Consider the following 48,820-nt stretch of genomic DNA (forward strand, 5'->3'; position numbering starts at 1 on the left):
CTGGACTCGGGCCAATCGATGATCTGAATCGGATTCAAGGGGGAAATGGAGCGAGGACCAGAACCCACCTACCGGTACGCAGTTGGTAACAAAAACAGTTGTGATATCTGCTTGCAGTCTCTCGGTTCTGTGATTGCTGCACGGCTACGAACACGCTCTCGGAAGGGGTATGTCCAGTCGACTGTCAGCGAGCACGTCACAATTACGATACTCCTTCGGAGGAAATTCCGGAGCGACTCCCAAACTGACTGCCACCCCGTCTGCTGTATCGGGAGTGGCACTTCTCTTCTGGGCTAGTCCCACTCAGAAACCAATTCAACCATAGAACTGAGATCAGATTCTATCTGGGAGTATTCGGTTGGGTCCCAGTCGAATCGCTCTTCGACACCGGCATCAGTGAACCGAAGAGACGCACAGACACTGCGGCTCCGGTCGTGCTGGAGGAGCGCTAGCGCGTAGGCGAGCATCTGGGGGCGATAGTGTTCAGCTAATCCGGCACTCGAGGCTTCCGAGAGGTCGTTCGTTTTGTAGTCGATAATACGGTAGCTGCCGGGGGTGACAAGCAATCGGTCGATATCACCAACAATCCGCGAGTCATCAAGCCGGGCAACGACGGAATACTCATCGTAGGTGGCTTGGAGTTGTGTGTTGGCCTCTACGCGGTCTACAAATTCGACTGCATCTCCAGCGTGCTCGACAGCATCACGGAGGTCTGTTTCCGTCGGTTCTTCGCGACGAGTTTCGATTCGTTCTTCGAGCTGTTCGAGACGCTCCTGTTGGCCACGGATTGCGATATCCATGTCCGAGCCGGCGTCGGCTTTGCGCTCGTACTCCTCGATGAAGGACTCGATCCGTTCTCGTTCCGCCTGTGCGTACTCCTCGAGAGCAGGTGAGCCTCGGCGTGTCGACGAACGGAAGGAGTTTGAGTCCGACCTCTCAGTGGTCGTCCTCGCGAAATCCGTCTTCCTACAGAGGGACCGTTTCTACGGTCGAAACGTTTCCTTCGTTTCCGACTCTATACCTGATGCCGAGATAGAGGCACAGATATATGACACTCTTTTGGAGCCCTCAGAACACCGAGGGCTGCTAAGCGCCTACCCGTTCAGTGCCACGCTCGTCGAGGGTGACGGCCCTGTCAAAGGGTGGTCGACTTCCGACCTATCTCGTTGTCTTCGATCGCGATGACATCCTTCGCTACGAGATGTTCGAGAGCCTCGTCTACGTCCTCGGGAGAAAGGTCGACCGCGGCTTTCAATTCTGCCCGGGAGATCGACTCGTCGAAGGCCTGCAACACTTCGAGCTCCCGGTACACGCGTTCGGTGATTTCGGAGACCCGCTCGGCCAAGGGCGTCGAGATGTTGTGCTGCTCTTCGAGTTCCAGTAGCGCCTGGTTCGCGTGGGTGACGAACAGCTCCTGTCCCAGCAAGTCGATCTGCTGCTCCAGTTCGTCCTCGATAACGTCGAAATCGAGTTCGGTCTGCACGAGGGCGAACATGTCCTCAATGTCGTCTGTCCGCCCGGCGACCGACTTGAACAGGAAGATGTCCTCGGCACTGACCAGCGCGACCGACAGCCTCCCGGCGTCGAGATCGGTTTCGCTCCGCCGGCGCATCCCCTCCGAGAGGACGAGCTTGTCGATCACCTGTTGGTTGAAAATGTCGATACGACACCCGTCGTCGTTCTCGAGGATCCGCTGCGCTCCGAGGTCGCCGTACTCCTCTCCGGGCTCTTTGACGATGTCGTACCCGTTGTCCAGCAAGACTGCCTGTAGCACTCGAAGCTCGTCGCCGCTGCTAACGATGAGGTCGATGTCCTTAGTGGCGTTCTTGAGACCACGGAACGACATCGCACCGCCGCCGATCAGATAGACAGTCAGTTCAGTTTCGAGTTGCCTGCCCACCCGTCGCAGTTCAGACTCGATGTACTCGCTGTCGAACCGCCGCCTCATACTGTCACCCCGTATTCGTCGGCGAGCTCACGGAACTCCTCCCACCGCGGAAGGCGTCCCGACCGACTTTCTCCCTCAGTATCGAGGTATTCGAGGAGGGTCGACACCTGTTCGTCGACCTCGTACTTTTGCGCGGCTTGGAGTACTTCGTCGCGGTCGATTGCCGTCTCGCTGAGCAAGAGGAGGCAGTAGGACTGCGAGCGCGTTCCGTCATCGATTACAAGCATATGACAACACAACTCCGGCGGCGATACCTCATCGATCGACTCCGAGTACAGGTAGTACCGACGCTGACGAGCCATCAACGGGAGGTCGTACGCTTGGAACAATTCTGGCCCCGTCAGGTGGAACGCATCTTCCTCGATATCGGTGCGGGTCTGGACGAGAAACTCGTCCAGCGATTCCCAGAGAATTGTGAACGACTCCGTGTGGTCCTCGATGCGGTGTCTGTGCCGCAAATGCGCAAACTCATGGGCCACGGTAGATAGCTCCTCGAAGTCGTCGTTGAGCCTGTACTTTCCGTCCGACTTGTATATCATCCCGCGGTTCTCCAACGGGGACAACGACCGATGTACCGTGCTTCGATGAACGCCGGCTTGTTCCGCGAGTTGGCTGGCACTCGCCGGCGACTGCAGGCAGTACAGAATCCGTAGCGTTGCGCCGCCGAGCAATTCGGGAAACGGGATGTGGGTGTACTGTTGGACGAAACCGTCGAACAGTTCTATGGCTCGGGCATCTGACCGATTGATCTGCTTTTGCTTTCCCTCACGGCTGGTGTGAATCAGTCCCTTCGACTCCATTCGGATAACGAGTTCGGACACGTAACTACGACTCCGGTTTAGTTCCTCGGCGAGTCCCGAAACTGTCGACTTTCCTTGCAGGGCTTCCAGCGCCCGAAGCTCTGCCTCAGTGTACACTGTGTTGCATATTTACGAAGTAAATATAAATAAATTCGGTGTTTTGCAACACCAGAGCGTCAATCGAGCGACGGTAGAGAAGCACCCTTCCCATCGGTGCGGAGAGTCATATATCATCTCGAACCAGCCACACCGCTTAGTTGATAGGGAAAAGCGAACCGGGAACGTCTGGCAATCCGGGCGTTCAACCTCGGTTAGCAGGTCACGTCTTCGGCTGGGTCAGGAACGGTCTTGGATATTTGTAGCGCCCACAGCCCGGACTCCTTCTGTTCGACGGCCACCCGTGGCAGTGCCGAGGTAAGATCTTCGAGAGCTCCGCTGACATCGTCCGGGCGGGTGTCAGTTACGAGATGGAGCGACTCACCGAGAGCGAGTGCGCCGACCGTCCCCGCGCCCGCCGCGGTCAGGAAGTCGCGCCGTGACAGCTGCACCGGTTATCACTCCGTTGGACAGCGCGTATTTGCATACGTGGGACCCACGCTTTGCTAAGTGAACGATACCACAGGTCTCAATTGGTGAGACAGAGTGCGAAGATATTCGGCGAAAAAGCGTCCAAAGACGCGCTTCTGTTTTCAATACTTGTTTTGCTGAACGACTGTCGTTCCTATTCCGGGAGATAAAAATCGGATTTCGGCTGTCTGTGCGGGGACGTGTTCCTGAGCTTGGCGATCTTGGACGGGTTGCGATGTCGAACGATGACAACGTCGTAGGCATCGTCCGAGGCAATCGACCCGCCAACACTGCTGATGCTTGTAACGAGATGACCGGCGTTTTCGCTTCCGATGAATACCATTGAGGCGTCTTCTCTCTTGGCCATCTTACGGATAGCTTTCGCTACAGCCCCAGCCGGCGCGTATCGATCTACGACTGTATGGCGGAAATCCGAACTCGGACACAGGTCCATCACCTGTTCATGCAGTGAGGTGACGACCGTCTCCAGATCGAAGTCCTCGTTCGGCCCGATCCAGTCGTGTTCCCGAGCGTACTTGGCATTCCCATCCCGGATAACACTGACGGCCAGCACATCCTCTTCGAAGACAGTGCCGAACTCCGTCGCCCGGACGAGTGCTGCCTCGGCTAGTTCGGAACCGTCGAACGGGACAACGAGGGTCATATGCTGACTAGCGGAGCAGCAGACAAGTAGCACGCCGTCCATTCTTACAACGCGAGAAGACGGCGCCAGAATCTAAGAGCCAGTACCGAACCTATACCCGAGAAAACCCGCACGTAGAACGGTAGTCCATCAACTCCCAAGTGACAACCGTTCGTCGCCCATTCGCTTGCCCTGCGCAACGAGACGCGCTCCGTAGTTGGTCCGGGCATCATCCCAGGACGCCAGTGCGTCTCCAAGGGAACTGTGGCGGTCGAGAGCAGCCTTGAGTTCAACAGCATCACTCGCCGCCTTCGAAGTGCCAGCGGCCGTGTGCGGGCGGGCGACGAACGCCGCATCACCGAGCAGACAGACTCTATCGACTGTCATCTGGGGGATTTGCAGGTCGTAAATCGCCTGCACGAAGGGGGCTGCCGTTGTTGCAACGAGGTCGGTAAACACGGGCGGCAGTATCTCGGCTGCCCGCTCGCGCTGGCGAGTTTCGACTGGGCCTCGGAGTTGCCCCGGCGACACGCTGAACTGCTGGCTTGCTCCTGTTGTGTCGGTGAAGATCGTCTCATGCTCTCGCCCGGAGAGCGTATCGTACCAGACCCAGTTGAGACGGCGGTCACCGGAAGCGGTGCTGCCGTCTTCGCCAGGGATGAAGTACGCAAGAATGAGCATTTGTTCCCCCTGATAAAAGATGAAACGGCCATCGAACGCGTCGACAACTGTGTCCGACAGGTCCGCTTCCGGGACGACACCACGCCAGGCGACGTAGTCAGCAAACTCCGGGTCGGTGTCGGGAAACAGTTGCGCCCGGGCTGTAGACCGCCCGCCGTCGGCAGCGACGACCAAGTCGGCGGTGGTCCGATCCCCGTCGGCGAATCTAACCGTGCCGTCTGTGGCCCTGACGCCCGTGACAGTCCGACCGGTGTGGTACCGTTCGTCCGGGAACGCCGCTCGCAACTGCCGATAGACGGCGTCCCAGGAGGTGAAAACCATTGAATCTGGTGTTGATGTCCGTACATCGCCGTCAGCGGTCAGAAAGCGCCGCTCACTGGCTCGGGTGGTTATGCGCGCTGGGTCGACGATGTCGTGGTGCGAGAGGAACCGGCGGATTGACTGCTGGGCGACGATGCCGCCGCCGCGACTTCGCAGGTCGCCGGCCGATTGTTCGGCGATAGTTACCTCGTGGCCTGCACTACCGAGAGCGATGCCGGTAAACAGGCCACCCATCGATCCGCCGGAGATAGTGACAGACAGGGAATCGGATGGCTCGTTGGCGAGGGCCTGAGACACGGCCTCTCTCAGCGCTTGCCGCATGAAAAGCCTCTGGTCCGACGGATGCTGGTGGTCTGGCACAGGGACACCAGACGTAGGAACCGCTAACGAAGCTCGTTCCCTGTTTTCCATTGTACCTCATCATGCGATGAGGTTCCGGTGGGGCCTCGTACCGAGTCGGATTATTAATATCAGTCTACACTAAATGCGACGTATGCGAGTCGCGGCAGTCGGAATCGGTGGTGCTGGAGGCCGGATCGTCGAGCGGCTGTGGCAGGACAACGACCGCCGCGAGACAACGTATCTCGGCGCGGCCTGTGCCCTCGACACGGACACCGAAGCACTCACTGAACTCGACGCACTCCCGAATGACCGTCGGCACACCTTCGGACTCTCCGAAACAAACGGGAGCGGAACGAACGGTGACCGGACGAACGGTGCCGCCGCCATCGAAGACGAACGGCTCGAAGTGCGCCGGGCAATAGACGAATTGGCTACGAGCGATATCGACGCCATCGTCCTCGTGGCCGGGCTTGCGGGCGGAACTGGCAGCGGTGCCACGGCCCACGTTGCCGATGCACTCAGAGAGGTCTACACGATCCCAGTCTACTGTCTGTCGGTGTTGCCCGCCGGCAGAGACGACGAAGCAGCCGCGAACACCATCCAAGCACTTCGAGCGCTCGAAGCGACCGTCGATGGGCAGATACTGTTCGACAACGAAGCGTGGCTCGGGAGCGGGCAGACAGTCGATGGGGCCGCCGAGACACTGAACGAGACGGTCGTGACGCGGCTGGGGGCGCTGTTCGCAGCAGGTGAGGCGACGGCATCTGAGGCAGTCGGCCAGAGTGTCGTCGACGCCAGCGAAATAATCAACACCCTCTCAGACTCGGGCTTCACGGCGCTTGGCTACGCCAGTCAGGACCTGCAATCGGCCGACGGCGGCGGTGACGGGACAGTCATAGACCAGCTCAAGAACCGTTTTCTCGGCGACAACTCAGACGACGTCGACGAAATCGAGGCATACAACGCCGTCGAGACGACACTTCGCCGAGCGGTCCGTGGCAAACTGACGGCCCAGTGCGAGCTGGACTCGGTCGATAGAGCCCTGGCCGTGTTTGCCGGGCCGCCCGCGTGGTTGATCCGGGATGCCGTTACCGACGGGCGGCGATGGCTCACGGAGGAACTCCAGTCACCAGAGGTGCGAAGCGGCGATATGCCGACGCCCGGTCGAAACACGTTGTCGGTTCTGGTCGTACTCAGCGGCGTTTCAGAACTGCCGCGGCTGGTGGAACTCAAAACATTGGCCGACGAATCGGAATGAGACGGCCCGTTAGATTCTCGCGTTAATACACGCTAGCTTCAGCAAATGATCGTGGGGCGGCGACCATGCGGGTGGAACTGTCGAGTGGCAACCGTCCGTGCAGCTACAAGTCAACTGACAACCACGGACTCTACCAGTCGCGACTTTCTTCGCTCGCATCGTCTGACCTTCGAAGGCAAGTCGATGGAGTGTCCCAGTTTAGCGATGGCCGGAGACAGCCTCTCGGCCCGTGCCGTGTCGTACTTTTGATCGAGTCTCGTGAGGCTGGAGTCAGGCGGCTCGAAGTACGGAAAAACGAGATCAAGGCAGATTTCACTCAAATAGATTTATAAGTGACAGTTTTCAACGAAATCGTACGATGGCACGGACTGTCATATCATACAAAGATGGCCATGTCTACGAGTTCGCTCCGAATATGGAACCGCTGTATACGGCTGCAGACGGGGAATCACTCACGTTTGAAACCATCGATAGCCTGAACAAAGCCGTTCAGTCAGACGCTGATCTGATGGATGCGATCCCTGAAGAAGTGAATGCGGCTACGGGGCCGGTCGCTGTTGAGGGAGCCACACCCGGCGATGTCCTCAAGATTGAGATCGAAGACGTACGAGTCAACGAGGACTTGGGTCGCGTAATTACGGCACCGGGGTTTGGACTCCTCCAGGATCACGAAAACATCGAACACCCAGCGACGCGCGTGACGGAGATAACCAACGACGGTACGTCACTCTCGTTCAAGGATATGGAGATCCCAGTTGACCCTGTCATCGGGACCATTGGCGTGGCAACATCTGAGGAAGCGATGTCGACCTTGACGCCACACGACCACGGCGGAAATCTCGATACGACGGATATGACCACCGGGACGACAGCCTATTTTCCGGTGTTCCAAGACGGTGCGATGTTAGCGATGGGTGATTCGAAGGCTGCGATGGCAGACGGTGAAATGTGTGGTACTGGTGCCGAAATCGGAACCGAAATCGACGTCACCGTCTCAGTAATCGCGGACGCTGCTGTCGACCTTGAGCGCCCACTCGTCGACACTGGTGACGCGTGGAAGACGGTTGCAAGTGCCGAAACGATGGAAGATGCGGTCAAGATGGCAAACGAGGACCTCATCGAATTACTCGCTGCCGAACACGATTACACGCTGACCGACGCTTACCTCTTTTCGAGCCTCGTTGGCGGCCTCGAAATCAGCCAAGTCGTCGACCCACTCGTTACTGTGCGCAACTCGATTCCGAACGAATATCTCTCAAATCCGTTCTAACTATCGCAGCGAATCAGCCCTGTTGGTACTTGGCGGGACGACAATTTCAATGGGGACACTCATCTGGATAGTGGATCTCTACTCGCCCTGCTACCGGTATTCCGCAAACTAGTGGCGCTGAACCCGGTGTACACCGCTACACGACCTCGCGACCTTCCAGAACCAACACCTCTGCTATCGGCCCCCTGACAAGAAGCTACAAACGGTATTCACTTCTATGCCCCGCTGGAATCGGTTCCGAAAGATGTCGATCCGGTTGCTCCACTACTCTGACATTGAGAACGCTTGCGACGACCCCGTGCGAATGGGTCGGCTTGCTGGAACGATCCGGTCGATCCGCGGTGAGGATACTGTAGTCGCTGGCACCGGCGACAACACTGCACCGGGTGTCCTCGCCCATTACTACGAGGGGCATCAAGCGATGCCGTTTTTCGGGGCAGTGAGTACCGACGTCGAGACGGTAGGGAACCACGATTTCGACTTTGGGACTGCCCCCATTCTAGACGTGATCTCGAAGAGTCCACAGGAGTGGATCGTCGCGAACGTTTTTGAAGGGGAGAGTGAGGACGAGCGTGGCGTTCCATTCGCTGGGTTAGACGGAACGACGGTCCTGCACCGAGACGGGCGGCGAGTCGGATTCGTCGGCGTCATCGATCCAGCGACTCCCCGGATTGCACCCACCGGCGCGTCAGAGCTGAACGTGACCAGTCCGGTCGAGAGCGTGTGGACAGCGGTCAGTGAACTCGGTGACAGTGTCGATCATTTCGTCGTTCTCGCACACTTGCGGAGCGACCTAGAGACCGCCGTTGCGGCCGTCGAGGGCGTCGACGTGGTCCTCGGCGGCCACGTCCACACGGAACGCCACGAGATTGTCGACGGAACACTGGTCGTCCGTCCCGGAGCGAACGGGCAGGTGGTCTGGGAAATCGAGCTCTTCGACGGGACTTGCTCGCCGAGTGCCACCCGTCACTCGACAGCTGAGGGACCTCTCGACGAATCCGTGGCTGACACGACACGCGAGCAGCTGGCCGATGTCGGCTTGCTGGAGACTGTTGCCACTGTCGACGACCCGATCCATCGAGGTCTCGACCGGCGAACCCGCGGCGAGAGTCGTGTTGGCAACCTCGTGGCCGACGCCTATCGCTGGGCGGCTGATACCGACGTCAGCTTCGTCCCCAATGGCGGTCTTCGAGAGGGGCGACCCCTGTCCGGCGAAGTCACGGCTGGCGAGGTGGCCAGTGTACACCCCTTCGGCGGTACGGTAGAAGCCCTCCACGTCACGGGTGAACAGCTACAAGCCCTCTTGCAGGCGGCCTTCTGTCCCCACCGCGAGGACGGACGGCTCTGGCACGGCGACGTCAGCGGAATGACCGTCGAGTACGATTCCGCGGCTGGACGGCTAATCGGTGTGGCTGTCAACGGCCAGAGTCTCGAAGCCAGTCGAGAGTACAGCCTTGCCACCAACTCCTACGTCGTCTACAGCGATGACTGGCCGATTCCACACGAGACAACCGTCGAGTCGTTCGGTCTCCCGTTCAAGACCGTCGCAGATTACGCTCGCGAAGAGGGCATCACTGTCCCGGTGGGTGGACGACTCCAAGACTGCTGACCGGGTGTCGCCACGGATGCCTCTTTCTGCGGTACCATCCCACGTTATTGGAGACATCTAAACAGGGCCGTATATAGTATTATGAGCCACGGTGGACAGTTCATAGTAGTCAGTATATGTATTATAAATATTCAAACACGTCATCAGCATGCGTTCCAGTGTAGCATGAGCACACTCTCGGCTGATACGGAGGGTTGGTTATCGTTTGGTAAACAGGACATGATGGTGTTCATACTCGTTATGTCTCTTACCGGGTTGCAGAATGCGTTCACAGAAATCATGCCTGAGTTCACGGTCGGACCGCTAGAACTGGGCGTTGGTGGCTTCATCTTTATCCCGATCGTGCTGGTGCTACTCTTCAGGACCTACTGGGCTGCAGTAGCTGTGCCTGTTGGCGAGATCGTATTCGGCGAAATACTGCTCGGTGAGTTCGATGGACTGGGTGCCATGGAGGGATTGCTCCTCATCCCTGTTTGCTATTATTTTGCCGCGAAACTGCTTCAGGACCCGGAAAACACCACTCAGTTGGCAATTGTCGTGTTTCTGGCTGAGGCACTCGAAGAGTTCTTCGCCACGTTCATCGATATTGGAAAGGTGTATATCGGGGTTGAAGAATTGGAAGCCGTACCCGGTCTCCCCGAGAGCATTATCGTCCTTGAAGGGGTCGACTTCCTCACACAGCTGCTGATCACGGGGATTCTTTTCGGCGTAATCCCCGCACTGTATCTCTACCCCAAGCTTCACGGGAAAGTCGAACCGCTGCTCGGTATGGAACCGTTTGAGGGTGAACGTGGCGGGTCGATGTGGCATGGCTTTTCGCCGAAGGCGCTGTTGGCGGTGCTTATCACCTTCCCGCTCGCCTTTGTGGCCGAGGCTGCCAGCGAAGTCGGTGGGGCGGTCAACGTAGTCTGGGAGCCGGAATTCCTCGCGACGTTCGGCCAGAGTTACATTGTAGTCCCCATTGTCGTCTCCGCTATCGTGGCCTCCATCGTCTGGTACCGCGCAACGCAAACGGCCTAAGATGATGACAACGACACATAACTCTCACATTGACGTTGAACAACTGCAGTTCCAGTATCCTGGTGCTGAGGAAGCCGTGTTGTCCGGGGCAGATCTGACAATCGAACCCGGCGAGTTCGTCGCCATCATCGGTGGGAACGGGTCCGGCAAGACGACGCTGTGTAAGTCGTTTAACGGGATCATCCCCCATTTTTACGAGGGGGATATGCGAGGACAAGTTACCGTCGCTGGACACGATGTCTCGGAAAGCTCTGTTGCAGAGCTCTCTCAGCATGTCGGCTACGTGTTCCAGGAGTTCGACAACCAACTTGTTAGTCCGACTGTATTCGAGGAAGTCGCGTTCGCCCCGATGAACTATGGGCACGAGGACTACCGCGAGCGAGTCCACCGGACACTAGATCTGCTTGATTTGAGTGGGCTGGAGGACCGTTTCGTCTGGGAACTCTCCGGCGGGCAAAAACACTTGGTTGCGCTGGCAGCAGCGTTATCGCTAGACCCCGACATCCTCGTCGTCGACGAACCAGCGGCACAGCTTGACCCAGTCAACGCCCGAGAGACCTACGACCGCCTCGCCATGCTCAACGAAACCCATGGGAAAACCGTGGTCACTATCGAGCATCAGACAGAGTTCATCGCTGAATATTGTGATAGCGTTGTCCTCGTTGAGGATGGCATTGTCAGTTGGAAACTACCGGTCGAGACGGCACTCAATCAGCTCGAAGATCTCAGAGGGCAGGATGTCCATCCCCCACAGGTCACGCGTATCGCCGAGCGCGTCCTTGATGATGCTTGCCCACTCCCGGTGACACTTGCGGATGGCCTTGATTTGTTCACCGATTACGGTAGCACCACTGGAACACGAACTGATGGACCATCGGAAGGAAACCGGACAGGGAAGCCTGTCATCTCATTCGATAACGTCTCGCATTCATACGAGACACTCCGAAGCGGGACGAAAGAAGTTCTCGATACTCTCTCACTGGATGTCTACCCGGACGAACGAGTCGTCCTCGCCGGCAGCAACGGTGCTGGGAAATCCACGCTCATGCAACTGGTGACTGGCTTGGAAACACCCGACGAAGGGACGGTAACCGTCGGTGGAACGGACACTGAAGATGTACTCCCGGAGCAACTGGCCGAGGAGGTTGTGTACGTCAAACAGAACCCCGAAGAGATGTTTATCGACGATAGTGTCCGAGCTGATGTCGCCCACTATCTCGACGACAGGGACTACCCGAACGTTGAGCAGCGAGTGGACGAGGTGATCGAATTCCTCGACTTGGAGACCCTCCAGTCCCGGGATGGCCGTCTGCTCAGCGTCGGCCAGCAGCGACGGGCGTCACTGGCGATCGGGCTGGCGACGAACCCGTCGATTATCTTGCTTGACGAACCAACCGGCAGTCTCGACCTCGCAAGCCGTGAGGAGGTCGGTCGAACCATCAACCGGGCAGGCGAGCGTGTCGAGACGGTCGTGATTGCGACACACGACCTCGAACTCGCGGCATCGTGGGCGACTCGTATCGTCGTCCTCCACGACGGTAACATCATCGCTGACGGTCCGCCAAGTGACGTGTTTGCTGACCTTGCCGCCCTCAAACAAGCAAATCTTCGCCCGCCGCAAGTGGTCCGCCTCGGGACAGAACTCGGTCTTAGTCCCGCACCGCTCACAGTCGAGGCATTCACAGACCGACTGAGCACGGCAAGTCCGTCGACCGAACCATCGAAACCGGCCGTGGAGGAGCAGCAATGACGACACTCGATGCGCTTCGCGATGCCACGTCTGTCGAGACGATCAAAGCTGACCTGCTCCGGACGGCCTACGAGAATGAAGGTTCGTTCCTCCACCGCTTGGACCCCAGAGTCCTGTTACTCTGGTATGCCGTCTTCTTGTTCGTCCCGTGGCTGTTCTATGATACGACCATCCTTCTCGGACTGCTAGCGTTCGTGTCGGTGCTTGCAGTACTGTCGCGGGTCAGCCTGTTTCTCGTCGGACTGATGGCGTTTACTGTGGCAACGACGTTAGGATCGTACGCTGTCGTGACTGTCTTCACGGGTGATCCCGTCGCGGCAATTCGAGCGCTAATTCCGTACACGCTGAAGTTAACGATCATCTCCGTATCGAGTTTGGCAGTGTTCTCGAGCATGGGCCCGAAGACCCTCTCTCAGGGCCTCAGAAGTCTCGGGATTCCACGACAGTTCACGTTCCTCATCACGTACGGCTACCGGATGCTCCCAGTGCTGTTTCAGGAATACCACGATCTGGTGAACTCGTTCCGGCTACGGAGTACGGCTCCTGACTCACCCGGGCGATTCCGCTGGCGTCATTATGCCTACCTGCTGAAGCTATCGGTACGTGCGTTCTATCCGATGATATTCAATGTTGCAAAGCGAAGTCGAGTCACTGTCGAGGCTATGGAAGCCCGAGGATTTTCGCACTCACTAGCTAACGAGGCAAGTACGGAGCTTCGACTGGCAGATATGCAGATCCGACCCATGGATGTCGGATTCTTTGCCGGCTCTCTCTTTGTCGTTGCCGCGCTCGCGCTTTTCCTTTAATGTCTTTCCACCCTCTTCGTGTTCTCATTCTCACTCTCAGACTGCCGTTCCGATTGGTTGTACAGGGGATCTACTGGTGTTGTACAGACTTATTGAGGCATATATATCGAGTGTAACGGGTGTATAGCACTCTTAGCGGTCCTTTTGACATGACGGATTGAGTGAGAGCTGTGAGCTTGATTACTGGTAACTCACTCGAATCGAAACTGCTGGAGACGATTATCCTCGGACGTGCAAAGATCCCGGATGACCCCGATCCAGGGAACTATGTCGTCGTCGACGTAGCGCAGTTCTCGACGACGGTCCCAGAACTATTTGCAAATGGCGCGGAGTATATTTACATTACCGAGGAACGGGGGAACGAACCAGCATTCAAGGCTGAGCATCCAGACGCGAAAATCGGCGGGAGTTCCGGCCCAGATTATCGAGGCGAAGAAGGATATGACTTCTTTAATTCGCCGAGTTTTGTGCAGGATATTGACGTCGCTGGTCGACCGACTGCGATGACCTCGACCAACGGTGGGAACGCAGTCACGGATCTTCGCTTAGCAGGCGGTGACGACATCGATATCTACGTTGGTGGGTTGACTAACGGGAAAGCGGTTGCCAACTATCTCGCAGACAGCGACCGCGGGACGTATTTCGTTGCCGCCGGCTCAAAAGGGAAACCCTCACCTGAGGATCTCGTTGGCGCGCTGTATATTGCGCGACAACTGCACGGGAAGCCACTGACACCGGAGCAACGCGACATCTATCGGGAGGTCGTTCAGTTTGGGAAGGGGCCGAAGTACGAGGAGAAACCACAGATCAAACGGACGGATCTTTACGAGTACACACTCGCGTTCGACAGCCGTGACATCGTTCCGAAACTGGACGGGCAACGACTCTATGACGTAAGTGGCGAGAGCGAGACCTGATGCAGACCGATATCCACACGCATACCACGTACTCGGATGGGTCGGACCTGGACGCAATGATTACCGCGGCCGAACAGGCTGGCTTGTCTGCACTCGGGCTGACCGATCATTGTATCGTCACTGCAGACGACTTCGGGCGACGTGCGAGATACGACCTCGTCGAAACGTATCGACAACGCCGGGAGGATATTCGTGCTGCCAGAGAGACGACTGACCTCCGACTGTACGATGCTGCCGAGGTAAGCTACGTCGAAGGGACCGAGTCGCGAATTGCGGCGTTTCTCGACACGGCCGACTTCGCATACACTATCGGGAGCGTCCACTTCGCAGACCAGTACGACTACACCAGTGGGACGCAGTACGGCACTGCGTCACCAACCCAACGCCGGAGAGCCGTCGAGCGGTACTACGATGCGGTAGTTCCACTCATCGAATCTGAACTCTTCGATGTACTAGGGCATCTTGACCTCCCAGAACGCATTCCAGCATTGCGGCGACACACAACTCGAGAAGATTACGAACGGGTCGCGCGAGCGCTTGTTGACTCCAAGACAGTCCCTGAAGTAAACGCTGGCCGCGTCCACGGCTCACTTGGCCGAGTACATCCTGACCCAGCGGTGCTAGATCTGTTCACCGAGTACGGAATCCAGTTCGTTCTTGGATCGGACGGCCACACGCCTGCAGAACTCTCGCAGCGAGTCCCCGAACTACGAGCGGTAACTGGAACACTAGACCGGTATCCTGTTTCTGATGTGCTACACGACAATCAACCGTGAGTTCTGAAAATCCTCGTCATCAGAGACGGCGACGAGTTCCGCGCTTCGGGCTCCTGCGTAGGCGAGCAAGAAGCCGAGTGCCTGCGGTACTGCGGGGTCGGGGAACAGCTGAGGCGGCCTCGCCCTTTCTGCGTCCGCTAGAACGGTGGATGGCTGGCCGACTGACATGACCGGTTGAACAGGTGTTCGTTCCCGCTCGCCGCTGCCGTCTACAGGTGAGCAAAACTCACCGACGTCCCGTTCACTGCATTCGCGGGACCCTCGCGTCGCTCGCGACCCACCATTCCGGGTGTGTATCACCGCTTGTATAGCGTCCGACCACCGCTCACAGCAGCACTGCGAACACCGGGTAGGAAACGGCAACTGCCAGCGAGGGTGTCAGGACCCACATCGTGACGATCCGCTTGGCTGCCGCTGGGTCGAAGAGGCTCCGCTCGTCGAGATCGGCCGGCCCCTCTGCACCGATGTCCGGAACATCCGGGACCGCTTCTGACCCCTCCGCAGGCTCTTCGTGTCGGGCGATGTCTCCGATGGTCGGACTCGCTGGCGCCTCCTCGGCGCGTGATGTAACCAGTGCCCCCGTCGCGACGTCGAGCTCCGACCGCTCGGGCGTCGGTGTGGCTAACTCCGAAAGCGTTGCAGCCCGACTCGCCCGCCCCCAGCCAAGCCCGATAATCGCTGAGGTAGTGCTGACCGCGAGACTCGCAGGGATGCCCAAGTATGAGAGGATCGTAATGACCGTCCCACCGACGACGGAGACGATCAGCGACGCGAGGATCGGGAGTTCCGTGATGTCGTCCCCGACTGTCTCCAGCGTACGCCGGGCGATGGTGAAACTCCCCAGCCCGAAGGCTACCACCGCGAGCAGGACTCCTTGGTCGACGGTAAGGGCGCCGCCTTCTCCGACAAGGGGTGCCACGGCGTTCGCCGCGTTCGACGCGCCCGCCGAGAACGCCATATAACAGCCGATGAGGACCACCGAAAGTGACCCGACGACGTCCTGTGGCGACGCGTTTTTGTTCAGATATGGGCGTGGAATTGTCCCTGAGCGGTCGATCTGGACGAAGTGGAGATCGAACTTCGTGAACGCGACGTAGCGGTCGAGATACGGGTAGAGGTAGCGCCCGACCACGAGCCCGATGGCGAGGCTCACCAGTGGGGCGACGATCCACGCTGAGACGATGACGAACATCAGCGCTTGGTTGAGCGTGCCCGACGCGAGCCCCAACCCGACGATGGCGCCGACAGCCGTCATCGACGTGGAGGCTGGGACGCCGTAGAGATTCGATATCAACAGCGATGCGCCCGTAAAAAACAGAACCCCGACGCTTGCAACGGGCGTGAACTGGGCTGCTGGCACGATACTGCTGCTCATTGTCGCGATGACGTTCCGACCTACGGTCCATGCCCCGAGGAAGCCGAAGCCGACGAACAGCACTCCCGCAGTCGCCTTCCGAACGAGGCGTGAGCCCACCGCCGGCCCGAACGCTACACCTGTCGACGAGCCGCCGATGTTGAAGCCAACGAACACGGCGACAGCGATGCCGGCGACGGTTAGCAGTGACACCATTGTGTGGGTCAACGACTCCGGAGTTTCAAATAATCCCCGACGTTCTTCTGAAGTCGTGTCTCGATGCTGTCACGCTGTCCGAGTTACAAGCGTTCATCCTCAGTGCCGTGCTTAACGAGTACGATCATCTCCCTCGTAATTCTGCACGTTCAGGGAACGGGAAGTGTCACTTGGCTGCAGTAGGCCGACCTCCACCGGGAGTAGCATCCAAGCAACAGGCTTCGCGACGGAATAAAAGGCTTCTCTGGAAGGTATCATCCGGAACGCGGTCGAAGCGGAACCCGATATCATCTCGTTGGGTATTCCGATGCCTGATGACAGGAGACGATGGGAACGGCGCTCATTGACGGAGCTACCGCCATCCGCCCACGATCACGACTGCTGCGAGTACGGCTGCGCCGGCGTCGACTGAACCAGCTTCGGTCATCACGAGGAAGTCCGGACCTCGATGGAGTCGTGGGCTCCCGATGCCGGTGATGATTACGACGCTGATCCTGGCTACTGGCGCTTTCACGTTCTCCTGACGTCTCCTAATGAGATGAGCTTCGGGCAGCTAGTCGGCGAACCCGAGGAGAGACATAAGAAGGCCAAGACAGTGCTTGCCTGGGCTGCGGACTGTATCGACACCGACGTGCTCCAAGAGATTGAGCGGTCCAAGCCAAGGATATCAAGCAAGCGTGGCGAGATGCAGCAGAGGCCGAACTGACCCGGCGTGAGATCGAACAGTTTGCTGAGGACCCGCCGGACGAACTCGATGGGTGGACGAAACTTGACGCCGACCACGACGCTGTCACGGTGGCCTACGTCGCTGACAACCACGGAATACCGTCGGTTGCGACCGTCTTCGAGAGCGCTAACGGCGAGTTGAAGACACTTGAGCTTACGCTGGAGGAATGGAAAGAGAACGACAGTGACCCTCGCGATGCGAGGCCGAACCGGTACTGTGTGACGACTGATGGCGACAGGGCCTACGCCGGTCTTCGGTCACATTTGCTGACCTTCGAGGTTGAGCCGATGGAGCGACTTGAACTGTAGGTTGCTCCAGCGATCAGTACAGGTGGTGCAGTGAGCATCCACACGAGCGGAGTGAGTGCAGTATCCTGAACGCGAGCGAATCGAATGCACGCCCGAGGCAGGAAAAGGTAGCTTCCCAGACTCTCTGAACGGCTATTTCACCGAAAACAGCGTCCGACCAGTAGAGTTCAACAGTGTCGCTGAAGCTACTTTTCGGGCATCCACGCTGGCCGGGGGACCGTCGCGTTTCCAAACTCAGAAACGTCGTATATCGTCTGGTGAGTGAACTTCTCGTTCCCTCTCGTGATATTGTATTCTGCGATATATCCTTCCTCAGCAACAATGATGTGCCCGGTTGCGGTATTGGCTGGGACAAAGTCAGGGTCTCTGATACCAGTCACAGTGTATCTGACAGCTGTCGTCCCCTCAACAATAACAGTCTCTGTCGCGTTTATTTCGAGACTCAGCAAGGGCCGTCGAAGTCCCTCGTGCGAGGCGACACGGTCTCGTTCCCAATCCTCACCGGGACGCTGTTCCAACTCGCCTGATATTCGATCATACTTGTACACACCATCAGCGTTATAATATGTGTGTGAGTCCGTACCGTACCTCGTATCGACAAACCGCATTTCGGCGGTGCCAGCATCGGCATCGAGCGTTCGCACTATCGTTTGGTTCGTGCCTCCGCTGATAGTAACCAACCGGCTTTTGTGAGAGGTATTCTTCACTGCCTCAGAGTGCGTTTGCAGTGCAGTAGAGACGTTTGAGACTGTTATCCCCTCCTGAGACCACCCCGGTGGATAGGAAAAGTTTTCGACCGTCGAGTCGGGAGTCTGGGTCTGGTGGTCTGTGGTAGGTACCCCAGCACAACCAGCCAAGAGGATGACAACAGCCAGTGTTATCGCAGGGAGGGCATCTTGAGGGCGGTTGACCATATCAGCACAAATTAGCTACCAGTAAAGATGCTTGTGATCGCTCTCTATCAGGACAAGCAATGTATTCGAGATAGGTCCGTATCGATTGGATAGCCGAATTTGGACGAAAATCAGTTACTGGTGCTCAGAAAGCAGGTCTACCTTGGATCTGGTTCACTCGCTTTCACAGGTAATTTTCTCAGGCTGGATCAACAGGTCCCACATACTGGCTCGTGATCGTGTCACTGTCTCGCCACTGCAAATAGTAAATTACGGTCATCGATAGTCTTCGTGGTAAGCGTACCCGCTATTTGTGAAATCTCTGCCTTCTCACGCGCCTCGGAAAGTTGGTCCTCCCAGTCATCTTCGTCCCAGTCCTCCGGTGTGTCGGGCTAGTCTGTGGATTGATCGCCCGTTTCGGCTGCCACTTCTAGGTCTGCACAGAGTGTCTCGATATCCTCGATGCTCGTTCGTATATCTCAGTCAACTCTGGGGGGATCGAGTCACGGTCAATGGCTCGGCGTTTTTCGAATCCGGTCTCGGCATGGGCGCGATCGGGCATGTGCTAACCAACGCACTCTCATTAGTTGTCGGTTGTGTTGGTTAGCTACGTGGAAGTGCGATTACGGTCGGTTACAAGCTAGCATTATCCCTGCTCCAGCGATTGGTCAGGATTCTCGAAGACGGCGGTCAATTATACGTGGTGGCTCAGATCTTTCTCACTGCGGAAAAAGCTGCAAAGAGAGCGAATAATCCACCAATGCCGATAGCTATGATTGGTGCACTCGATGTTTTGTTCTTTAGAAACGCATCTCCTGGCTCGTCTGGCGACACATATGCAGTCGTCTGTGTTCCCTGTTCGTAATCTTCAACCGCTGATTCGGCTGCTGATCGTGTCTCATAATTACGCTCAATATTCGCTGGATAGAGTTTTGTTCCAGTGTATTTTGTCCCATTGTACGTGTATTCAAATTCGACGGTTGGTTCGTACTCTACGCCCGGGTTCGATGATGTGCCACTATCTGTCTCGATGCTGAGTTCTGTGACGGTCGCGTCCACTTCAACCGAATTTCGAACCGCTTCGGTCTGCTGGACGTAGTCAAATCCGCCGTAGCCGGCGATAGCAATACCGACAAGCATGTATAGTACTGCGCCGCCCAGGGTATCAGGACCGTTCACACTGAGATCTGAATCCTTGGCCATACTACCAGCCCCCTTCAGATTCTTCGGACGTTCTCGGCACCCAATTGTCACCGCAGTCCCTGAGTAATTGTGGACTAGCTCGCTTCTGTAACTGAACGTGACAGGGCAAGCAGGGGGTGTCTACAGTTCGGATATAATGCCGTGAGAGTGGACCGTGGGGCCTCTGGAGGGCGGAATTCACAACGTAGCATCCTGTTCTCTAGTCACTAAAAAGATGTTATAGAACAGTTTGCATACCCTCAACAGCGCCTTCTATCAGATGGTTAATACAAACGGTACTGCCCAGTTGAGCCAGTTTGAGACGTGAGCAGTTCGTGTCCGTTTGCCCATTTGCTACCAGACAATCTGCTACCTGTCTTTCGAGTGGTTGGGTAGTATCGGACCCGATTTCACTCTGAGGATTGATGACGCTACGAATGAGTTGTTACGTTCCAAAACAGTTTTCAATATTTAGGTTGGCCTAAATCGTGTGCAAGACAATTCCACCGGCTCTCGTACATCGACGCGACGAGATCTCATTAAGTACGGCAGCGCCCTCGTCGGTAGCGGATTGCTCGCTGGTTGTACCGATGGGGATGGCTCCCAGTCCAACACGAATGAGTCGGGTTCTATACAGACCACGACCAGGACTTCTGACACGACCACGGCTGATAGTTCGTACTCAGTGTCGATAGAACCAGCCGGCGAAGTGACCTTCGAGTCCGTTCCCGAAACGTGGGTCGCAGAAAACGCCAGTTGGGGAGACATGGGTGTCGCACTCGGTTTGGAGAAGCCGAGCGCGGTCGTCCTCACGGGTGAGTACCGGACATGGGCATACGAGGACATTCCGGGCCTGTCCACAAGCAAGGAAGATATGGTCTCGCTCTGGCAGGACGGGATTTCCAAGGAGACGCTTCTGGAAATCGATAGCGGCGTCCATTTTATCGACCCGAACTATATGACTAATCTCATCCCCAACTGGGAACGTGCGGATGTTACGGAGATGGCTGACCGAATCTCTCCGTTCTGTGGCAACACGAGTTTCTCGACGTATCCGTGGCACGAAGACTATCCGTACTACTCGCTGTACGAGGCCACCGAGAAGGTCGCACAGGTATTCCAGAGAATGGACCGTTTTGAGGCGCTTCAGACGCTCCACGACGAGACCATTTCGGGCATACAGGAACGATTGCCACCCGAAAGCGAGCGGCCGGCTATCGGGCTCCTCTCTCCAGCATCAACCGAACCGGAAAAATACTACCCCTACCGGCTCGATGACACGACCGCATACAAACACTGGCACGACCTCGGTGTGAGCGATGCTTTTGAAGCTTCAGACATCCAGAGTTTCACCTCAGACCGCGGCACCATCGATTATGAGACGCTATTGGAGGTTGATCCCGAGATTATGCTGTTCTACACAGACACGTATTGGACGCGCTCGGAATTCCGTGAGACGTATCTTACGTTCCTCCAGGGTCACAGCGTAGCGAGCCAACTTAGCGCAGTCCAGAACGGAGAAGTCTACCCGGCGGGCGGGATGTACCAGGGCCCAATTATCAACCTCGCAAAGACCGAGCGTGCTGCAAAACAGCTATTCTCCGATATCTTTGATCAAGACGAGCAACTGTTCAGCCGTCAACGAGTCGCCAATATTCGGAACGGAGATATCTAGGCCGCTTAGCTGACTCTCGGCGTCACACCCGTTGTGAACTGGGGAATCGCTGTGGTCGTTCCGTTCGTGTCACGACTACTCACTACACTTCTGGAAACAGGAGGTCATTCCCGGTTCCTGCAGCTGGCAGACAGCGGCGTCGGCGGCGACTAGCCGTATGGATGCATTGTCGTCGTCCGGACCAGCGTGCCACTGGGCTCACCGGTAGCGGCGCACTCCTGCTGGTAGGGTTCCAGTCGTGATCGACACCGGGGTGAGTACTAAGATCGGTCATCCTTTGAGCACCGCCCGGCGCTCGACAGCAATATCGTGGGTACAGTCCCCGACCACATGACGGAGTCGCCACTGGCCCGTGTCTGGTGGCGCTGTATCGGTCGCAGGGTCCGGTGATGGACCGACACGGACCATCGGGGACATCAGTTCTCGCCTCCTTCGAAGGGTGGGGACGGCTGCTGTCGCGTTCTCCCAGTGCGTAGTCTGTGTGGGTGACGGTGAACGAAATGCGGTCATCAACCCGACCAAATGTCTGAGCCAGCTGTCGGCGTGTGGCTGTGTCCGGATCGGATGCTTGCAGTCTGTAGAGCGGTTCTGTTGGGAGGTCCGCCAGCAGTACATCCGTGGCGTGATCGTCGGTGACGGAACTGACTAGCAACAGCGGCTCACTGTTGATGGTCGTGATAGCGACGATCTCGCCGACGGCCGACTGTGGAGTCATCGGCCTGCCTCCCGAGAACGTACGTGTGAGTGTGTAGCTGTCGAATTATCGACAGACGGCAAGCGGATATCACAACCTCTTTTATTACCAACTGCATACCAGTCGGTTAGGTTCTGCCCCTCGCTCCATGTTTCCCTGATAGCCAGTTGTCCTATCGAATGTGTTGGGTGCAGGACCTGTCGCCTGCAACGGCGACATTGGGTGGTGCGTGGCACGCCGCTTTCCCCCGGCTGCCACCCGCCTTGCTGCTGCTCGGAATGTAAGAGTTGTGCAGTCGTTTCTGTGTTCTGTGGCTGGTGGTTCAGTCGGTTGTGGCTCGTCGGTAAACCGACAGACAGCGTGGGGATATCACAAACGTTTTCGTGACCACTCGTGTCAGGACTACATGGGTTCCGTGCCCTGTTCGATTCCATTGGATTCATCCATCCTCCCAATTGTGTCGGGGCTGGAGCCTGTCGTCGACATCCACGACGGCGACAATGGATGGTGCGTTGCACCCCAACTCTCCCATCCCCTAGCAACCCACCATTCTCTTTGCGCGACCAGTAGCGACTGGTGTTCTGTGAGTGAGTGCGGAAACTGCGGCTCGCATTACGTGGTGTACCGGGAGTGGACGGACATCTGGAGTGTGGCGGTAGAGTATTGAGACGCTGTCGATCGCTAGCGGGAATGTCCTTCACTGGGAGTACAGTGTAGCTGAACGGCTCTGGTACCTAGTTAGGGCCACGCTCCGGTGTGTGCCCGTTCGCCTGGGACTCTGCTCGGCAGTCATTTATTGCTCGGGTACTTCCCTGAAACGACTACTCGGTAAGCCTGCACATTGACCACTAATCTGTCACCGAAGGATTATACTGATGTCCGCAATTCTCACACCGGTACACTGGCCGCCATCCACCACCTGTCACAAATCGCTTGGCGTAAGCGTCTACTGCTCCACATTCAGGACAGACTTCAGGTGGCTCAGTAAGATTATCGCCCACAACCGCGATTCGCCACGTGTCAGTGTAAGCATTGGGCTGTACTGATCAACTCTCAAGGCGATGAACAGACCGTCTCGCCAGAGTCGTTCTCTTACCGTGAGACGGACGCCTCGCCGCAGCAACCCGAGATAGCCCGAGACGATGTGTCTGGCCACCGATGACTATCGCGAAGAATGATGCGGTCTAAAGTGTCTATGCAACAGGGATAACCACACGTTGGTCAAAGCGTAACCCATGTCCCCAACCAAGTCCCTCGTATTCGCTCTGTTCTGTGGTCTCGCTGTCGGCGGTCTTGTCTACCGATTCTTGCTTCCGGATTGGTTCTTCGCGCTCGGCATTGCAGCAGTGTACGCCGGTAGTGTGTACTTTTATTTCTCGTTCGATATCCCGTTGCTAGAAGAACATATCACGTTTCGGAAACATCCACACAGACTTGGCCATGCAGTTGGGATGTTCGGGCTGAGTATAAGTCCAGTAGCACTCATCGAATACGTTGACCTACAAGGACCCGAGGTCGTCGGAGTTCCGTCTGGATCACTGGTGTGGTTGCCTACCTTTTCTTGGTGTCACTCGCTCAAAGCCAAGAGTAATATTGGCAACTCAGACAGACCAGTGCCTTATCCATAACTGTCGGTAACTGGCTCTCCCGGCAGGATTGCAGACAGCCTGAGTATCACAACTGGAAATGTGTGGGGCGGATTAATATACACTAAGGCGAGACTATGTGATGATGGCACAATCGATTTCAGAGTTTGTCGAGTATGAGGAACAAGACGGCGTTGGTATCTGGTATATTGAAGATATGCCTGCAGCCGTCGAGAGCGGCGACATGGAACAAGCCGAACAACACTATGTTGAGACAGCAAGCGATCCAGATATGTATAGTGTCATCGTTGAAATCGGGAACGTAGAAAACGCTAACCGCGAGGTTCTTGAGCATGTCAATAAGAACTGGACTGAAGTGTCCGAAGAATCTGGCGTCAAAACGACTGCATATGTCGCTGATGGGCTGTCACGTCTAGCAATTAGCCAGAACAATGAAGCTAAGAGCGTCACGACAAAAGGATTTGAAGACTTTGACGACGCGCTTGAGTGGGCTCAGGAGCAACAGCAGAAGTTCATGGACTAAGACGGTTTAGCTTTGAAGTCACTATCCGTCTGTGAGTATGTATTACGGTCGGTACGATAGCCCCCATTTGTGTGGCGGCGACGATCTACTTGATGATGGGGCCGTCGAAATCGAGGACATAATGGATGAGCGTCAAGGTGTCCATCGAGACCCCAGAGAAGTCGACGCAGCTTCAGAAATCAAACAGGGCCGCTGCCGTCGAACGCCTTCCGACAGGCGTAGCGATTCTGGTTGATCGCCTGTACACGTCTATCGAAACACGGACAGTAGATTATAAACAAACCTATTTCTCCATATAACTCTAAGACCAACTACAACGAAGATACATCTCACTTATACCTCAGATCTGTGTCTAAAATATTACTAATAGCCAGCAAATCATGTATATTTGTCTTCGGATACGAAAATATGGAAGCAAAATGCTGTTGAGTGCGAATTTCTGCAAACACAAACGCAAGAACATAAGCACCCTAAACTGCTCCAGCACCGCGAAAGAAGAAATTGACAACGATTGGCTCAGACCTGTCAGCTTTACATAGAATCAGCTCATCCGAACGCGAGCCAAATGATAGTACGCACGTTTAATAGTCGGCATCCCTTTGATTCGGGTAGACACAGTATGGGATGCAAGGTCGAGACACTGGCTGACCGGTATGACCTCACCGCCCCTGGGTCAGGGGACCACTCTCTCGACGAGTATCTCGTGGCTCGCTGGACCGGCCGTGACGGACGATCAGCGGACGGGTACAAATCGCTCACGGAGTGGTTCAACAAACGGGTTCTCAAAGAGCTATACGCCGAAGTAGATCGGGAAACACTGGGTGTCCATCTGGACCGTGAGTACGAACTCATCACCGGTGATGACGACGTAGCGTACGACGAGCTGGCGGCCGCGCTTGCTGCTGATGGACTCGACGTCGAGCGTATCGAGAACGAACTCATCTCTTGGAGCACGATGCGCCATCATCTCAAGGGATGCCTCGAAGCGGACAAAAACACTAACGAGGCGAAGACTGACTGGGAGTCAAACACCGTCGAGGTCGCCCGACAGCAGACCGAGGAAAAGGCCCAGTCGGTTCTCTCTTCGCTGGCATCGAAGGAGCGACTCGCAGATGCTGAGTCCGCCGAAGTAGATGTCCAGGTAAAACTCGGCTGTTCGGACTGTTCCGTTCGGGTCCCGTTCGACGAGGCGGTCGAGCGTGGCTACGTCTGTGAACAGCACGTCTCGGATGAAGACGAGAAAGAGACTACCGTGGATAGCTGGAAGAACACTCTCTCGTCGGTGATTACACCATACGGTGCGGTCGAAGCGGTTCAGTGTCTAATACTCGAAGAACCATCTCTCTTGGAGACACTCCTACTCCCGGCCTTCTGAATATGACATGGGAACTCACAGTCGAGAATATCGCCGGGATTCGTAGCGCAAACGAGGCAATTGAACCTGGAGTGAACGCCGTCCGGGCGAGTAACTGGCAGGGGAAATCGAGCTTTCTACAGGGTATCCAGACAGTGTTCGGGGCTGAGACGCCGCTCACTGAGGGTACTGATCAGGGGCGGGTCGAACTCAACGCGGACGGGGAGGCGTTTGAAGTTCGACTCGAGCGGGACGGCGTGGCGGTCAGTCGCCGCGGTACCCCATACCTTTCGTCCGAGTACGACCGAATCTGTGCCGATCTGTTCGCGTTTCTCGACGAGAACAACGCTGTTCGAAAGGCAGTCCGAGACGGCGACCCGCTTGAGCCGGTGCTTACGAAGCCGCTCGATTTCGAGGACATCGACAGCCAACTGGCCGAACTGCGGTCCGAACGAGACCAGGTCGAACGCGAACTCGAACGGGCTAACGATGCGGCAGAGCGGCTCCCCAAACTGCAGGAGCGAGAGACCAATCTTGAGGCTGAGCTTGAGGAGCTACACAGCGAACGGGAGGCACTTGACGCCGACGGCGACGACACCGAGGCCAGAGCAGAACTCAGCGACCTCCGAGCAGAGCGAGAACGCGTGCAGCGACGTATCGACCGGCTTGAGCAGACTGTCGAGCGAGTGGAAACCCGGCTCGCCGAGAACCGCACTGAACTCTCTGAGCTGACTGTCCCGGAGGAGAGTAATGTAGAGATGGAGTTAGAGCAGGTCCGCGAGCGTCTCGAATCGCTCGAACGGGACCGGGAGCTGTTACAGGGGGTTTTCGAGGCTAACAAGCGGGTGCTCGACTCGGACCGAACTGAGTTGCTGACTGACGTCTCTCGGGACCTGCTCGGGGACACAGTCGAGTGTTGGCTCTGTGGAACGGAGACGACGGGCGACGAGATGGCTGACAAGCTTGACGCACTGGACGAGCAAATCACCGAGCTACGTCGTGAGGAATCAGAGTACCGGACACGAGTCGAAGAGCTTGAGGCCCGCCGTGATGAGGTCAAAACCGCCCGCCGGCAGGAAGCGGACTTGACGGACCGAATCGCCGAGCTGGAAACGTCTCTCGACGAAAAAACCGAGGAACTCTCTTCGGCCCGCGACCGACTGGCCGATCTGGAGGCTCGCGTCGACGAGGTGGCGGAGTCCGTCGAGACAGAATCGGAACGGCTCACCGACATCGAGAGTGAGATCAAATACACAGAAGCGGAACTCGAAGATGTTCGAGCGGAACTGGCCGACGCCGAGTCCCGTGCCGAGCAGCGTGAGATGCTCAGCGCGGAGTACGACGATCTCACGGCCGAGATCGCTTCGCTTCGGAACCGTAAAGATGAGATCAAGCAGGACCTCCGCGAGTCGTTTTCGACGGCGCTAGCGGAGCTGTTCGAACGTTTCGATACTGGTTTCGAGATGGCTCGCCTGACCAGTACGTTCGACCTCGTCGTCGCTCGTGATGGGCGCGAGACGACACTCGATGCCCTTAGCGAGGGTGAGCGGGAACTCCTCGGTCTTGTCGTTGCACTCGCCGGTCACGAGGCATACGACGTGGGTGAGCGTGTCCCGGTGTTGCTCCTCGACGGGCTGGGAAGCCTCGCAAGTGACAACATCGCCACCTTCGTCGAGTACACTGCGGACCGGGTTGACTATCTTGTCTTGACAGCGTATCCTGAACACGGCGGGTTTGACGCAAACGAACTCTCCCCATCCGACTGGGACGTCGTCTCTCATCGGGCCGAAACCAAAGCGTAACGCTAACCCAAGCAGCGATCGGTTCGGCCCGTGGTAACATGTAATGCATTCTCGCCAGACTTATATTTCCGATTACGTTAGCCGCTGATGTGATGAGCGAGTTTACCGAAGCCCACGAGCGTGGAGTCCAAGCATTTACCAAGAGCTTATTGCACAGGGAACAGACGTGTAGCAACTGTGATTTCCAGGATACAGTCCTCCACAGCGACTGGCAGACCCATGTCGAGACGGACCACCAGTCGGGCCACATACGGTATCGGCTTACGTGTCCGGACTGCCAGTCCGAGGAAGTGCTCGATATCGACATTTGAGTCTAGCGGAGTTGCCGGAGTAGACCCGAAGACACTCGTAGTAACAACCACTAAGTCATTGTTAGATCTGGACTGTGAAGGATGAGGGCACTGCTCGCCCCGTCACTCCTGTGGCACAGCGTAGGCACCGAGGGCGAAAACCAGCGCGGCGAACATCGCCAGTACCAGCAGGTCGAGCCAGGCCGTTTGGTTGAGGTACGTGACGTTTCTGACCCCGCGAGAGAAGTACGTGAGCGGTGACAGACCGATCACCGGGCGGAACCACGTCGGAAGCCGCTCCGGCATAACGAACGTCTCAGAGAGGAACACGAGCGGCAGCGCGACGGCATTACTGGCAGCGACAACGCCGTCCTGTGAGCCAGTGATCCGTCCCAGTATGGCTCCGAGCCCGCAAAAAACCACGACCGCGAGGATGATAAACGGAAGGAGCAACGGTGAGAGTCGGATAGTCCCGCCCACGAGCAGTTCTAGCGCCCCTAGTACGACGGTACTCGCGAGAACGATGATAGCGATGTTAACGAGTGTGTGCGCAGCCAACCACTCGCGAGAAGTCGCAGGCGTGGTCGACAGCTTCTGAAACCGGTTCCCGTCCCGATATCGGGCGAGTGAACTCCCGATTCTGGACAGCGGTGTCAAGAGGACGATAACCGCCAGATAGCCCGGCACGTAGAAGCTAGTCGGGTGTCCGAACAGACCGCCGCCCGCCGGGTTCGTCTGAACGATGATGCCAAAGATCCCGACGAGGATGAGCGGGAATCCGAAGGTGAAAAACACGGCCGTCCGCCGACGAAGGAACGTTCGCCACGCCGCTCCGGCCTCGGCAGTGATACGGCTCGTCCGACTCATCGGGACCGACCTCCGGCAGTCATGGGCTCTCGCGAGGGTCCGTCCTCGTCGGTACTCTCATCGGTGAGGCTCAAGTAGACATCTTCGAGGGAAGGGTCGGTCCATGTGAGCGTCTCGTACGTGACCCCCTGCGCGTCCAGTTGTCCGACGACCCGTCCGATATCAGCTGTCGCAACATCCAGAATTCGTATGCCGTCTTCCGTCGGCTCGACCTCTGCGTCAAGCCCCGCCAGTTGCTCTGGAGACGTTTCTGTCTCGACGAGGAGATGCGTACCGCCGCCGTAGGATGCGATAAGGTCGGTCGGCGGGCCGACTTCGACGAGTGTGCCGTCATCGAGCAAGGCGACTCGGTCTGCGAGCTGCTGGGCTTCTTTCATGTAGTGGGTCGTGAGAAATATCGTCGTCCCCTCGGCCGCCAAGTCGTCGATGAGTGACCAGAGTGACTGACGACCAGCCGGATCGATTCCCGTCGTTGGCTCGTCGAGAAAGAGGAGGTCAGGGTCGTTGACGAGAGCAATGCCGACGCAGACACGCCGCTGCTGCCCTCCTGATAGGTTCCTGTACCACGTCTCATCGGCTGTTTCCATGCCGACAGCAGTGAGTACGTCGTCGACGCGCTGGGGGTCGTCGTAGAGTCCCTGATAGTACGTTACTAGTTCACGTGCTGTCAGCCGTTCCGGCGGTGTAAACGACTGGGGCAGCAATCCGAGACGACCGTCCTCGACACTGGTCGGTGACTCGCCGAAGATGCTAACCGAGCCCGAATCGGGTGTTGTTGTTCCAGTAAGGGCTTCGACGAGGGTCGTCTTTCCAGCCCCATTTGGGCCAACTAGTGCGAATATCTCCCCACCGTCGACATTAACCGACACGTCGTCGATCGCGATCGTGTCGCCGTAGCGCTTGCTTATACTCTCCGCTAGAACTGCTGGGGGCATAGCTGAACGTGTGCTGTCTTCGGACCTAAGCTATTCGCTTCGGGACGACGGTAGTACGAAACCGGCGGGACAGAAGAATTGATAACGGTTCAGTTTTAGAATTACCTGTTGGAATGCCAGACAAACCGATACCATCGGTTATAGAAGAACCAGCGATGCGTGACGCTCTCGCTACGGTGGTCGAGCACAGTGACAACGGAAACGAACCGCTCCAGTGGAACGACGTGAGTGGTTCGCTGTCCAGTGAAGAGTGGGGGCGGCTCGTACGGGAGGAGGTGCTTGTCAGTGACGGCACTGGATTTACCTTGGCGAATCCAGAGCGGGTGCGGGAGGCACTGCAACCGGACGAACCGCTGGACACAACGACGGACACGGACGGAATCGAGGCTGAATCGTGGGCCTGGTATGACAAGACAGCAGGGCTGGCGGCCCTCTCGCTCTTTGCAGGGTACTGGAGCACCGGTATCAGGAATACCATCGCATCGTACGATGATCTCCTTCTTGCTCCGATCACGGATGCGCTCCCGTTTTTCGCCGTCATCATATTGCTCGCACTCGTCACCGGACTGTATTCGACCGTACTGCAGTCACGGCTGAGAGACACCGAGACGATACAGGCGTATCAGGAGCGGATGAACGAATTGAAAGAACGCAAGGAGGCGGCAAAAGAGCGCGGGGACGATGAAACACTCGAGGAACTACAGGAGGAACAACTGGAAGCCGCTGGCGACCAGCTCGGGATGTTCAAACTACAGTTCCGGCCGATGGTGTGGATCATGCTCTTGACCATTCCAGTGTTCCTTTGGCTCCGGTGGAAAGTCCGTGGCGGGCATCTCAGTGGGACCGAAGCCGGGTTGATCGTACCACTCGTCGGTGCCGTCGGCTGGCAAGAGCCGTTGTTCGGACCCATGAAAACATGGATTGTCTGGTACTTTCTCTGTTCGATGGTATCGCGGCAGCTCATCCAGAAGACCCTCGATATTCGACCGTCCGCCTCGCCGTCGGACTGACAGGCCCTAAGTGGTTGTTACTTGGCCCCCGAAAGATTAAAGACGAAACTGATTAGCGACACGGCGATAGGATGTCGAGTGAATGCCGTCGTCACGCTCGCGTCTCAAGTCACCGGTATCGCTAGTCGTCTTCAGCATCGGCGTCTGTTTCCTTGTACTGGGAGCGCTGGGGGCACTGGCCGACACTCACCCGGCGATCGGTGTCTCAGGGTGGGGACTGTATGCCGATAGGAATCTGGAGGTCATCGGGGTGCTTACCGGCGGTGTCGCACTCCTCGGGGAGTCAGTCCTCATACCGGCGGGCTGTGATACCCCGCCAACACTCGATTGCCAGACAGTGTACATGACCGAGCCATTGCAGGAGATGCTTCTTTCGCTTGCCGCGGAAGCGGAGCCGGACACGGTGTCGTTCGGCCTCGCGGTCACGCCGGCGGGAGAACTCGAAGCCGGTATCGACGCCCCTGACCAGGCCCCGGTCTTTTCAGACGTCTACCTACCCGAAGCGCCGAACTCGGTCAGTTCCGTATTCGGCATTGACCTGTCGACCCCACCACAGCGGACGCAGGGTCGGTTCATCTCACACCCACGCTCCGGGCTGGAGGTGACCAAACGCGATGACCTGCACGAAGTCGTCTTTGTGGCTGTGCCACCCTGGGACGCTGCATCTATTGCGGCGTTTGATCGGGCAGGCCGGCGCCACCGTCTCGAAACGGTGGACGCGGCGGCGAACCCGGACGTTCCCGAACCAGTAAACATTTGAAAGGCCACACAAGAGATAGCGACAACCACCGCGTCAGCAGTATCATCGGCAGCGCTACGTAGAGTGGCAGCGGTAGAGCTGCCTGTGACCTGTTCTGACGTGGGGGTCTCACAAGCATGACGCATATGATTCGTTGTCGGTACAGCTGTCAGTATGGTATCGTTACTTGGCCGTGCGCTGGAGGACAGCGATGAGCTGGAAAGACACTGCAGAACCCGTGCTGGTCCGGATGCCAGCCGTCCGCAAGCCGGACCGACACATCCCGTTCAAACGGAAACTGGCGTGGACGGCAGGCGTGCTGGTCCTCTATTTTTTCCTGACGAACGTGATGCTGTTCGGGCTTGATATCACCCGTGATCAGGCCGTGTTCGGTCGCTTTAGCTCGATACTTGCGTCCGGCCAGGGGTCAGTGCTACAGCTCGGCATCGGACCCATCGTCACGGCGAGTATCGTCTTACAGCTGCTAGGTGGAGCCAATCTCCTTGGACTCGATACACAGAACGACCCACGCGACCAGATACTCTATCAGGGCCTTCAGAAGCTGCTGGTGCTTGTGATGATCTGTCTGACCGGCTTGCCGATGGTGTTTGCAGGGAATTTCCTGCCCGTTGATACCCAGGTGGCCCAGTCGCTAGGTATTGGAACCGCTGGTGTCCAGTGGCTCATCTTCGCACAGATGTTCGTCGGTGGATTACTCATTCTCCTCATGGACGAAGTGATCTCCAAGTGGGGGGTCGGCTCCGGTATCGGCCTGTTTATCGTCGCTGGCATCAGTCAGCGACTCGTCGGTGGGTTGCTTACACATCCGGTTATCGGCGGTCAACAGTACGGTATCATCCTGACCTGGATACGGATAGCAACCGGTGACGTCCCTATCGGCCCCGTATTCAGTTCCGACGGCCTTCAGGCACTCCTGTTCACACAGGGCCATTTACTCCAACTCTTTACGACGCTCCTCATCTTTGCTATCGTCGTCTACGCCGAATCCGTGCGTGTGGAGATCCCACTCTCGAACGCGAGAGTAAAGGGTGCGAGAGGTCGGTTCCCGGTGAAACTCATTTACGCGAGCGTCCTCCCGATGATATTCGTCCGCGCGATACAGGCGAACATTCAGTTCCTGGGCCGTATTTTGCGGGCGCAACTGGAGAGTCTGCCAGCGTGGCTCGGTGTCTACGCGAACGGGCGTCCTGTCGGGGGACTGTTTTATTATCTTGCACCGATCCAATCACCGCGTGACTGGATGTGGTTCCTCGGCGAGGTCACCCAACCCGTCTGGAAAATACTGCTTCGGATGGGCATCGACCTGACGTTTATGACCGTCGGTGGTGCCATCTTCGCCGTCTTCTGGGTCGAGACTGCCGATATGGGGCCTGAGTCGACGGCACAGCAGATCCATAGTTCCGGGATGCAGATACCCGGCTTCCGCCAGAACGTCGGCGTCATCGAGAAGGTTCTGGAACGGTATATCCCGCAAGTCACGGTTCTGGGAGGCGCGCTTGTCGGTCTGCTGGCGGTCATGGCGAACATGCTCGGTACCATCGGCGGTGTTGGGGGAACGAGCTTGCTGCTCACTGTCTCGATTACGTATAAGTTGTACGAGGAGATTGCTGAAGAGCAACTCATGGAGATGCACCCCATGATGCGCCAGCTGTTCGGGTGATTTTGCGCGGCGAGTGGTCGCTCTCTGCGGGTTTTGAACTGCGCATAACATCAACGCTGCTCAGAAAACAACCACTAAGCCCCTGTTAATATGTTCCTGTTCCGGGAGTTATAGAAGCATCGAGTGCGTTTCCGTCTCTATGGAGGAAGAGAACACTCATCCAAAACCACCAGTTGATCTGTCCGATAACATTGTTTCTGTGTTACAAGATGCGTCTGTTCATGACTTACGGGAGAGTGTGATATATGCTCAGGAGCTACTCCAGCATAATCATGAACCGACCGAGCAAATAGAGCCATTACCGGGTGAAGAGATCGTCGAAATAAAAGGTGAAGGCAAGCGGTTCACGGTACTGAAACGCCAGCAGTGTGCGGATAATTGTCCCGACTGCCCACACGGGCCGTATGTTTACGAAGTTACACAAGAAAAACAACTGAACGGCGAGACACACTTTCACTGGGCGTTCATTGGCCCATATATTGCAAACGAATAGCTTAGTCGTTGCCGCCGCTGGTGTGCGGTGACTCGGCGTACTTGAGCTGGAAGAAGGCGAATATCAGTGAGAGGATCACGGCGAAACCTGCACCGAAACCAATGAAGTGTGGTTGTAACGGGACTCCCGCTTGATGGGGGTCTACTTCGACGGGGCCACCACCACCAACAGTTGTTGTTGGATACTCTTCGCCCACGACCACAGCGCCCTTCATACCGAGGCCTTTGTGCGGGTCACAGTAGTACTTGTAGAGACCAGCCTCCTCGAACGTGTATTCGTAGTTGACGCCAGCACTCCCCGTTGGTGACCCTGAGTCAAGCGGGCCGTCGCCGTCCGAGACTACGTTGTGGCCACCACCCTCGCCCGTCCACTTGAACTTGACTGTCGTGCCCGTGTCGACGTGAATCGCAGGCGGGCCGAAGCCGAACGCGCCGCCGTTTGCCTGCACACCGACTTCGACCGTTGCCGACTTCTGCCCTGTCGCGTCGACGGTACTCGTTGGGTCACTGAAGTTTCCGACGTCACCGAACCACCCGCCGTAGTCCGGCACTGTGGTTGCTTCACTCCCACCGCCCTCACCGCCACCGTCCTCCTGCGCGGCTGCGGTTCCAGACATGCTAAGCGTGCTCAGAGCGGTCGCTGTACCTCCGGCTGTCTGGACGAACTGCCGTCTGTCCATCTCAGTTCTACCGTCATGTACACATCTGCATAAATCTACGGAAAAAGATATCCCGGCTCGCTACCGGCGGTACCCGCGGAGCCACCGCGTCACGAACGATGTGATACCGAGGTTGCGTTTGGCCATGATAACCGTACTCTGTGCGCGCCGCCCGACGGTTTCGGGAATGGCTCCGACGACTAATTGCTGGAGCATACTCTCACGCGATGCGCCGATGACGGTCATGTCAACGTCGGCAGTGGCCTCGACGATGGTGCCGGCGACGTCATCACTCTCGATACGCCTCCGGGTCGTTTCAACGTCGTTCAGGATCGAGGCCGTCATTTCGAGCAGTCCCTCGCTGGCCTCGGCCGGCTCTCCGGAGTCGGCCACGGTCAGTATCTCTACCCGGGCATCGTTACCTCGTGCTACTGCCCGGGCCACCTCAGCGGCGAATTCCGCGTGGGGCCCACCTGCGGTGGGGACCAATATGTCGTCGACGGTTGGCTGGTCTCCGATTCGCTGGACAAGCACGTCACAGCCCGCCTGGGTAACCACTTGGTCGACGTTGCTCCCCAAGGCGACATCCCGCCGGCGGCCCTGGCCGCGCCATCCCATCAACACGACGTCGACATCGTTCTGCTCAACGGTGTTCAGGATCGCTGGGGCGACTTCGTGTCCGATTCGAATGGTCCCACTGACCGGGACATCGGGCCGCTCGTTCTCTGCGAACTCCAGCGCCGATTCAAGTACGGCACGTTCCTCCGAGACGAACTGACGGCCCTCCGAGAGCGGTGTCTGCTGTGGGACTGTGACGACGCTCATCACTTCTATTTCCGCATTGCGGTCGGCTGCAACGTCGAACGCGGTCTCCATCAGCTGGTCGACACTCTCCGGATTGGCGATGGGGACGAGTAGCCGCTCCTCCTGTGCCGTTCGTTCTGGTGCAGGGGCTTGTTCTGCAACGACGGTCGGCGTCTCCTCTTTGAGTTTTTCTTGCTCTTTCCGCTGGGAGTAACCGTAATAGACTGCGAGTCCAAGCCCCATCCAGACCACCGTCGTTACCAGTGCGATGAAGCCGTGTGAATCTGGACCCAGACCGATCTTCAGTCCCAGCGCCGACAGCAGGAACGGCGTCAGGAGGAACTGCAGGACGATGCCGATAAGCGGCGGCCACGGCATATATGGAACTTCGTACGTGCGCGGCAGGTCCGGATGGGTCTTGCGCATCTTGATGACTGTCCAGTTGACCTGCACGAACAGGAGAATGAACATGATGTCCGCCGACGCGGCGACGGCCTCTATCGGCAGTGTGACCGCCATGACCGCGATGAGAACCGCTGAGAGGAAAATAGCGATGTGTGGGGTACGCTTGTCGTCGTGTATCCGTGAGAACATTTCAGGGAGTGCTCGGTCCCGCCCCATTGCAAACGAGACTCTGGACGACGAGTAGACCGTCGCATTGAGCGCGCTCATCGTTGCTGTCAGCCCAGCAACAAGGAGTAGCGGCACACCGAACGGGACGAACTGTCCGGCGGCCTCGATGATACCGAGTTCACCGAGGTTTCCGAGGAGTTGCCACGTCGGTGCGTCGGCAGCGACCTCAGCCCGTTCGGCCAACTCCGGGACCACTTCGATACCACCCAATGCTGCGAAGGCGACGAGAATGTAAATCGGGACGACGATGGCGAGCGAGTAAAACACCGCCTTGGGGACGTTCTTGCCAGGGTTGACTACCTCCTCTCCGGACTGGACAATAATCTCGTAGCCCTCGAAGGCGATGTAGGTAAAGCCCATTGCACCGATGATACCGATGGCACCGTTCGGTGCGAACCCCGGACTGCCGACGAACTTCTGTGGCCATTGTGGAGTGTTAATTGTGGCAAGGATGCCGAAGGCGACGAACACGGCTAGGATACTGACCTTGATCCCAGTCACGACGACGCCTGCCTTCCCGGTCTCCTCGGCACCGCGGTAGTTGATGAACGCGAACAGCGCCACCATTCCAACGGCCAGTATTTTCTCTAATAGGCCCGATGTGAGAACGCCAAAGAGGACGAACTCGTGGGTGAGACTGGTACCATACACGATGAACTCCGTCAGGAAGACCCCAAACGTGACGGCGTACAGTGAACAAGCCACCGCGTGGGCGAACCAGCTCATCCACCCGGCATAGAAGCCGTTCGGATCGACGAGTGCCTCTTTGACCCAGAGGTAGCCACCTCCAGCCTCTGGGAACGCGGCTCCAAGCTCCGCGTACGATACGGCGGTAAACAGCGCGACAAACCCGTTGAGCAAGAAGGCGACGGTTAGCGCCGGGCCGGCCAATCCGGCGGCAAAGCCCGTCAGGGCAAACACGCCTGCTCCGATCATCGCGCCCACGCCGATGAACGTGATATCGAACAGGCTCATGTCTCTCGACAGTTCCGTCTCTACCTCTTCGGACGAGTCTGCCGAAACTGATGTTTCTGTGCCGGCAGTGCTATCTGTCATCCTCTACCCGTTCACCAAGAGACATGACTAAACTTTCGCTTCGGAACACCCCATGGAGGCGAAACACCTACACTGGATACTCTCGAAGTTCCGCTGAGAGATGCCCCAGCCGTTACGACGACGTATCCTGAACGCAAAGCGGGAATTCCACCGGCGCAAGCGAACTCGGGTTCGCGCGCTTCGCCGCTGGCTCGAGGATACTGAGAACCTGTTGCATATTTGCGTTCTTGTTATTGTCCCACTACTGATTGCGGCTGTCACCTGGCTCTCGAATATGTCCCCGGTGGTTTCGTTCCTAGTATACCCACCGCTCGCTTCGGGGACGTACACATTGTTTGCCGATCCTCATGGCCGATACTCGGATGCTCGCCGGTTTGTCGGTGGGATGACTGTCGGAGCAGTGAGTGGCTGGCTGGCGCTCGAACTTACTGCACAGTTCTGGTACACAGTGCCACCGACCCAGTTTCAGGTTCACTCCGGTGCAGCCGCACTCGGAATCTTTCTCACGGGAGCACTTACGTGGCTTTTGGATCTCGAAGTACCGACGGCCTATTCCTCAGCGCTTTTAGTCCTCGTAACGGGGTCCGAACAACTGAGGTATGTGGCTGGTATCTCAGTCGCAAGCGCGATCATTGCTGGCCTGTTCATCTTCTGGCGCCGAGAGTTCTACCGGGAGCGGGCACAGTATCTCTTCCAATCGACCAGCGGTAACGATCAGATTCTCGTCCCGATTGGAGGTGAGAACGCCACCTCGCTAGCACTTTTCGCCGGCCAAATAGCCGCGGCGCATGATGCGGGGAAGGTCGTCCTCATGGATTCCGTCACGACCGAAACGATCGACCAACTCGAAGCAGACCTCGCAACTAGCGAGTCCGAGACGGAACCGACCGAGAAAAGAGACCGACTCGCGGAGGATATGATCACGGAACAGTCATTATCCAGACTTGAACGGATACAGGAGTCGCTCACGTCGGCCGTCGACATCTCCTGTGAGTTCGTCGTAGCCGTCGAATCCGACGGGCCCGGTGAAACCGTTCTCCGGACTGCAGCCGATGAGAACTGCGATCTAGTCGTGGCACCGTACGAAGTCAACGAAGCGCGACCGACGAAATACGTGAGACAGATTCTGGGTGGACCGACCGATGTAATCGCATTCCGATCGGCTACTGGGATGACTGAGTGGCGTCACGTTCTCGTCATGGTGCGGGCTGCAGGTCCGGTTGCGAACGCGATGCTCGAGTTCACCCAGCGACTCTGTCCGACGTATGGAACCATTAGCGTCTGTACTTGTATCGAAAAACGTGCTAGTCGAAGAAATGCCGAGATAATGCTTGAAAACCTTGAACAGCCATTCGACAGGCCCGTCGAAACGCGGGTCGCGCACGACTCTGTTGAGCACTTTCTCGAACGCAACGCTACCAATTATGACCTTGTCGTACTCGGAGCGAGCACTGATCGGAGTACGTTTTCGCGCTTGCTCTCAGAGCCGACACACGAGTCGCTCCGTGACCTCGACTGTGACCTGGCTGTCGTCCACCAGAGTTGATTGTCCGCCGTGAAAGGAAAGAGCGGACGAGAACCGTACTACCAAAGGACACGAGCTGTACGACTCCCGTCGTTTAGAACCGCTCTCGCGGTCAGCGGCGTATCGAGTTGCCGCATTGGTAAATTAGAATGACAACCACTTAGTGATTGTTACTCGATGAGCGGTATAATGATTCTTGAAGTGAGAAGCGTAAACAGGCTCAGGACGCTCGGACGTATCTTATATCGGCAAGCAGTGATTTGATCTACGCCCTGCGCGTGCCGAGCAGGGCAATCTATCCGCTTCGCGTTCGAACTCGTCGGTCTCGGGACAATCACCGTCGGCCACCCCGCCCAGTCGTTTGTCGGTGGCGCCTTCTCTACAGGGATACTCGAATCGATTGCTAGAATTAGACTATCTTAGTCTGCTTCGAGAATTCTAGCCACCAACTTACGAATACACCACCATCTAGGGGGAAAATAGTGCTATAAAGGGCGGAAAAATTAATCTTAATCTCCACATCTGTGATTATATATCCTCGTCGCGTTCGTGACGAGAACGGTCTTATCTCCTGAGCAGATACTCTAGTCCAAGGAGACCGTACTCGCTGTTGCGGCGAGCAGGCCCTTTACGATCAGAAAATTTGCACTCTTCCTCATACTCAAATCTGTTCTGAGCGACTCTCCGATCAAATATCAAAACTTGGTAACTTACATTATTTCTACCACTATTCTCCAGAAATAGAAAGACGGCGTCGGGGTTGCCGAGTCGAAACGGTGGCCCAGCTAAACTGTTGCCCGTACGCTCCCATCTCCGTAGTACCGGACATGGACGAAGCCGTCGATGGTCGGTTCCATATCGGACGGCCCTTTCAGTCAGTTAGCCATCGCCGTTGATGATATCCGCGACCCTTTGCCGGTCGAACAGCGTTTCATCGGAGAACACGTCAGAGTAGATCCGCTGGGCCGCGACTTCGGTCTGGAAGAGGTTGATGATCGGTCCCTGATCGAGGTATCCGCCGCGGTAGACCGCGTCGTTCTGGACGGCGGTCAGTTCGCTGGCGACAGGGTTGTTCCGCATCGGCTCTACGATGGACTCCTCGAACGTCGACTGATCCTTTTCCACCTGCCCACGGACCAGCAGGACATCCGGGTCGATATCCAGCAGCGTCTCGAAATCCACTTTGAGGCTCGTGTTGCCGGAGTAGTGTCCTACGTCGGTCCCTTCGAAAGCGTCCCGGAGCCGCAGATCGCGCCAGTGTTTCTTTCCGACACCACCGTCGTACAGCTGGTAGGGGTAGAACGTCTTCGGCGTTTCGTCTGCGGGGTAGATTAGTGCGGCCTCCGGTGTCGTTTCGGGCAGTTGTTCCCGAAGGTCCGTCAGGAACTCTTCATGGAACGATGCGAACTGCTGGTAGCGCTGCTCGCGGCCGAAGACCTGTGCAATCTTCTCGAAGGCCTCGTACAGTGAGTAGTACGGGTAGTCGTGCCAGTCGTCGCTACGCCGCCGGATGAAGTTCCCGAAGAAGGGCCCGATGTTCTCTTTGACCTCTTGGATGTCTCGGTCGTTCCAGTCGTACCAGTTGAGAAGTTGGTTTGGTTCCATGAAGTGGACGTCGGCATCCATCTCGTAGAACAACTCTTTATCCACGCCGTCCTGATAGAGGGTCGTCACCGCATCTGGATCGTACTCGACACCGGGGAGCTCCTCGTAATACTCGGTGGCATACCGGTACGGCAACTGTATTCCAAGTGTCTGGCCCGCGTCGAGGGCCATCCCCATGTCAGCGTAACTCGGTAGCAGTGCTACCCAATCTTCGGGTGGCCCCTCGAAGGTCACGGGTCCCATTGGCTCCATCGAAACAGTGTAAGAGCTGCTACTTTCGGTTACTGACTCACTTTCACCGCTTCCGTTGCTACAGCCCGCCAACAGTCCGGTCGCTGAAACGATACCACTCGTGATATAGGTTCGTCTCCGCATCGTACTTTAGGCTAGCCTAAAAGTATAACAGTCTATTGGAATGTACGTTTGATTAACATCAATCTGAACCAGAGATGGCCTCCTTCGGTGCATGGCTGGCATCAAGCGAGGCCGTAACAACGGCAGTCCCGACAACCACGGCAGCGATCGCATAGAAGACGGCATTCACCGAGACAATATCGTGGAGGGTCCCTGCTATGATTGGTGCTAGAACGGAGCCGGGCTTCCAGAGGAGACTCCGTAGCGACAGGGAGGTAACAGCCCGAGAGGCCGTCCCTGCCTCGGTGAATAAGGCGACGCTTGCAGGCACCCGACAGGCATCGGCGAGTCCGAACAGAAATGCACAGGCAGTGAGGGCTGTGACTGACTGGGCGAACGGAATGAGTAATGCGGCGGTGGCATAACTGAGCGCAGCGGCACCGAGTAGTGGTCGCCGGCCGGCCCGGTCGGCCAGTGCGCCGGCATATCCTTGGCAGATAGTCCGTGCTACCCTGGGAGCGGTGAGGATGATACCGACCGACAACGGTGATACCGACACTGCAAGGTAGGCGTAAATAGGGAGATATACTCTGACGGCAGTCTTGGCGAAGCTGAAACCGACGCGAAAAGCAGCGACTCCGTGTATCGCAGGGTGGCCAATGAGTCGTCGGTAGGCAGCGGGGCCTCCAGCGGGATCGAAGTCATCGACGCCGAGGTCGGTTCTAGTCAACGCCCAGGCGCTGACCAGACTCATTCCAGCGAGTAGAAGATAACCGGGGGCAAACCCTGCTATCTCGTAAATCGCCCCCGCACTTGCAGTACCGAGGCCACCGGCGAGTGCACCGACTTGGTTGAACACACCTACCTGTCGGCCACGGTTGTCTGCTACGGCCCGGCCTGAGACCGCAGCAGTCCCAAGCACGAACAGCACGCTGATCGTAGCGCCTTGAGCAACCCGTGCCGCGATCAACGTCAGTTCATCGGTAACAAATACGAACCCGAGGTAAGTTGCCACACTCGCACATGCGGCCCCTACAAGCAGGCGTTTTATTTCGTCGCCGCTCACCCACGCCCCCAGTGCTACCGTTGTCACGGTTTGTGAGACCGCGAAACCCGTGGTGAACATCCCGATCCAGAGTCCAGTCGCATCGAATGCTGCCGCGTAGAACGACAGATAGGTTGCTGTTAGCGCGTATCCATAAGCACGAATAACTGATGTTGCTGACAGCGCCGCAAACGCAGGGCTAGGTCGACGGGTGAGTAGCGGCATACCTAATCTCTTGTCTACTGAGTGTTATTATATTAGGTATGCCTAAAAATGAAAACTCTTATTTTAGGTTGGCCTAGAAGTCTGCTCTGATGACACGATTGTTGAGCGGTGGAGCAGTCGAGGAGCAGCCTCCGGTGGGACACGGAGAATTGACCGACCACGAGCGAACGGGGCTCGCGAGCGCATTCCGATACGCACGCCGCCACGATTTGGCCTCGCCACCGGATGAGGCATATCGACGTGCGGTCACCGCTGCACGGTGGGGAATACTTGCCCGATTGGTTGGGGGACTCGCTCGCGACCGCCCAGATCCACTTCCGGACCCGCACGTCGTCGACGCGACAGATCTGGAGTTACCGGATAACAGCAACGATCCACTCGCATCACTCGATAGTGCCTCTCTTAAAGCCCGACTTCCCGATATCGAAAGCGCAGATAGTACTCTCCTCCTCCCATTTCCTGCCTCGGAGGCTGTTATCGCAGTACCAGTCGCTGAGATTCGGGCCTTTGAGCGATACGCGTTCGTCTCACCGGCTATAAACTGTCAAATAGAGGCGACGGAGCCAATCGGGTCACCGGAATCACTCGTGGGCTTTCTTGAACGCGAACAGGTATTCGATGACCCCAGCGCGCCCGAACGGTTCCGGAAGGAGCTCGGGGAAAGCGTGGCGAACCTTGCGCTTGCGCAGCTGGCTCGGCGGGTCCAGTGGTCAGATCGGTCGACAGCACCAACACCGACCGAGTCGAGTGATTTACAGAAGACGGACGCCTCCGCATCATTTGACGGATTAGTTACTGGGGGACACCCCCTCCATCCTGGAGCGAAGATCAGGCACGGGATGTCACCGATCGAGACGTTTTCGTTTGCTCCGGAATTCGCTGACTCGATTCCATTGCGGTTCGCAGCGATCCACTGTGACCGTGCCTTGGAGCAGTACTGCAATGGACAGTCGCTGACTGATCGTCTCTATGCGACTTTCCCCGGGCTTCGGAGCGCCGTTGAGACGGCCCTCCCGTCAGGGCAATCTGTCACAGAATACCCCGTCGTGCCCATCCACCCGTGGCAGTTCCGGCACGTCTTGCCTGAGCGTTACACCGAAGAGCGGGCGGTGGGGACTGTCGTCCCAGTTCCATCGTATACGGTCCCCGCAATCCCGTTGCTATCTCTCCGGACAGTCGTTCCGTCGCCAGAGGCGACAACAACCGACCGGCCGTCACATCTCAAGCTCGCCATCGGTGTCCAGATGACCAACGCAGTCCGGACCCTGTCGCCGCATGCTGTGACGAACGGACCACAGTTGAGCGGGAGATTGGCTACAATATGTGAATCCCTGTCTGTCGAGGGATTTGGCGTACTGGCTGAGCCGGCCGCGACCTGCTATCATCCGCCAGACGGGCCTCATCTCGAGGGATCGGACTACGACGATGCTCGCCACCTTTCAGCGCTCGCTCGTCAGCATCCCGCAACTCATCCTATTGTCAAGGAGAGCCAGCATACGGTGACGGCGGCAAGTCTCCTGTCACGGTCTCCCCCTGGGTATCAGTCAGTACTTAGTGCCACGATCGACGTTTTCGCGGAGCGTCTGTCGGCCACTGATCGATCAACTGTCGTTGAGTCGTTCCTTGCGGCGTATCTCGATGCGGTCATTCCCGGTCCTCTCTCGCTCCTCGTTGATCACGGAATCGCGCTTGAGGCCCACCTCCAGAATACGTACGTAGTGTTTGATGAGGGTCAGCCGACGGGTGCACTCGTCGGTGACTTCGGCGGCATTCGTATCCACGAAGGTCGTTTCGGCGGAGCTGACCTATCACCGTATCCTGAATCCGATGTGATCACCACCGACGCAGGCACGGCTCGTGAGAAGCTCTGGTACGCGCTGTTCCAGAACCACATCGGTGAACTGATTGGACGGCTCACTGTGACTGAACCAATTACGGCCACAGATTGTTGGGACTTGGTCAGGCAGCGCTGTGAAGAGACGTTCGACGCGCTTGCAAGCAGTGATACAGTGCCGGATGGGCGTGTGTCTACCGACCGCTCGTCGCTGTTTGATGATCGGATGGTCCACAAGGCGCTGACGGCGATGCGACTCCGAGACGCTGTCCACGACTACAGCCGAACAACTGTCTCTAACCCCCTTGCAGCCCGTGGTCGTTCAGGGATGTGGGGGGAGTGAGAATGTCGGTATTCGATCCTGCCGACGGCAGACGCCTCAATCTATCTGAAGCTGAACGTCGTCTCGCGAATGCCGTTCCGCTACTTGCACAGGGTGATGGGAGATGTCTGTTCGACAGCTACAGTGCGGCGATCCGACCCGCGCGGCGGGCGATACTACACCGCCTACTCGCTGGGGTGGTTCGTGAGAACATAGGTGGTTTGGCAGAAGAGGCAACGACGTTCCCTCTGTCCGAGCCTGACCAGTCAACTGTCGTCCCACCCGGTTTGTCGGCCCCAACGGTTGCCGACCGACTCCGACCACTCCCACCCACCGCCGAGCGCGCACTTGTACTGCCGCTCCCGTCGATAGACACAACCCTCGCAGTACCTATCGAGGCGATGCGGGCGTACCGCCGGCCCGATCCAGTAGGTGACGTGGTTCGATGTGACGTGGACACAACACGTCGGCTCATGCGGCCCAAGACCGTGCTGCAGACATTGTGGACGGCGGGCCGACTTAATGGCGCAACCCATGATGACGTCGAGCGACTGGCCAAGGAGTTCGCCGACAGTGCGGCCAACCTCGCATTGTCGTACACACAACGAAACCAACGTGAATTGTCGGTCCGCCAGCAGGCCTCTGACGCTGATTGGGATTCCGATACTGCGTTCTTGCGTGCAGCAACTGATCCCCTTTTGCGCTCGGAACGCTTGATAACCGAGGGCCATCCACTCCATCCGGGGGCGAAACTTCGACGAGGATTTTGCTCGTCGGAAGTCGTTTCGTACGCTTCAGAATACGATGGTGTTCCTGAGATCAGGTTCGTAGCAGTCACAAACGAATACTCAAGCGGTGCAACTACTGAGGGCGGCCTCACGCTTTCAGAACGGCTCTACGAGTTAGTCCCAGGTCTTCGTGATGCTGTCGCTGACGCGGTAACAGATGCTGGGCACGACCCCGAATCGATGACAGTTCTCCCGGTCCACCCCTGGCAATACCGCCACGAACTCCCGGAACGGTACGGTCGCGAGCTCGACCGTGATGTGATAGTTGCTATCCCAGATTGCGCTCTGCCTGCAGCGGCGACCGTCTCACTTCGGACGCTCGTTCCACAGGGAACCAAACGCTCTACACCTCCCCATCTGAAGCTCTCGCTTGGTATCCAGACGACGTCTTCCATTCGGACAATTACGCCACAGACAGTTCACAACGGTCCACGGATCACTGACGTTCTCGATAGGGTGTTAGATGATGGTCAGTTCAAATCGCTCCGTGGACTGCCTGAAACCGCCGGGGCGTGCTTCCACGACCCCGGCGGTCCACATACTGATGGCCAGAGCCACGACCGGGCCAAACACCTCTCGGCGCTGGTGCGTCACAATCCTCTCAAGTATGTCGATGGTGGGAAACTTCCGGTGACGGGAGCAGCGCTGCTGGCCCGTGGTCCGCTTGAAGACCGGCCGCTAATCGATGTCCTAGCTCCAGACGGCGGGCCTGACATGACGGCGTCCTTCCTTCGAAGATATGCTGAAACGATCGTTCCAGATGCGCTTCGATTGCTGGTGGCCTATGGTATCGGATTGGAAGCACACCTCCAGAACTGTATTATCGCCTTCGATGATGGCTTCCCCGATGAAGTGTTTATCCGTGATTATGGTGGCCTCCGAATCTGTCGGGATCGTCTCGCTGCGGCGTCTCACAGCATCAGCCTATACCCGGGATCAGTAACAGTCTCGGATGAGATGAAACCGGCCTACGATAAACTGACCTATGCGCTCTTTCAGAACCACCTCGCGGAAGTCATCCGTTTCCTTGTCCGGCAAGGTACCATCTCGGAGCCACGCTGCTGGGAGATCGTCTCTGCCGTTGTCGGTGAAACGCTTGAGAATCTGCGTTATGATGGTATTCCGTCGACCTGGGTTGATGATGCGGCAGAAGTCCTGTTCGAGTCGACGTGGGAATACAAGTGTCTGACTCGAATGCGTCTCACGGATAAGTCCCACAGCTATGTCCATGAATCGGTTCCGAATCCATTGTCGCGCTCATCGGAGTAGTTTAGATTGGTGTCAGCCGCCAAACCCTCGATATCGGAACATAGGCTGCCAGTAGTGGTCAACTTAGGCAACGTCGAACCGCCATCACCAGCCGTGACCAAATGCTTGTCATCACATGCACCGGCTTGGGGGCTAATCGCCAGCAAAAGTGTTCAGGATGCTCCAATGTGATAGTCGAGCTGTGTGAACATGAGATACCCAAAAATTTGCTCTCACACGTCTACGATCTCATCCTTGAAGTGAAGCTATTTTTATTAATACAGTTAGAAGATTCAATGCAGGCTGTGTAGGGCTGGATTACAATCCAAAAAATTACACTTGTCGATAGCTATTGACTTCTGTGAGACAAATTCTAATTCTTGTTCTGGTTGGTTTGCTTGCAATAGCAGGTTGTGTTGATATGCTAAATGTAGACCAGCAAACTTCTGATGTAACCACATCGACTGAAGTGCTGGCAACAAGTTCTCCAGATGGCGACCCTATGGGATACCTACACATCACCGTTCCAGAAACAGTTCCTGAGAGTGTGGCGGTCATTAATCATGACCGAATTGAATCCCAGATCATTTGTGAAGGGGTACACAATATCGGAAATTCGACCGAGTATAGACAAAATCTAACGGAACAACAATATAACCGAACGCGCCAGACACTTTCCAAACATGGGTATCATTCGCCCAGCAAACCTGATTTCTCTGCTGGATGGTTCATTGAATATGAAAATGAAACATACAATGTCAATGTAATTGTGTATGGGGAGCTTGTATAAGTTGGTTGACTTGAGTATCATACATTCAAGTCGAGTATCTATTGGCTCAAACGGAGTAAAACGTGCCGAACAGTCGACGCCGAGCTCGGCACTCGTGCTCAACCCGTTTTATAACATTGGACCCGACTGAGCCCAAGTTGCGGTGACATCACTTCCGTTCCTCTAACACCAACTCTGCCAGTCGATCTGGCTGTTCAGTACCCAATCGAAGTAGTACGTCAACCCAGCCAGCGCCGTCGACAGCGGTACTGGCTGACCTGGCCGCCGAGACGACCCAGCGTCTTGAACTATCGGCCGGCGAGACGTGAATCGGCACTGAACCAACGCTGTTGGACGCGGTGGCACGTGTCCTGCCGCTACCGACGCCGCTGTCTGCCAGCTGCAGGAACTGGGAACGACCTCCTGTTTCCAGGAGTGTAGTGAGTAGTCGTGACACGAACGGAGCGACCACAGCGATTCCCCAGTTCACAACGGGTGTGACGCTGAAAGTCAGATGGATGTGGTGTGGTTCTCGTCACCCATTTGGGTTAGCGACAGTGTTCGAGTTGCCCCAGATATCAATATCAGACGGTCGGTGCGATAATAAAAATGTACCACCGGTGTGTCGGTCTTCGTTCAGATACGACTCGCTCTGTTGAAATCCTGTTTTCAGATAGCTCTTCGCGTGACCCAACTGTGAGATAGATTATGCATATTGTTCAGCTAATTCAGTAAAATGTGTCTGGATGGAGTGAGACCTCAATGTTGGCTACAACTCTGTAAAAAAGACGGCGATATCATTCAGTGCGAGGACTGATACCCAGAGTAGCCTCCCCTAATGTGTAGAACAGAAAACACATATCAGAACTGTGTCCACTACCTGTATCTTGCAAATAAAGGACTCAACAACGTCATTCGCCCGAGCACGTTTGGCACTCGGACTCGGGATCATCCTCGGGATTGCATATTTTGTATATCGGCTTACTATCACTCCCGATCAGTTTGGAACTGACTTTGAAATCTATCGGGCCGCCGCTGTGGATCTACATTCAGGGAAGGTTATCTACGGTCGTTCCCCTGTCGGCGTCCCAAATCTCACGTACCGATACCCGATCATACTGTTGGTCCCGTTCTCACTGTATCTCTTGGTTTCACCTGTTACCGGTTTTGCTATCCATGTTGCCGGAACAATTCTGGTCAGCATCTTACTTGGACTCGCCATCGCAAGGGCAACTGAATCATACGGGCTGCGGCTGTCGAATTATGATCGTGTCCTGATTTGTGGGTTTATTATAATCAGTCCAATTAGCGCGCCCTCGTTGGTAACTGGTAATATTAACCACCATATCGCATTGGCGCTGGGAATCGGACTAATATGGCTGGAACAGGATCGGCAACAACGCGCTGGTGTTGCGCTTGGATTAGCAGCACTTCCAAAGGTTTTCCCTGCTGCCATCGGATTCTGGATAGTCTGGCGACGGAAGTGGTGTGCCAGTTTGGTTGCTATATTCACTGGAACCGGAGCGCTTGCCGCTGGTGCCGTACTTTTTGGTTTAACCCGTACGCAGAGCTATTTTGTTGAAGAACTTCTCCCACGAGGGACTGCGAACGCTGTTTCGGGTGGCCTCTCATCGTCAAGTCTATACGTCACACTTCAGCGCCCCCTTTCGGTTATTTTCACCGACATAAGTGGAACGGCTCTGGCAGGGCTCTCATTGATACTAGTCGCCCCAGTAGTGGCCTACGTATATCTACATAGTGACGGTCGTATTCAACGGCTCGTTGCGCTCCTCTTGACGCTGTGTGGAATTTTGCTAGTGATCCCCTCGTATACTATGTATTTTTCTCTCGTTTTTTATCCACTAATACCGCTATTATATCTTCTCTCAGGATGGCCCGGTAGGATCTTCACCGGGGGTGTGATTTTCATGCAACTCACGTTGAAACTCCATGATGCGACTATGCTAGTTCGCATGCTCAACTTACCTGTCTGGGGTACTGAAACGCTGGTCGTTAGCCTTCGAACCTTCTATACGCTATGCACGCCCGTCCTGTTGGGAACCGCTGCTGTTCTCATAGCTGGCATTTGGCAGGTCTACGCACAACATCCTGAAAAGTAGATAGCACAGTTTCCAGCATCGTTTCTATCGATTCAGCAGGTGGGGACACGTCGGGACGGTCTTTCCAGAGCCTGCTCTTGGTCGATGGCACTGAGTAGCGTCGCGACGTGGAACAGTCGTCGTTAGAACGCAGTATCGTCAACAGCAACCCCGTCGAAGCGGTCGATCTGTTTCTGGACTGACTGCCGGCAGTCCTCGATATATTCCGGAGCTGGGTCGGGTTCGTTCCGTGTCCGCCGGAGATATTCAAGTTCGATGGTTAGATGCTCGTATTCCGAGGTGTCGTGGCCGTCCCACCATGAGGAAAAATGGAGGTCCCTGACGAGGAGGTTCTCTTCGTCGTCCCAGCCGCGATAGTGATATCCGCATTGTTCCATTTATTTTGACTCTTGTGGTACAATAGAAACTCGTGTTCTAGTATGTACGACATATGTCCTATGTGGTGCTTGAACACGGCGGGTCCAAGACCGTCCATTTATATACTCCCCGCCCATCGGATGTAATGCGAAGGTCGCGCCGGGCAGCGTTCCCGGAACGGCACCCCAACGCCACCCTCGTGGTGGGTTGGGTCACTCGCTTAGAACGCGAGGCCATCGAGGCTCCGTGTTCGTGTATGAGGATTCCACCCCTGCGGTCCGCCGTCAAGATGGAATCTGATGTGAGCCCACGGACCCATGCAGTAGTTAACATTGGTGTAGGAACCAGTGTGTTAGCTTCCGACGGAGTGCAACCACTTCCGCCGCTGATGTATATCAGCACATTCCGGTTGATCCTGC

The 48,820-nt window shown here is 56.7% G+C and carries 38 protein-coding genes and 3 pseudogenes; 23 read left to right on the forward strand and 18 right to left on the reverse strand.

The features are described 5' to 3' along the window. Window positions 1-293: 293 nt before the first annotated feature. The 6 genes and pseudogenes from IEY38_RS16945 to IEY38_RS16970 form a co-directional block, all read right to left on the reverse strand. Window positions 294-884, reverse strand: a pseudogene (locus tag IEY38_RS16945) (PD-(D/E)XK nuclease family protein); the annotation flags it as partial. 251 nt (window positions 885-1,135) lie between these two features. Then, window positions 1,136-1,948 carry a DUF6036 family nucleotidyltransferase gene (locus IEY38_RS16950; protein WP_188979710.1) on the reverse strand — a complete coding sequence of 271 codons (813 nt, stop codon included), beginning with the start codon at window positions 1,946-1,948 and terminating at the stop codon, window positions 1,136-1,138. After that, window positions 1,945-2,865: a helix-turn-helix domain-containing protein gene (locus IEY38_RS16955; protein ID WP_188979712.1), complete on the reverse strand. Its 921-nt coding sequence runs from the start codon at window positions 2,863-2,865 to the stop codon at window positions 1,945-1,947. The genes IEY38_RS16950 and IEY38_RS16955 overlap by 4 nt, the downstream gene beginning before the upstream one ends. A gap of 194 nt (window positions 2,866-3,059) precedes the next feature. Continuing rightward, complete coding sequence (locus IEY38_RS16960; protein ID WP_188979714.1) at window positions 3,060-3,296, reverse strand: twin-arginine translocation signal domain-containing protein; 237 nt, start codon at window positions 3,294-3,296, stop codon at window positions 3,060-3,062. Window positions 3,297-3,469: 173 nt separating this feature from the next. Further along, window positions 3,470-3,979, reverse strand: coding sequence for a universal stress protein (locus IEY38_RS16965; protein ID WP_188853472.1), 510 nt, complete (start codon window positions 3,977-3,979; stop codon window positions 3,470-3,472). Window positions 3,980-4,108: 129 nt separating this feature from the next. After that, entirely contained in the window at window positions 4,109-5,257 is a 1,149-nt protein-coding gene (locus IEY38_RS16970; RefSeq protein WP_188979716.1) for an FAD binding domain-containing protein, read from the reverse strand. 196 nt (window positions 5,258-5,453) lie between these two features. Here IEY38_RS16970 and IEY38_RS16975 point away from each other — a divergent pair, with 196 nt between their 5' ends. From IEY38_RS16975 to IEY38_RS17010, 8 genes are all read left to right on the forward strand, one after another. Continuing rightward, the gene (locus tag IEY38_RS16975; RefSeq protein ID WP_188979718.1) at window positions 5,454-6,560 is read left to right on the forward strand and encodes a tubulin/FtsZ family protein; all 1,107 of its coding nucleotides are present in this window, start codon (window positions 5,454-5,456) and stop codon (window positions 6,558-6,560) included. Window positions 6,561-6,918: 358 nt separating this feature from the next. Continuing rightward, on the forward strand, window positions 6,919-7,830 hold the full coding sequence (locus tag IEY38_RS16980; protein ID WP_188979720.1) for an acetamidase/formamidase family protein: 912 nt from the start codon (window positions 6,919-6,921) through the stop codon (window positions 7,828-7,830). Window positions 7,831-8,074: 244 nt separating this feature from the next. Next, the gene (locus IEY38_RS16985; RefSeq protein WP_188979722.1) at window positions 8,075-9,439 is read left to right on the forward strand and encodes a bifunctional metallophosphatase/5'-nucleotidase; all 1,365 of its coding nucleotides are present in this window, start codon (window positions 8,075-8,077) and stop codon (window positions 9,437-9,439) included. A 165-nt stretch (window positions 9,440-9,604) separates the two neighbouring features. Then, complete coding sequence (locus tag IEY38_RS16990; protein ID WP_188979724.1) at window positions 9,605-10,459, forward strand: hypothetical protein; 855 nt, start codon at window positions 9,605-9,607, stop codon at window positions 10,457-10,459. A gap of 1 nt (window position 10,460) precedes the next feature. Then, window positions 10,461-12,209, forward strand: a complete 1,749-nt coding sequence (locus IEY38_RS16995) for an ABC transporter ATP-binding protein (protein WP_188979732.1) — start codon at window positions 10,461-10,463, stop codon at window positions 12,207-12,209. Continuing rightward, on the forward strand, window positions 12,206-13,015 hold the full coding sequence (locus tag IEY38_RS17000; protein WP_188979735.1) for an energy-coupling factor transporter transmembrane component T family protein: 810 nt from the start codon (window positions 12,206-12,208) through the stop codon (window positions 13,013-13,015). The genes IEY38_RS16995 and IEY38_RS17000 overlap by 4 nt, the downstream gene beginning before the upstream one ends. A gap of 170 nt (window positions 13,016-13,185) precedes the next feature. Then, window positions 13,186-13,932: a 2-phosphosulfolactate phosphatase gene (locus IEY38_RS17005; RefSeq protein WP_188979737.1), complete on the forward strand. Its 747-nt coding sequence runs from the start codon at window positions 13,186-13,188 to the stop codon at window positions 13,930-13,932. Continuing rightward, window positions 13,932-14,708: a PHP domain-containing protein gene (locus IEY38_RS17010; protein ID WP_188979739.1), complete on the forward strand. Its 777-nt coding sequence runs from the start codon at window positions 13,932-13,934 to the stop codon at window positions 14,706-14,708. Before IEY38_RS17005 ends, IEY38_RS17010 begins: the two co-directional genes overlap by 1 nt. Window positions 14,709-14,717: 9 nt before the next feature. Here IEY38_RS17010 and IEY38_RS21320 read toward each other — a convergent pair. Next, a pseudogene (locus tag IEY38_RS21320) lies at window positions 14,718-14,792 on the reverse strand (site-specific integrase); the annotation flags it as partial. Between the two features lie 241 nt (window positions 14,793-15,033). Continuing rightward, window positions 15,034-16,278: an inorganic phosphate transporter gene (locus IEY38_RS17015; RefSeq protein WP_188979742.1), complete on the reverse strand. Its 1,245-nt coding sequence runs from the start codon at window positions 16,276-16,278 to the stop codon at window positions 15,034-15,036. A 412-nt stretch (window positions 16,279-16,690) separates the two neighbouring features. On the opposite strand from IEY38_RS17015, the pseudogene IEY38_RS21775 reads away from it, so the two are divergent. After that, window positions 16,691-17,313 (forward strand): annotated as a pseudogene (locus IEY38_RS21775) (hypothetical protein); the annotation flags it as partial. 185 nt (window positions 17,314-17,498) lie between these two features. Here IEY38_RS21775 and IEY38_RS17025 read toward each other — a convergent pair. Both IEY38_RS17025 and IEY38_RS17030 read right to left on the reverse strand, forming a co-directional pair. Continuing rightward, on the reverse strand, window positions 17,499-18,227 hold the full coding sequence (locus IEY38_RS17025) for a hypothetical protein (protein WP_229775357.1): 729 nt from the start codon (window positions 18,225-18,227) through the stop codon (window positions 17,499-17,501). 687 nt (window positions 18,228-18,914) lie between these two features. Beyond that, entirely contained in the window at window positions 18,915-19,409 is a 495-nt protein-coding gene (locus tag IEY38_RS17030) for a DUF3592 domain-containing protein (RefSeq protein ID WP_188979743.1), read from the reverse strand. A 469-nt stretch (window positions 19,410-19,878) separates the two neighbouring features. On the opposite strand from IEY38_RS17030, the gene IEY38_RS17035 reads away from it, so the two are divergent. Further along, complete coding sequence (locus IEY38_RS17035; protein ID WP_188979744.1) at window positions 19,879-21,063, forward strand: ABC transporter substrate-binding protein; 1,185 nt, start codon at window positions 19,879-19,881, stop codon at window positions 21,061-21,063. 270 nt (window positions 21,064-21,333) lie between these two features. Here the strand turns inward: IEY38_RS17035 and IEY38_RS17040 are convergent, their stop codons facing one another. Next, window positions 21,334-21,480, reverse strand: a complete 147-nt coding sequence (locus tag IEY38_RS17040) for a hypothetical protein (protein WP_188979809.1) — start codon at window positions 21,478-21,480, stop codon at window positions 21,334-21,336. 2,005 nt (window positions 21,481-23,485) lie between these two features. Here IEY38_RS17040 and IEY38_RS17045 point away from each other — a divergent pair. The 4 genes from IEY38_RS17045 (at window position 23,486) to IEY38_RS17060 (ending at window position 27,354) form a co-directional block, all read left to right on the forward strand. Beyond that, on the forward strand, window positions 23,486-23,887 hold the full coding sequence (locus IEY38_RS17045) for a hypothetical protein (RefSeq protein WP_229775358.1): 402 nt from the start codon (window positions 23,486-23,488) through the stop codon (window positions 23,885-23,887). Between the two features lie 619 nt (window positions 23,888-24,506). Then, window positions 24,507-25,262, forward strand: coding sequence for a rod-determining factor RdfA (gene rdfA, locus IEY38_RS17050; RefSeq protein WP_188979745.1), 756 nt, complete (start codon window positions 24,507-24,509; stop codon window positions 25,260-25,262). A 2-nt stretch (window positions 25,263-25,264) separates the two neighbouring features. Next, window positions 25,265-27,043, forward strand: a complete 1,779-nt coding sequence (locus tag IEY38_RS17055) for an archaea-specific SMC-related protein (protein ID WP_188979746.1) — start codon at window positions 25,265-25,267, stop codon at window positions 27,041-27,043. Window positions 27,044-27,135: 92 nt separating this feature from the next. Continuing rightward, window positions 27,136-27,354 carry a hypothetical protein gene (locus IEY38_RS17060; RefSeq protein ID WP_188979747.1) on the forward strand — a complete coding sequence of 73 codons (219 nt, stop codon included), beginning with the start codon at window positions 27,136-27,138 and terminating at the stop codon, window positions 27,352-27,354. Window positions 27,355-27,456: 102 nt separating this feature from the next. Here IEY38_RS17060 and IEY38_RS17065 read toward each other — a convergent pair whose 3' ends face one another. Both IEY38_RS17065 and IEY38_RS17070 read right to left on the reverse strand, forming a co-directional pair. Then, window positions 27,457-28,200, reverse strand: coding sequence for an ABC transporter permease (locus tag IEY38_RS17065; RefSeq protein ID WP_188979748.1), 744 nt, complete (start codon window positions 28,198-28,200; stop codon window positions 27,457-27,459). Further along, a complete protein-coding gene (locus IEY38_RS17070; RefSeq protein ID WP_188979750.1) occupies window positions 28,197-29,135 on the reverse strand; it encodes an ABC transporter ATP-binding protein in 939 nt (312 codons plus the stop codon). The genes IEY38_RS17065 and IEY38_RS17070 overlap by 4 nt, the downstream gene beginning before the upstream one ends. A gap of 113 nt (window positions 29,136-29,248) precedes the next feature. Here IEY38_RS17070 and IEY38_RS17075 point away from each other — a divergent pair, with 113 nt between their 5' ends. From IEY38_RS17075 to IEY38_RS17090, 4 genes are all read left to right on the forward strand, one after another. Beyond that, window positions 29,249-30,145 (forward strand): DUF106 domain-containing protein, encoded by an 897-nt coding sequence (locus tag IEY38_RS17075; RefSeq protein WP_188979752.1) that lies wholly within the window; start codon window positions 29,249-29,251, stop codon window positions 30,143-30,145. 82 nt (window positions 30,146-30,227) lie between these two features. Further along, window positions 30,228-30,905, forward strand: coding sequence for a hypothetical protein (locus IEY38_RS21850; protein WP_407647547.1), 678 nt, complete (start codon window positions 30,228-30,230; stop codon window positions 30,903-30,905). Window positions 30,906-31,095: 190 nt separating this feature from the next. After that, window positions 31,096-32,565, forward strand: a complete 1,470-nt coding sequence (gene secY, locus IEY38_RS17085) for a preprotein translocase subunit SecY (RefSeq protein ID WP_188979754.1) — start codon at window positions 31,096-31,098, stop codon at window positions 32,563-32,565. A 139-nt stretch (window positions 32,566-32,704) separates the two neighbouring features. Next, window positions 32,705-33,058, forward strand: coding sequence for a hypothetical protein (locus IEY38_RS17090; protein WP_188979756.1), 354 nt, complete (start codon window positions 32,705-32,707; stop codon window positions 33,056-33,058). A gap of 1 nt (window position 33,059) precedes the next feature. Here IEY38_RS17090 and IEY38_RS17095 read toward each other — a convergent pair whose 3' ends face one another. Both IEY38_RS17095 and IEY38_RS17100 read right to left on the reverse strand, forming a co-directional pair. Continuing rightward, window positions 33,060-33,737, reverse strand: coding sequence for a halocyanin domain-containing protein (locus IEY38_RS17095; RefSeq protein WP_188979758.1), 678 nt, complete (start codon window positions 33,735-33,737; stop codon window positions 33,060-33,062). Window positions 33,738-33,797: 60 nt separating this feature from the next. Continuing rightward, the gene (locus IEY38_RS17100) at window positions 33,798-36,209 is read right to left on the reverse strand and encodes an amino acid permease (RefSeq protein WP_326838521.1); all 2,412 of its coding nucleotides are present in this window, start codon (window positions 36,207-36,209) and stop codon (window positions 33,798-33,800) included. A gap of 385 nt (window positions 36,210-36,594) precedes the next feature. Here IEY38_RS17100 and IEY38_RS17105 point away from each other — a divergent pair, with 385 nt between their 5' ends. Further along, window positions 36,595-37,755, forward strand: a complete 1,161-nt coding sequence (locus IEY38_RS17105; protein ID WP_446685133.1) for a universal stress protein — start codon at window positions 36,595-36,597, stop codon at window positions 37,753-37,755. Window positions 37,756-38,613: 858 nt separating this feature from the next. Here IEY38_RS17105 and IEY38_RS17110 read toward each other — a convergent pair. Together IEY38_RS17110 and IEY38_RS17115 are read right to left on the reverse strand one after the other, a co-directional pair. Then, window positions 38,614-39,714 (reverse strand): ABC transporter substrate-binding protein, encoded by a 1,101-nt coding sequence (locus IEY38_RS17110; protein ID WP_188979762.1) that lies wholly within the window; start codon window positions 39,712-39,714, stop codon window positions 38,614-38,616. Window positions 39,715-39,772: 58 nt separating this feature from the next. After that, window positions 39,773-40,963 carry an MFS transporter gene (locus IEY38_RS17115; protein WP_188979764.1) on the reverse strand — a complete coding sequence of 397 codons (1,191 nt, stop codon included), beginning with the start codon at window positions 40,961-40,963 and terminating at the stop codon, window positions 39,773-39,775. An 89-nt stretch (window positions 40,964-41,052) separates the two neighbouring features. Here IEY38_RS17115 and IEY38_RS17120 point away from each other — a divergent pair, with 89 nt between their 5' ends. From IEY38_RS17120 to IEY38_RS17135, 4 genes are all read left to right on the forward strand, one after another. Beyond that, on the forward strand, window positions 41,053-43,140 hold the full coding sequence (locus tag IEY38_RS17120; RefSeq protein ID WP_229775361.1) for an IucA/IucC family protein: 2,088 nt from the start codon (window positions 41,053-41,055) through the stop codon (window positions 43,138-43,140). A gap of 200 nt (window positions 43,141-43,340) precedes the next feature. Beyond that, window positions 43,341-45,176, forward strand: a complete 1,836-nt coding sequence (locus IEY38_RS17125; RefSeq protein WP_229775362.1) for an IucA/IucC family protein — start codon at window positions 43,341-43,343, stop codon at window positions 45,174-45,176. A 340-nt stretch (window positions 45,177-45,516) separates the two neighbouring features. Then, window positions 45,517-45,945, forward strand: coding sequence for a hypothetical protein (locus IEY38_RS17130; RefSeq protein WP_188979766.1), 429 nt, complete (start codon window positions 45,517-45,519; stop codon window positions 45,943-45,945). Window positions 45,946-46,853: 908 nt separating this feature from the next. Then, window positions 46,854-48,044 carry a glycosyltransferase family 87 protein gene (locus tag IEY38_RS17135; RefSeq protein ID WP_188979768.1) on the forward strand — a complete coding sequence of 397 codons (1,191 nt, stop codon included), beginning with the start codon at window positions 46,854-46,856 and terminating at the stop codon, window positions 48,042-48,044. 122 nt (window positions 48,045-48,166) lie between these two features. Here the strand turns inward: IEY38_RS17135 and IEY38_RS17140 are convergent, their stop codons facing one another. Beyond that, the gene (locus IEY38_RS17140) at window positions 48,167-48,421 is read right to left on the reverse strand and encodes a hypothetical protein (RefSeq protein ID WP_229775363.1); all 255 of its coding nucleotides are present in this window, start codon (window positions 48,419-48,421) and stop codon (window positions 48,167-48,169) included. Window positions 48,422-48,820 lie beyond the last annotated feature (399 nt).

Source organism: Haloarcula sebkhae (genome assembly GCF_014647415.1).
Classification (GTDB): Archaea; Halobacteriota; Halobacteria; order Halobacteriales; family Haloarculaceae; genus Haloarcula; species Haloarcula sebkhae.

Excerpts from the sequence above, each read along its gene's own strand:
- IEY38_RS16950 (WP_188979710.1), bottom strand. The coding sequence starts at position 1,948 with ATGAGGCGGCGGTTCGACAGCGAGTACATCGAGTCTGAACTGCGACGG.
- IEY38_RS16965 (WP_188853472.1), bottom strand. The coding sequence starts at position 3,979 with ATGACCCTCGTTGTCCCGTTCGACGGTTCCGAACTAGCCGAGGCAGCA.
- IEY38_RS16975 (WP_188979718.1), top strand. The coding sequence starts at position 5,454 with ATGCGAGTCGCGGCAGTCGGAATCGGTGGTGCTGGAGGCCGGATCGTC.
- IEY38_RS16980 (WP_188979720.1), top strand. The coding sequence starts at position 6,919 with ATGGCACGGACTGTCATATCATACAAAGATGGCCATGTCTACGAGTTC.
- IEY38_RS16985 (WP_188979722.1), top strand. The coding sequence starts at position 8,075 with ATGTCGATCCGGTTGCTCCACTACTCTGACATTGAGAACGCTTGCGAC.
- IEY38_RS16990 (WP_188979724.1), top strand. The coding sequence starts at position 9,605 with ATGAGCACACTCTCGGCTGATACGGAGGGTTGGTTATCGTTTGGTAAA.
- IEY38_RS16995 (WP_188979732.1), top strand. The coding sequence starts at position 10,461 with ATGATGACAACGACACATAACTCTCACATTGACGTTGAACAACTGCAG.
- IEY38_RS17000 (WP_188979735.1), top strand. The coding sequence starts at position 12,206 with ATGACGACACTCGATGCGCTTCGCGATGCCACGTCTGTCGAGACGATC.
- IEY38_RS17010 (WP_188979739.1), top strand. The coding sequence starts at position 13,932 with ATGCAGACCGATATCCACACGCATACCACGTACTCGGATGGGTCGGAC.
- IEY38_RS17015 (WP_188979742.1), bottom strand. The coding sequence starts at position 16,278 with ATGGTGTCACTGCTAACCGTCGCCGGCATCGCTGTCGCCGTGTTCGTT.
- IEY38_RS17025 (WP_229775357.1), bottom strand. The coding sequence starts at position 18,227 with ATGGTCAACCGCCCTCAAGATGCCCTCCCTGCGATAACACTGGCTGTT.
- IEY38_RS17030 (WP_188979743.1), bottom strand. The coding sequence starts at position 19,409 with ATGGCCAAGGATTCAGATCTCAGTGTGAACGGTCCTGATACCCTGGGC.
- IEY38_RS17040 (WP_188979809.1), bottom strand. The coding sequence starts at position 21,480 with ATGTCCCCGATGGTCCGTGTCGGTCCATCACCGGACCCTGCGACCGAT.
- IEY38_RS17045 (WP_229775358.1), top strand. The coding sequence starts at position 23,486 with ATGATGGCACAATCGATTTCAGAGTTTGTCGAGTATGAGGAACAAGAC.
- rdfA (WP_188979745.1), top strand. The coding sequence starts at position 24,507 with ATGGGATGCAAGGTCGAGACACTGGCTGACCGGTATGACCTCACCGCC.
- IEY38_RS17055 (WP_188979746.1), top strand. The coding sequence starts at position 25,265 with ATGACATGGGAACTCACAGTCGAGAATATCGCCGGGATTCGTAGCGCA.
- IEY38_RS17060 (WP_188979747.1), top strand. The coding sequence starts at position 27,136 with ATGAGCGAGTTTACCGAAGCCCACGAGCGTGGAGTCCAAGCATTTACC.
- IEY38_RS17065 (WP_188979748.1), bottom strand. The coding sequence starts at position 28,200 with ATGAGTCGGACGAGCCGTATCACTGCCGAGGCCGGAGCGGCGTGGCGA.
- IEY38_RS17070 (WP_188979750.1), bottom strand. The coding sequence starts at position 29,135 with ATGCCCCCAGCAGTTCTAGCGGAGAGTATAAGCAAGCGCTACGGCGAC.
- IEY38_RS17075 (WP_188979752.1), top strand. The coding sequence starts at position 29,249 with ATGCCAGACAAACCGATACCATCGGTTATAGAAGAACCAGCGATGCGT.
- IEY38_RS21850 (WP_407647547.1), top strand. The coding sequence starts at position 30,228 with ATGCCGTCGTCACGCTCGCGTCTCAAGTCACCGGTATCGCTAGTCGTC.
- secY (WP_188979754.1), top strand. The coding sequence starts at position 31,096 with ATGAGCTGGAAAGACACTGCAGAACCCGTGCTGGTCCGGATGCCAGCC.
- IEY38_RS17090 (WP_188979756.1), top strand. The coding sequence starts at position 32,705 with ATGGAGGAAGAGAACACTCATCCAAAACCACCAGTTGATCTGTCCGAT.
- IEY38_RS17095 (WP_188979758.1), bottom strand. The coding sequence starts at position 33,737 with ATGGACAGACGGCAGTTCGTCCAGACAGCCGGAGGTACAGCGACCGCT.
- IEY38_RS17100 (WP_326838521.1), bottom strand. The coding sequence starts at position 36,209 with ATGACAGATAGCACTGCCGGCACAGAAACATCAGTTTCGGCAGACTCG.
- IEY38_RS17105 (WP_446685133.1), top strand. The coding sequence starts at position 36,595 with ATGACTGTCGGAGCAGTGAGTGGCTGGCTGGCGCTCGAACTTACTGCA.
- IEY38_RS17110 (WP_188979762.1), bottom strand. The coding sequence starts at position 39,714 with ATGCGGAGACGAACCTATATCACGAGTGGTATCGTTTCAGCGACCGGA.
- IEY38_RS17115 (WP_188979764.1), bottom strand. The coding sequence starts at position 40,963 with ATGCCGCTACTCACCCGTCGACCTAGCCCTGCGTTTGCGGCGCTGTCA.
- IEY38_RS17120 (WP_229775361.1), top strand. The coding sequence starts at position 41,053 with ATGACACGATTGTTGAGCGGTGGAGCAGTCGAGGAGCAGCCTCCGGTG.
- IEY38_RS17140 (WP_229775363.1), bottom strand. The coding sequence starts at position 48,421 with ATGGAACAATGCGGATATCACTATCGCGGCTGGGACGACGAAGAGAAC.